Below are 55983 nucleotides of genomic sequence, written 5' to 3'. Positions count from 1 at the left end.
CATGAACTTGAACTGAAAGCCGACGAGGATCGGCGAGAACATCATCGGGAACATCAGGATGGTGCGCAGCACGCGCTGGCCTCGGGTCTGACGGTCCACCAGCAGCGCAAGGCCAAGGCCGATCAGCATCTCGAGGTTCAGCGCCACGGTCAGCAGCAGCACGGTGCGCCCGAAGGCGATCCAGAAATCCATGTCGCCAAAGATGCGCTGGTAATTGCGAAAGCCGATAAAGCTGTAGACGGACTCGGGTTTGGTCAGGCGGAAGGGGGTAAAGCTCGACCACAGCGACAGCGCCAGCGGCAGCACGACGACCGCGGCCAGCACGATCACCGCCGGCAGCAGCAGCACAATATGAGGGGGGAGGCGCGAGGCCTTCATCGTTGTCTCCTGTCAGGGGAAGCGGGCCGCGCGGACGCGGCCCGTGGCAGGGATTACGCCGGGCGGCTCAGAGCTCGCCCGCGTCTTCGAGCACGTAGGTCGCCTCTTCGGCGGCCGTGTCGAGCGCGTCTTGCGCGCTCTTGTCGCCAAGGATCGCGGCCTGCAGTTCGGGGTAGAGCACGTTGGTGATCTCGATCCAGCTGGGAGTCTTCGGCACCGCAAATGCGGTCTCGGCACCGGTTTGGAACGCCTGCAGCACTTCGGTGCGATAGGCGTCGCCTTCGGCTTCGGCGATCACATGCTCCCAGACGGACGTGCGCGAGGGCAGGGGCCCAGCGGCGCTTTCCAGCTTCTGGCTGTCTTCATTGGTCAGGAACCAGACCAGCGACGCGGCGGCCTCGGGGCTCTCGCAGTCCTGCGTCACCGAGAAGCCGTGGAAGCCCGACCATCCAGAGCGAATGCCCGCCGAGCCCTTGGGCGGCGGTGCGACGCCCACGTTGCCCGCCACTTTCGAGGCTTCGGGATCGTTGAAGAACCCGGCCCAGCCCGGCCAGTCGAGGTTCAGCGCTACGGTGCCCGAGGCAAAACCCTGACCCAGATCGTCCCACAGGTAGTTCGGCACGCCCGCAGGCACGGCCTTGGCTGCATAGAGGTCGATGAACCAGTTCAGCGCTTCGACGCCCGCCTCGGAGTTGAACGCGGGCGCGCCATCGGCGTCGAGGAACTCGCCACCATTGGCCACGAGGATCTCGTAGAAGCGCCCGGCGATGGCCTCTTCCTTGCCCGCATATTGCGTGCCGTAGAAATTCGGCGCGTCGGCAAAGAATTTCGCCTGATCGGCGACCTGCTCCCAAGTATCCGGCACCGCGAGCGGATAGCCGTATTCCGCCTCGAAGGCCTCGGCCTTGGCGGTGTCTTCGTAAAGGCTCTTTTGGTAATAAAGCGCCGAGACGTCGAACTGCGCGCGCGGCAGCATCACCAGCTTGCCGTCCAGCGTGGCGGCCTCAATGTTGCCCGCCACGAAATCGGCCAGCGCTTCGTCGGGCAGATACTCGCGCAGGTCGACATAGATGCCGGGGTATTGCGGGGCAAAGGACGAATGGTTCGAGCCGACGCACCAGCCGAGCTGGCCGGTGGCGATGTCGGATTTGATCTCCCGGTCAAGCTCGAAGTGGTTCTTCTTCGAGATCACCTCGACCTTGGCGCCCGTCGCCTTCTCCCATTCGGCGATGCGCGCATAAAGCGGCTCATACTGCTGGCCGCCGATCAGCTTGGCCTCGATGGTGACGCCCTCAAAGCTGCCGGGCAGATCCTGCGCGGCGGCCGCGCTGGCAAGCGCCAGCACCGCCGCGGAGGCGGTGGTCAGATATTTCATGGTTCTCCTCCCTGAAAATCCGCGAGACAAAATTTGCTCACTTATGGATAATCTATTTATATGCAAATACCGACCGTGCCCGCCTGTCAAGGTTTTCCGCTGGATGTGCAGAGGGTATTCTTATATGAATGACGAAATTCACAGAGAGCAGAATGACCGACACCGCTGACCGTTACCGCGCACCGGCCCTCGACAAGGGGCTCGATATTCTCGAGCTGCTGGCGGGGATCGAAGGCGGGCTCACCCAGTCCGAGATCGCCAAGGCGCTCGGACGGTCCCCCAATGAATTCTACCGCATGCTCGAACGCCTCGCGCGGCGCGGCTATGTCGCGCGGGTCGAGGGGGATCGCTATGCGCTGACGCTGAAGATGTTCGGCATGGCGCAGTTTCATGCCCCGACGCGTCGGCTGGCCTCGCTGGCCACGCCGCTGCTGCGCGATCTGTCCGAACGCACCCGGCAGGCGAACCAGCTGGTGGTCTTCGACCGGGGCAATGCCGTGGTCATCGCCCAGCAGGAAGCGCCGGGCTACTGGGGCATCTCAATCCGCGTCGGCAGCCACATCAACCTGTTCGACACCGGCTCGGGCAACGTGCTGCTGGCCTTCGCCAGCCCCGAGCGGCGGCAGATGATGGTGGCCGAAAACCGCGACACCGGCGCCCCGGCGCGCGACATCCCGCCCGAACTCGAGTCGCGCTTCGAGATCGTGCGCGCGCGCGGCTATGAGGTGAAACCCTCGGCGCAGACCGTCGGCGTGACCAACCTGTCCGCGCCGGTGCTCGCGCCGGGCGGCGAGGCGATTGCCGCCGTGACCATCCCCTATCTGCCGCTGGTGGACAGCGAAGGCGCGCCCAGCCCGGAAGAAGCGACCGAGGCGTTGCTGGAAACCACCGCCGCCCTGTCGCGCTTTGCCGGCAATGGGGCTGAGGGGGAGACATTCGCATCTGAATGATTCATTCTTGGGTGAATGCATCACTCAGGGAGGACTTCATGTCGGACGATGCGATCCTGGACAGCCATCTGCACCTCGTGAACCGTGCGCGGCTGGAGTACCCGTGGTTGTCGGGCGCCCCGGCGCTCGACCGCGACTGGCCACTCGAGACCTATGCGCAGGAGGCGCGGCGCCTCGGCATCACCGGTGCGCTGCACATGGAGGTGGATGTCGCCGACGCGCAGATCGAGGCCGAGACGCAGTGGCTCGAGGAGGTGGCGCAGCAGGGGGGCTTTCCGCTCTTGGGGGTGATCGCCGCCTGCCGCCCCGAGGCAGAGGATTTCCCGGAGTTCCTCGACCGCGCGGCGTCCCGGTCGCTGGTGGTGGGGTTCCGCCGTCCGCTGCATGTGGTGCCCGACGCGCTGTCGCAGACCGAGACCTTCCGCGCGAACCTGCGCCTGCTGGCGGAGAAGGACCTTCCGTTCGATCTCTGCGTCTTGGCACGTCAGTTGCCGCTCGCCATCGACCTGGTGGACGCCGCGCCGAATGTGCGCTTCGTGCTCGATCATTGCGGCGTTCCGGATATCGCCGGGGGTGGCTGGGAGCCATGGGCGGAGGCACTCACGGATCTCGCGCGGCGTCCGAACGTCAGCGCCAAGATCTCGGGCGTGATCGCCTATGGCGGCGAGGACTGGACGCTGGACGAGTTGCGCCGCTGGGTCGAACACACCACCCAGAGCTTTGGGCCGGATCGCATCTGCTGGGGCGGGGATTGGCCGGTCTGCACCTTGGGCGGCGGGCTCTCCACTTGGGTGGCGGCCACACGGGCGATCGTCTCCGGGTGGAGCGGGGATGAGCGCGCCGCGCTTTACAAGGGCAACGCGGCGCGCATCTGGAAGCTCTGAGCGGGCTCAGAAGGTCGCGGCGAAAAGCTGGTCGAGGTCGTCCATGGCGGCCTCGAATGCCCCGTCCTTCAGCGCCGCGTTGATCCGCTCGGAGGCCGCCTGCTGGAACGGCATGTAGCCGTCGTGGCGGGGCCGCATCCACGCCGTATCCAGCGTTGCCAGCGTGCCCGAATAGAAACTGCCCGCACCCGCATCGACCGCTGCCGAGGTCCATGCATCCCGGTGCCCGGCTTGACCGCCCGCACTGGCCCAAAGCCCCGCCTGCGCCTCGGGTCCCGCGGCATGGCGGGCAAAGGCGATGGCCGCCTCGGGGTGCTGACCGAAGGCCGAGACCGCCAGCCCGGTGCCCCCGAGCGCGCTGCCCTTCGGGCCGGCGCCGGGCGCGGCCTCGGGGATGTCATGGAAGGTCACGCGGTGCGGCTTGGCGCCCGGCAGCGCGTAGCTGATGTAGCCATAGATCAGCGGCGCGCAGGCGATGCGGTCGCTTTGCGCCATATGCGCCAGCACTTCGATCGGGTCCATCTCATAGCAGGCCGGATCGACCCGCTGCGCCAGATCCCGCAGCAGCGCCAGCGCGTCCCGCCCTCCGGCGCGATCCACGAACGGCGCGTTTTGCGTGACGCGGCACGGATGCCCGAGGTTGGCGCAGAGCGTGTAGAAACTCATCAGCACATGCGGCGGTCGCAGCGGGATCATCACGCGGCCCTCGGCGGCAAGCCGCATCACCGCGTCCCAATCCGCCACCGGCGCGCAAAGATCGGGCCGTACCGCCTGCACCTGCGCGGCGGCATCCACCGGCCACGCCCATTGCTGGCCGTCCCATGTGTAGCTCTCGAACGAATGGCCCAGCGAGCCTTGGGCGATCTCGGGGGCCTCCGGCAGCGGCACGAGGCAGCCTTCCTGAGTGATCTGCCCGACATGCGGATGGTCGATGATGATCAGGTCGTAGGCCTTGGCCAGATCCAGCACCGGGTAACTCTCGAAATCCTGCAGCGAGCGGCGGTCCCACGTGATGCGCACGCCCTGCGCGGTCTCCCACTCCTGCGACAGTGCGGCAAGCGGGTCGTAACCACGCGGGTGATCCCAGGTCATGCCCTTGAGGGTGATCATAGTCCGAATTCCTCCCGGATGAGGCGTGAGTGCTCGCCGACCCGCGGCGCGGCCCGCGCCGTTTGCGGGCGGCAGCCGTTGATGGTGAGCGGGGCGCGGGTGGTGTCGATGCGCACGCCGTCGTCGCGGCTGACGGTCTGCAGCAGGTCGAGCCGCTTGAACGCCTCGGCCTCCATCAGCCCCGACCAGTCCAGCACTTCCGAGCACCAGATGTCGGCGGGCTGCAGGATCGCCAGCCATTCGGCGACGGTCTTTTCGGCCACTCGCTCGGCAATCCGGGTTTTTATGGCGTCGCGGGCAGAGAAAGCGTCGCGCGGCGGGCGCCCGGCCAGATCCGGCAGGTTCATCAACTCGGCGAGCCGGTCCAGCGGGGTCATCGCCAGCGCCAGATGACCGTCCTTCGCGGCATAGACGCCGTAAGGCGCGCCCAGATAGGCATGCGCGCCGTTGATCTCCGAGCGCTGCGGCATGCGCCGCCCGTCATTGAGCCATGTGGTCAGCACTTCGAACTGCAGATCGACCAGCGCCTCAAGCAGGCTGGTCTCGACATGCCGCCCGATGCCGTCGATGCCGCGCCGCACCAGCGCCGCCAGAATGCCCTGCGATAGCGCCACGCCGGCGAACATATCGCCCACCGCCAGCCCCATGGGCACCGGCCCCTGCGCGGCGTCGCCGGTCAGCCACATCAGCCCCGAACGCGCCTGCGCCAGCAGGTCCTGTCCGGGGAATTTCACCCAAGGCCCATCGTCGCCATAGCCCGAGATCGAGCCATAGACGAGCCGCGGGTTGAGCGCATGCATCTCCTCCCAGCCGACCCCGATGCGCGCCGCAACGCCGGGGCGGAAGTTCTGGATCATCACGTCGGCTTTGCTCACCAGCTTGCGCAGTGCGGCAAGATCGGCGGGGTCCTTGAGGTCGAGCGCGAGGCTCTCTTTGCCGCGGTTGATGGCGTGAAAGATCGTCGAGTCGCCGCCGATCTCCGTGTCCGACAGATAGAGGTGCCGCGACAGATCCCCGGCGCCCGCGCGCTCGATCTTGATTACCCGCGCGCCGAGGTCCGCCAGCCGCAGCGAGCAATAGGGCCCCGAGAGAAACTGGCTCAGATCGACCACCAGCAGCCCGTCCAGCGGCCGCTCCGGCGCCACCTGCGCGGGGCTCGATGTCTCTGTGGGCGGGGGCGTGGCGGTCATGGCGCTCTCATTCTTCTGTGAAAGATATCTCCACATATGAATGACCGCTGCGGGGGGCTCCCGTCAAGCCCATTGCGCCGCGCGGCGCTTGCCCCGCTCAAGCGGCATGCTATGACGGCCCCCATGCGCTACGACACACCGCTCATTCCCGCCCGCCTGCTGCGCCGCTACAAACGCTTTCTGGCCGATTGCACGCTGCCCGACGGGCGCGAGATCACCGCCCATGTGGCCAATCCCGGCAGCATGCTGGGGCTCGCCGATCCGGGCGCGAAGATCTGGCTGGAGCCGAACGACGATCCCAAGCGCAAGCTCAAATTCGCGTGGCGGCTCTTGGAGCATGAGAGCGGCGCCTTCGCCGGTGCCTTCACGGGCGTCGACACGGGCGCGGCCAACCGGGTTCTGCGCGCCGGGCTCGAGGCGGGGCAGGTGCCGGGGCTCGAGGGCTATGAGACCGTCCGGCCCGAGGTGAAATACGGCGAAAAGAGCCGGATCGATTTCCTGCTCTCAGGTCCGGGCCGCCCGGATTGCTATGTCGAGGTGAAATCGGTGACTCTGTCACGCCAGCCGGGTCTTGCCGAGTTTCCCGACAGCGTCACGGCGCGCGGCACCAAGCATCTGGGCGAGTTGAGCCAGATGGTGGCGCAGGGGCATCGCGCGGTGATGCTCTATCTTGTGCAGCGCACCGATGCGCGCGAGGTGACGCTTGCCGCAGACATCGATCCGGCTTACGCGCGCGCCTTTGCTGCCGCGCATGCGGCGGGTGTCGAGGTGCTGACCATGGGCTGCGACATCAGCCCCGAGGGGATCAGCCTCGCCGCACCTCTGCCGTTCCGCGCGCCCTGAGCAGGACACCGGGCTTCGTCTAGATCGAAATATCCCGGGGGAGGCCGCGCGCAGGCGCGGACGGGGGCAGCGCCCCCATCCGCTGGTTCGGGCTCAGACGAGCTGTGACTTGGGCATTTCACCGCCCTGATTTTCACCGCCCCGATTTTCGCTCTTCTCTCCTGCGTCCTTGTCTTTGGAGATATGCAGCGTGCGGGTCGGGAAGGGGATGTCGACGCCATTGGCATCCAGCGCCTCTTTGACCTTGCGCTTCATATCGGCCTGATACTGGAAGTAATCGCCGCTCGCGACCCAGACGCGCACCAGAAAATCGACCGAGCTGTCGTTGAGGTTGTTGACCTGAATGAAGGGCGCGGGCTCGTTCATCGAGCGGGCGTCGCCCATGATCGTGTCGCGGATCACCTGCTCGGCCTGCGCGAGATTGGCACCATAGCCGACGCCAAAGGTCCACTCGGCGCGGCGGGTGTCGTAGACCGAATAGTTCTCGATCACATTGCCCCAGACCTCGGAGTTCGGGATGATGATCTGCGAGTTGCCGATGCTGGCCAGTTCGGTGGTGTTGAGCGTGATGTCCTTCACCGTGCCCGACTGCCCGGCAACCGAGATGAAATCCCCCAGCTTGATCGGGCGGAAAATGATGATCATCACCCCGGCGGCGACATTCGACAGCGTGCCCTGCAGCGCAAGCCCGATGGCAAGGCCCGCAGCACCCAGCGCGGCGATGATCGAGGTGGTCTGAACGCCGAAGGTGTTGAGCACGATCAGCACTGTGAAGATCAGCACCGTATAGCGCGCGATATTGCCAAGGAAGTTGAACAGCGTGTCGTCGAGCTTCGGGCTGCGCGCCGCCATGGCGGTGATCCGGCCCTTGACCCAGCGGCCAATAAAGAGACCGATCAGCAGCAGCACGATCGCCGCCACCACATTGCCCAGCATCTGCGCCAGATAATCCAAGGTGAACACATCCGACAGCGACGTGCCGTTGTAGATCTCGGTGTTGAGTACTTCGTTGATGCTGTCCATCGTCCCTCGTTATCCCTTTTCTCGCGTCTGTGCGCGTCTTATCATCACGTTATGCCGTGCCAGTGGGCGCAGCGGCGTGGCGCCGTGCATAACGCGCCCGCGCGGCATTGCGTTCCCCTGCCATCCTCTGGCAATGCAGCACAACACGCATTAAGTATTGAAGGGAAGAGACCCATGGAGCGCCCCGTCTTGCGAAATGACACGAGCGGCCGTCTCACCCGCGACGGCATCCGCATTCACGAAACCGGCGATTTTGCTGGCATGCATAAGGCCGGCGAGCTTGCCGCGCGCATTCTCGACGATCTCGCACCGCTGGTCTATCCGGGCCAGACGACCGGGGCGATCGACGATTTCATCCGCACTGCGGTGGAAGAGGCGGGCGCGACCTCGGCGACGATCGGCTACAAGGGCTATCAGCACGCCAGCTGCATCTCGATCAACCACGTGGTCTGCCACGGCATTCCGGGCGAGAAGAAGCTGAAGGACGGCGATATTCTCAACGTCGACGTGACGGTCATCGTCGATGGCTGGTACGGCGATACCAGCCGGATGTATGTGGCCGGAAAGCTCTCGCGCAAGGCCGAGCGGTTGATCCAAGTGACCCACGACTCGCTGATGCTGGGCATCGAGGCGGTCAAGCCGGGCAACACGTTCGGCGACATCGGCCATGCCATCCAGAGCTACGTCGAGGCGCAGCGCATGTCGGTGGTGCGCGATTTCTGCGGCCATGGTCTGGGCCGGGTGTTCCACGCGGCGCCTAACGTGCTGCACTATGGCCGCGCGGGCTCGGGTCCGGTGCTCGAAGAGGGCATGTTCTTCACCATCGAGCCGATGGTGAACCTCGGACGCCCCGAGACCAAAGTGCTGGCCGACGACTGGACCGCGGTGACCCGCGATAAATCGCTCTCGGCGCAGTTCGAGCATTCGGTTGGCGTGACTGCCGATGGGGTCGATATCTTCACCCTCTCGCCGGGCGGCAAGTTCCACCCGACCTGGGGCTGATAGAAGAAAGACCGGGCGCGCTCTCGCAGAGCGGCGCCCGGCTCTTGTCTCACCGCATCACGAAGGGGTTCGACATGGGCTCGGCCGAGGTGTTGATCCATGTGGTGCGGGTGCGCGTGTAGTCCTTGATGGCCTCCATCCCCGCCTCGCGCCCATAGCCGGAGTCGCCAAAGCCGCCGAAGGGCGCGATGGGCGAGATCGCCCGATAGGTGTTCACCCAGCAGATGCCAGCCCGCAACCGCCCCGAGACCCGATGGGCGCGGGCGAGGTTTTGCGTGAATACCCCCGAGCCCAGCCCGTAGAGGCTGTCGTTGGCCAGCGCGATGGCCTCTTCCTCGGTGTCGAAAGGCAGCAGCGACATGACCGGGCCGAACATCTCGGTGGTCAGCGTCGCGGTCTCGGGCGTGGCGCATTCCACCAGCGTCGGCGCCATGTAATGGCCCGCGCGCTCCAGCGCCGCGCCGCCGAAGCGGAGGATGGCGCCCTGTGCCTGTGCCTCGCTCAGCGTCTTCGCGATCAGATCCACCTGCGCCCGCGTGCAGAGCGGCCCCATGTGGCTGCTCGCGTCGAGAGGATCGCCGACGATGATGCCCTGCGCCTTTTCGGTGATCTTGGCCACCAGCGCCTCAAAGATGCTCCGCTGCACCAGACCGCGCGAGCCCGCCACGCAGCTTTGCCCCGAGGCCCCGAAATTGCCCGCGATCAGCGCATTGGCCGCGCCATCGAGGTCAGCGTCCTCGAAGACGAGGATCGGGGATTTGCCGCCCAGTTCCAGCGTGGTGACCGCGAAATTCTCGGCCGAGTTGCGGATCACATGGCGCGCGGTGTCCGGCCCGCCGGTAAAGGCGATGCGGTCCACATCGGGATGGCTGGTGAGTGGGATGGCGCAGCCCTTGGCATCGCCGGTGATCACCGAGACCACGCCCGGCGGAAAGCCCGCCTCGTGGATCAGCCGGGCAAACTCCAGCATCGGCACGGGCGCCACTTCGGACGCCTTCAGCACCACCGTGCAGCCTGCCGCCAGCGCCGGACCGAGCTTTGTGGCGGTAAGGAACATCTGCGCGTTCCACGGCACGACGGCAGCAACCACGCCGATCGGCAGGGGCCTTGTGAAGACATGCATGTCGGGCTTGTCGATGGGCAGCACCGCGCCCTCGATCTTATCGGCGAGCCCCGCGTAATAGCGGTAATAGTCGGCAACATAGGCGGTCTGGCTGGCGGTCTCGGCCAGCAGTTTGCCGCTGTCGGTGGTCTCCAGCCGCCCAAGCACCTGCGCATTGGCCTCGACCAGATCGGCCAGCCGGTAGAGCAGCTTGCCGCGCGCGGTCTGGCTGAGGTCGCGCCATTCGGGCGCATCAAGCGCCCGCCGCGCGGCACAGACGGCGCGGTCCACATCGCGGGGCGTTGCGCAGGCAAAGCTGGCCCAGTCTTCGCCGCTGGCAGGGTTCTCTGAGCGCATCACCTGCGCGGCGCTGCCCTCGCAGAAGGTGCCGTCGATGTAGAGCGGATAGTGGGGAAGGTCGGTCATGGGAGGTCCTCAGGCAAAGGCGGGCAGAACGTCGTCGAGAAAACGGGCGAGGGAGTCGCGCTTGCGCTGATGGGTCATGCCGGTGTCGATCCAGAAGGAGAACTCGTCATAGCCCATGTCCTCATAGCGCCGCAGGCGGTCGATCACCTCCTGCTTGGTGCCGATGGTCAGGTCGCGCAGCAGGTTCTCGGGCGCCATCATGTTGTTGCCCGCGATCTCTTCGTCGCTGAGCGCCTCGATCAGACCATTGCGGACGGGACGCTTGTTCTGGAACCACGCGCCGAAATAGCAGTAATAGCGCGAGATTTCTTTTGCCGCCTGCGCCACATCCGCGTCGTCGCGGCCCACATAGGTGTGGTGCAGCAGCATGATTTTCGGAGTTTTGCCGGGGCTCTGCGCGCGGGCATCGTCAAAGCGCTGCTTGAGCGTGGTGATCGCCTCCATGCCCTGCCACAGCGGCGTGACCTGAATGTTGAAGCCGTTCTCGACGCCGAAGCTGTGGCTGGCTTCCTCGCGCGCTGCGATCCAGATCGGCGGGCCGCCCACCTGCGCGGCCTTCGGCACGGCGGTGGTGCTGGGAAAGCTGTAGAACGCCCCTTCATGCGCGCAGTCGCCGGACCAGAGCGGGCGCAGCAGCGGCGCGCTCTCGCGCATCCGCGCGCCTGCCTGCGCCGCGTCGAGCCCGGGCATCATCCGCTCATACTCATAGCTATAGGCCCCACGGGCGATGCCAAGTTCCAGCCGCCCGCCGGTGATCATGTCGGTGGCCGCCGCTTCTCCGGCGAGCCGGATCGGATGCCAGAAGGGGGCGATCACCGTGCCGGTGCCGAGGCGCACATTCTTGGTGTGATGGGCCAGATCGACGATCGATAGAAACGGGTTGGGGGCAATGGTGAACTCCATGCCGTGATGCTCGCCGGTCCAGATCGCCCGCATACCGCCCTCGTCGGCCATCTTGCACAGCGAAATGAACTCCTCGTGCAGCACCTCATGCGGCTGGTCCGGGGTCAGGCGTTCCATATGGGCAAAGAGGGAAAACTCCATTGCTCGGCTCCTCGCGTTTGGGGTTTGGGGGATGGCCCGCGCCGAACGGGCGCGGGTGGCATTGGCTCAGCCGTGCGCCGGGATCAGGCGCAGCAGCTCGGCGGTGACCGCATCGGCATGGGTCATCGGCATCATGTGGGCGGCATCCGGCAGGACCACGGCGCGGCCCTGCGGCACCAGCGCCGCCATCGCCTGCGACATCGCCGGGGTGGAGTTGGGCTCGCGCCCGCCGGTCATGAAGAGCGCCGGGCAGCTGAGGCCGCGCAGCGTGTCATCGCGTGGCCCGTCCTCGGCGGCGAACACCCGGTAGGCGGCGCGATAGCCCTCGGGGTCGGCACCGGTCAGCCAGTCGCGGCAGGCGGCGCGGGCGGGGGTCTCGGCATCCTCGAACCAGCGGCTCAGCGTCGGCTCGGGGTCGGCGATGCTGAGCCCGTCCAGCTGCGCGGCGCGCGCTGCGACGGCCTTTTTCGCCTCGTCCGAGCGCCGGTAGATGGCGTTGAGGCAGGCGAGGGCGCTGACCCTCTCCGGCACCTGCCGGGCGATCTCGGCGGCGATCATTGCCCCCATCGAATGCCCGGCGATCAGCGCTGGCCCGTCCAAAAGTGACGCGATCCGACCGGCGTAGTCCGCCAGCGCGTTCTCTCCGGCCAGAGTGCTTTCGCCATGGCCCGGCATGTCCACCGCCGTGACGCGGCAGTGCTGCGCAAGCGCCTCCAGCTGCGCGCCCCATGCCTCGGCCCGCAGGCCGACGCCGTGGATCAGCAGCACGCGCGGGCCCGAAGACCCCGCCTCGATCCCCGCCAGACCGTCGCCGAGGTCAGACCGCCGCCGGGTTGTCCAGATCATGGCCGAGATCCTTCAGATCCTGATAGCGATCGCCAATGCGGTGATGCGGACGCCCGCCGGTGGCCGCGCCAAGCACCACGACGATCTCGTCGTCGCGCGGCGCGTCGGGGATGGCGAACTGGATTGTGAGATAATGCGAGCGACGCCCGGCATCGTTCTTGTCCATCAGCGGCACCATGATCGGCGCATTGGCCCCGCCCCGGGTGTTGGTGAAGGCGAGGTAGCTCTTGGCCTCCACCGCCTGCCGGTAGTGATTGCCAAAGCGCAGCGTGTGAATGAGGCCCGAGGCGTGCTCGATCTCGCCATTCAGCCCGACGACCGCCGCCTTGCCATAGGCCTCGATCGCCGCGCCGCCGCCTGCGAGGTCGATCATCCGCTGGGTCATCATCTCGCCCAGCACCGGGCCATAGGCGTGGATCTCGGGCTTGAGGTCCTCGACGTAGCGCCCGGCCCAAGGATTGCGCACCACGGCGGCCACAGCGAACATGCGCCACGGCGTGTCGGCGGGGCGAAACCCTTCGATCAGCACCTCTTCGTCATAAGTCACGATTTTCCGAATTTCCGGCTGCATTCACTCACTCCTGTTCGCTCATACAGTGATGCGTGGCCGAGGTGCCGTTTGACAAACGCGGAAAACCGGGGCTTATCCATTAGTTATGCTAATGGAGTGATGCATGCCCCGCGCCTTGCCCCCGGTCGGCTGGTTCCGTGCCTTCGAGGCGTCGGCCCGGCACCTCAGTTTCACCGCCGCCGCCGAGGAAATCGGCATGACGCAATCGGCTGTGAGCCAGCAGATCAAAGCGCTCGAGACCCGCCTCGGCGCGCCGCTCTTCACCCGCAAGCCGCGCGGGCTGGCGCTTACCGACGCCGGGCGCAAGCTGATGCCGCAGGTGGGCTCGGCGCTTGAGATGCTGCAGACCGCGACGCTGGCCTTCGACGTGGCCCCCGAGGAAGAGCTGCTGACCGTCGCCAGTTCGGTGAGCATGGCGCATTGGGTGATCGCGCCGCATCTGGCCGATTTCCAGCGCCGCCATCCAACCATCCGCATCCGCTTTGTCAGCGCCATCTGGCCCGATGATTTCCAAAGCGCCATGGCGGATGTGGAGATCCGTTTCGGCTCGCAGCGGCAGGTCGGGCAAAGCGCGCTGCCGCTGGAGCCGAGCGAGTTGATGGCGCTGAAGTCTCCGGCTCTGACAGGTCCTCTGGAGGCGCTGCCGCTGATCGAGTCGGTCGGCACCTCGGTGGGCTGGGACGCTTTCGGAGCGGCGCACGGGCTGAGCGATCTGCGCCCCAGTCATTACGTCGATTCCTATGGCATGGCGCTGCAGCTTGCGGTGGGCGGGGCCGGGGTGGCGCTGGTCAGCGCGCTCTTGGGGCGCGACGCGCTCAGCTCGGGGCAATTGGTGCCCGCGCACGCCGGGACGATCGCCGCGCGCGAGGGCTATTTCATCGCGGTGCGCGAACAGGTGCCGGCGGCGCGGACCTTCGGTGCATGGCTGAAGGCGCGGATGGCCGAGGGCTGAGCATTCCGTCTGCGCGGTTCAAGCGCCGCCGTCTCGCTGGGCCTCGGCGTGTGCACGACGGCACCGCTGGGTGTTCTTCTCAGGGCAACACGGCGGAGGCAATTCTGCTCTTGTGCGCAGCACCCTCCTCGGGGCAGCTTTGCGCCAGCCACCGAGACCCGCGCGAGGCCCCATGACCGCAAATCCCCTGCAGACCTCCCTTCTGCCCGAAACCCGAGACCTGCTTGCCGCCGAGCCGGGCCTGTCGGTGCTGCTGGGGATCGAGGCGGGGGAGGTGACCGATCTGCCCGAACTGATGGCCGCCGCGCTGGCAGCCTGCCTGCCCGAGGGCATGGCGCGGGCATGGCTGCGCGGGCTGGCGGTGGAGCTGTTTCGCCATGACGCGGATCTGTTGGAGACCGCGCTTGACGATCTGCTGGTCACCACTGCGCGCGACGCGCAACCCGGCGGCGCGCCGCGGGTGCTGCTCTTTGCCAATGGCTATCACGCGCTGCTGTCCTACCGGGTGAGCCGGGCGCTCTGGCTGGCCGGGCGCGAGGAGCTTGCGCTGGCGGTGAAGGGCCAGTTCACCCGTGCGCTCTCGGTCGAGATCTGGCCGCAGGCCGACATCGGGCACGGCGTGTGGTTCGATCACGGCATCGGGCTGGTTATCGGACAGACGGCGGTGATCGAAGAGGACGTCAGCCTCTGGCACGGGGTCACGCTGGGCTCGAATTTTGTCGACATGGGCGAGGGGCGACACCCGAAGCTGCGCCGCGGTGCGGTGGTCGGGGCGGGCGCGCTGATCCTCGGGCCGGTCGAAGTGGGCGCCGGGGCGACCGTGGCCGCCGGGGCAATCGTGACCAAGGATGTGCCGCCCGGCCATGTGGTCACCGGCCCGCGCGGCACCGACCGGGGCGCCGGGCGTTTCGCGGGGTTCGTGCCGCTGGCAAAGCTGAAAGGGGATGCGGAATGACCTCTCTGGGGATCGACCACCCGCTGGTTTGCGTGCGCGATCTGGCCAAGACACGCGAGACTTACCTGTCGCTCGGTTTCCTGATGAAGCCCCCGGGGATGCACCCTTGGGGCACGTCGACGGCGCTGGTGATCTTCCGCAACCAGTTGCTGGAACTGGTGGGGATCGGTGACGAGAGCTTGCTGGACGGCTACCCGGCCGGAGAGTTCCGTTTTGGCCGCCACGTGCAGCATTGGCTGGGCGAGCGCGAGGGCGTGCCGCTCTCGGCGCTCAATTCAAGCGATGCGGCGGCGGATGAGGCGGCGGTGGTGGCGCGCGGCGGGACCTGCGCGGGCACCATCGAGTTCGGGCGCGACGTGGTGCGCGACGATGGCACGCCCGACCGCACCGCGACGACGCTGAAGGTCTTCACCCGGTCCGGCCTGCCGCGCCTGACGATGTTCGCCTGTCAGCAGCACCGCCGCGATCTCATCGAGTTTCCCAAGTGGATGGACCACCCCAATGGCGCGCATGGGTTCGTCTCGGCCACCATCCTCGCCGCGCCAGCGGATCAGCCCGCGGTGCGCGACTGGCTGACCACGCTGCACGGCCCCGAGGCGCTGCGCGACACCGGCTGGGGGTTCGAGGTGGCCACCGGCAGGGGCCTTTGGCGCGTGGTCAGCCGCGATGCCGCGCGGGTGCTCTTTGGTCCGCTGCCCGAGGCGCTTGCACCGGATGGTGCGCCTTCGGTGATCTCGCTCGACCTCGGCTGCTTTTCTCTGGACAGCGTTCGTCCGTACCTCGACCGTGGCGATTTTGCCTATCGCGAGGTCGCGGGCGCGCTTGTCCTGACCGACGTCGCCCGGCTGGGCGGCATCCTTCTCACATTTCAGGAGGCGCCCGAGGCGCCCTAAGGAGACCGCATGTTCGACACCGACCACATCGAAGAGGCCATTGGCTGGCGTCACGATCTGCACCGCCACCCCGAGCTTGGCTTCGAAGAGCACCGAACCTCCGAGATGATCGCCGGGCTGCTGACCGGCTGGGGCTGGCGGGTGCACCGCGGGCTCGCGGGCACCGGTGTGGTCGCGCAGATGGGGCAGGGCGCGCCGGTGATCGGCCTGCGCGCCGATGTCGACGCACTACCCATCGAGGAAGCGACCGGCGCGGCCTATGCCTCGACCGTGCCCGGCAAGATGCACGCCTGCGGCCACGACGGTCACACCGCGATGCTGCTGCTCGCCGCGCGCAAGATCGCCGAAGAAGGCGTGGAGCAGGGCACCGTGACGCTGATCTTCCAGCCCGCCGAGGAAAGCGAAGGCGGCGCACGGGTGATGATCGAGGACGGGCTGCTCAAGCAGTTCCCGCTCGACAAGGTGTTCGGCATCCACAATTGGCCGGGGCTGGCGCCGGGGCGCTTCGTGGCGCGCGATGACAAGATGATGGCGGCGTTTTCGGTCTTCGACATCGAGATCCGGGGCAAGGGTGGCCATGGCGCCATGCCCGAGCAATCCGACGGGGTGATCGCCGCCGCCGGGCGCACCGCCGCCGCGCTGCAAGAGATCCCGGCCCGCGCGCTCTCGCCGCTGGAGCCGGGGGTGGTGTCGGTGACGCAGATCCACAGCGGCTCGGCCTACAACGTCTGCCCCGACCGCGCGGTGCTGAGCGGCACCTGCCGTTGGTTCGGTGCCGAAGCGGGTGACATCATCGAAGAGCGCCTGCGCCGCATCGCGGATTCGGAGGCGGCGGCGCAGGGCTGCACCGCCAATGTCGACTACCAGCGCCGCTACCCGGCCACGCTCAACAGCGCGCCCGAGGCCACGCTGGCGCGCGAGGTGGCGGCTGAGATGGGGCTCGACACCACCATGGTCGGCCCGAGCATGGCCTCCGAGGATTTCGCCTTTATGCTGAACGAGGTGCCGGGCGCCTACCTCTGGCTCGGTGCTGCGCGCGAGGGCGAGAACCCCGGCCTGCATTCGGCCAAGTTCGACTTCAACGACGCGGTGCTGCCCGCCGGGGCGGAATACTGGGTGCGGCTCGCCCGCCGCGCCACCGCCGGGTAAGGCCGCTCCGATGGACGCCTTCGACAGCCGCTTCCTGCGCGAGTTCCTCGCAGTCGCGCAGGAGGGGTCGATCCGCCGCGCGGCGGAGCGGCTGAACGTCGTGCCCTCGGCGATTTCGCGCAAGATCGCCGACGCCGAGACGCGGCTGGGGGTGAGCCTCTTCGAGCGCAGCTCGAAAGGCGTCACGGTGACCGAGGCTGGCGAGTTGCTGCGGGAACACGCGTTGCACCTGCAGGACGAGCAGACCTTTCTGCTCGACCAGATCGGGCGCTACCGCGACGGGCGCAGCCAGACCGTGCGGATCGCACTTGGCGAGGGGTTCACCGCCGATCTCATGGAGAACGGCCTGTCGGACCTCAGCCGCCTACAGCCGCAGATCCGTTTCAGCATCGACCACGCGGGCACCGATGAGTTGCAACGCCGGGTGATCGAGGGCGAAGCGGACATCGGCATCGCCTACAACCCGCTGGTGACCGAGGCGACGCGCTCTGTCGCCGTCGGGCGGCAGCCGCTCTGCGCGGTGGTGCCCAGAAATTCACCATTGGCCGCGCGCAAGAGCGTCTCGCTCGCCGAGGTGCTGGAGCAGCCGGTGGCCATGCTCGACGCCCGCCACGCCATTCGCCACCTCGTCGGGCAGGTGGCCGCAGACCGGGGGCTGGCGCTGCGGGTGCATGTGGAAACCGCCTCGATCGCGATGCTGATCCGCTACGTCAGTGCAGGCATGGGCGTGACCTTTCTGCCAAGGTTTTCCGCGTCAATTCAGGCGGATCGCGGCGATCTCGCGGTGATCGACCTCGACGAGCCATCGCTGCATCAGGTCAGCACGCATCTTCTGGTGCGCGCCCGGCGGCGCCTGCCGAAATCGGTGGAACTGGTGGCGAGCTTCCTGTCCGACCGGATGGTGGCCTTCCGCGCCTGAGCGTTCGCGTTGCTCTCAGAGCAACGCGATGTGCTTGATCCAAGTCTTCCTGAGAACGCATTCGCTCCTGATAGTTTTCCGAAGCGCCGGCCCAAAGGGGGTGGCAACGGACAACGACAGGAGATCACATGGCAGCACAGACAGGCAAACAAGCCGGGGTGATCGGCCTAGGGGCGATGGGCTTCGGCATGGCGTCGAGCCTCGTGCGGGCAGGCTTTGACGTTTCGGGCTATGACCCCGCTCCGGCGGCTCAGGAGCGCGCCCGCGAGGCGGGCATCGCGCCCAAGGCGAGCCCCGAAGAGGTCTTTGCGACGGCGGATGTGATCGTGCTCTCGCTGCCCACGGCGGCGCATGTCGAGGCAGTGATCGCGGCTGCAGGCGGCGCGGGGCTGCTCGAAAAGGGCGCGGCCGCCAAGGTGATCATCGACACCTCGACCTCCGAGGCGGAGGTCAGCCGCAAGCTCGCGGCGCTGCTCGCCCCCGAGGGGCACGGTTTTCTTGACGCGCCGGTCAGCGGCGGGCCTGCGGGCGCGGCGGCAGGGCAGCTTTCGGTGATGCTCGGCGGTGACGAGGTCTGGGTGGCCGAAGCGATGCCCGCGCTCGAGGCGATGGCGGGCAAGATCCTGCACGTCGGCCCCAGCGGCGCCGGCAATGTCGCCAAGCTGGTCAACAACATGCTGGTCGCGAGCCATATGGTCACCACGCTCGAGGCGCTGCGGCTGGCAGAGGCGGCGGGCGTTGGCGCAGAGGACGCGCTGCGGGTGATCAACTCGGCCACCGGGCGCAGCGCGCTGTCGGAGATTCATTTCCCCAACTGGGTGCTGCCGCGCAGCTTCGATAGCGGCTTCAGCACCGGGCTGATGCGCAAGGACGTGCGGCTTGCCCGCGAACTGGCCGAGCGCAGCGGGGTTGCCATGCCGGTCGCCGATCTGGTGGCGGACCTCTGGGCCGAGGAGAACTCGGGGCTCAAAGATGGCGACGATTTCATGCATATGGGCGATCCCGCGGTGGACCGCCTGACCCAGAAGGAGAAGATGTGATGGCCAAAGACATGGTCGATACCGCGGCCCGCGTGGCCGAGTTGCTGAAGGGTCTCACCGGCTCCTCCGAGGTGCAATCTTATGTGGGCGGCGCGCTTGTGCCGGGCACCGGACACGCGCTTGAACTGACCGATCCTGCGACCGGCGAGGTCTTCGCCCGCTACAAGGACGCCGGGGCAGATGTGGTGGCGCAGGCCGCCGAGGCCGCGACGCGCGCGCAGAAGGAGTGGTTCGCCAAGACCGCCTCCGAGCGCGGGCGCATCATGTTCGAGATCGGTCGCCAGATGCGCGCCAATGCCGCCGCGCTGTCGGAGCTTGAGGCGCTGTCCTCGGGCCGTCCGATCCGCGACACCACGGGCGAGCCCGCGCGCATGGCCGAGATGTTCGAATATTACGCGGGCTGGTGTGACAAGATCACCGGCGACGTGATCCCCGTGCCCTCGACGCATCTCAATTACACGCGCCACGAGCCGCTCGGGGTGGTCAGCCAGATCACGCCGTGGAACGCGCCGCTCTTCACCTGCTGCTGGCAGGTCGCCCCGGCGATCTGCGCGGGCAACGGCGTGATGATCAAACCCTCGGAACTGACGCCGCTGTCGTCCATCGTGGTCGGCATCCTGTGCGAGAAGGCGGGCGCGCCCAAGGGCCTCGTCAATGTCATCGCCGGCGACGGGCCGGGCTCGGGTCAGGCGATGATCGAGAACGAGGCGACGGCGCTGGTGGTCTTTGTCGGCTCCGCCGAGGCGGGCTCCAAGATCGCGGGCGCGGCGGCCAAGCGTCTGGTGCCCTCGGTGCTGGAACTGGGCGGCAAATCGGCCAACATCGTGTTTGGCGATGCAGACATTGACCGCGCCGTTGTGGGCGCTCAGGCGGCGATCTTTGCCTCCTGCGGTCAAAGCTGCGTGGCGGGCTCGCGCCTGCTGGTGCACCGGTCCGTGCACGCGCAAATGGTTGAAAAGCTGAGCGTTGCGGCTGGCAATATCCCCGTCGGCGCGCCGATGGATCCGGCGACGCAGATCGGCCCGGTGAACAACCAGCGGCAATGGTCGAAGATCGACGAGATGGTGCGCGAGGCGGCGGCGCAGGGCGCCGAGATCACCAGCGGCGGGGCCAAGCCCGCGGCGCTCGCGGCCAGCGGCGGCTACTTCTTTGCGCCGACTGTGGTGGATCAGGTGACGCCGCAGATGACCATCGCCAATGAGGAAGTCTTTGGCCCCGTCGTCTCGGTGCTGCCCTTCGACACCGAGGAAGAGGCCATCGCTCTGGCCAATGCCACGCCTTATGGCCTTGCCGGCGCTGTCTGGACGCAGGACGTGGGCCGGGCGCATCGCATGGCGGCGCAGGTCCGGGCGGGCACCTTCTGGGTCAACAGCTACAAGACGATCAACGTCATGTCGCCCTTTGGCGGTTTCGGGCGCTCGGGCTATGGCCGCTCGTCGGGCCGCGAGGCGCTGGCCGCCTACACTCAGACCAAATCCGTCTGGGTCGAGACCGCTGAGAACCCCGCGCAGGGCTTTGGCTACGCGCCGGGCTGATCCGGAGCGTTTGCCCTTCAACTTTTGCCGCGGACCGGGTAGGCGCCCGGTCCCGGCCAATGCGTCACCCCGAATGGGGGGCGTCAACAGAGAGGTCCCCTCATGCCAATCAAAGACATTCTTCTGGACTGGCGGCTGCATGTCAGCGTGCTGGTCATCACCGTGATCGCCGAGTTGATCGGGGTCATCGCCGTGCCCATCGGCATCGGCTCGATCCTGCTTCTGCCGCTGCTTTATGCCTTTGTGCTGGGGCTGCTGATCAACCCCAACGTCATCTCGGGCGCGCGCGCGCTGATCCGCGACCGGCAGGTGCATGCCGCCTCGCCGCTGATCGTCATCGCAATCATGCCCTTCATCGCCAAGTTCGGCACGATCATCGGCCCGTCGATGGACAAGATCATCGCCGCCGGTCCCGCGCTCGTGCTGCAGGAACTGGGCAACCTCGGCACAATCGTGCTGGCCTTCCCGGTTGCCGTGCTGGTGCTGCGCATGGGTCGCGAGGCGATCGGTGCCTGCTTCTCGGTGGCGCGCGAGCCCAACATCGCGATCATCGCCGACAAATACGGCCTCAAGAGCCAAGAGGGCGCGGGCGTCATGGGGGTCTATGTGATCGGCACGCTTTTCGGCACCTTCATCTTTGCCATTCTCGCCTCGATCCTCGCCACCTCGGGGGCGTTCTCGATCGAAGCGCTGGCCATGGCCTGCGGCATCGGCTCGGGCAGCATGATGGCGGCCTGCTCGGGCGCGCTGGTGCATGCGGTGCCGGACATGGAAGAGCAGATCCTCGCACTTGCAGGTGCGTCGAACGTGCTGACCTATGCCACCGGTCTTTACCTCTGCGTCTTTGTGGCGCTGCCGCTGACCGAGAAACTCTATGACCTGCTGGGCCGCAAAGAGCCCACCAAAGCCGGAGCCTGAGCCATGAGCGATATCCGTACCGACGACATCGACCTGACCGAAGAGCCGAAGCTCGGCCTCGGGGCCCATGCTGCGGCACTGGCGGTGGTCTGCGTGATCGCGCTGGTGGGCAACACCGTGGCGACCGAAAACACCGTGCCGCAGGGGCTGGTTGGCCTGATCATCCTGTGGGTGATGTGCATGATCGGCATGGTGCTGACCAAATTCGTGCCGTTCAAGCTGCCCTCGGTGGCGTGGATTTCTGCCGTGGGCATCCTTGCCACCATGCCGTGGACGCCGGGCAGCGCGTGGATCCTCGACAAGGTGAGCCACGTGAACTTCCTGACGCTGGCCACGCCCTGCCTTGCCTATGCGGGCATCGCGATTGCCAAGCGTGAGATCGAGATCGCCAAGACCTCGGGTTGGAAGATCGCCGTGGTCGCCGTGCTGGTGATGACCGGCACCTACGTGGGCTCGGCCATCGTGGCGCAGGCCTTCCTCTGATCGCTCCCTGATCCCCACCACGGGCCGCGCATCCCCGGCCCGTGGAACCTGCCCCCTCTCCGGCGACGGTGAGGGGGCTTTGTTTTGCCCCGGTTGGTTTTCCGGCGGCTTCGCGTGGGGCGGGCGAGCTTAGCCCCGCAGCAGGATCTTGCCCGTGCGCGCCGGGGTCTGCGCCGCCTTCATCGCCTCGGTGATCTCTTCGAGATCAAAGATGCCGCCCACGTCCAGCGTCAGCTTGCCCTGCGCCGCCAGCGTCACCAGTTCGGTCAGCAGACGAACCTGCGTCTCGCCGCTCATTTCCTTGAACACGCGGGCAGCCCAGAAGCCGCGCACCGCGAGGTGTTTGGTGATCATCTCGCCGCTCGGCAGTTGCAGCGGCGCGCCGGTGGCGGTGCCGAAGACCACATATTCGCCGTCCTGTCCCAGCAGCGCCGCCAGATCCATGCCCAGTTCCGCGCCGACGGAGTCGATCGCCGAGACTGCGCCAGCCTCGCCCAGAAGCGCCTTGGCCTGCTCCAGCCAGCCCGCCTCCGAGGTGCAGAGCACATGCTCGGCGCCAAGCGCCTTGAGCTCAGCCACCGCCTCGGCGCGGCGCACGAGGTTGAGCAGCTTGATGCCGCGTGCCTTGGCGAGGCTGACCATGATCTTGCCAACCGCGCCATTGGCGGCGGTCTGCACCAGCCATTCGCCTTCGCCGACTTTCAGCGAGTCCAGCAGGGCGATGGCGCTGAAGGGCATGGCGATAAGCTGTGCCGCCGCTTCGTCCGCGATCTCGGCGGGCAGGGGCACCAGCGTGGCGGCGGGGGCGACGAAATACTCGGCCCAGCTGCCGTGCACGCCGCCGACCGAAATGCGCTGACCGATGAGCGCGTCGTCCACGCCCTCGCCAACGGCCACGACTTTGCCCACCGCTTCGGACCCGCCGATCTCGCCGGGCAGCTCGGGGACGTAGCCGTATTGGCCGCGGATGGTCCACAGATCGTGGTTGTGAACCGGCGAGAGGATCGTCTTGACCAGCACCTGTCCGGCGCCGGGTTCGGGGGTGTCGGTCTCGCCGAACAGCATCACTTCGGCCGGGTCGCCGAAGACGTCATGATAGGCAGCTCGCATGGGAGTGCTCCTTGGTCTGTGTATGAGTGTCAGGGTGTCAGGGTGTCTGGGGGTCGAGCCGAAGCGCCGTATCCGCCCGTGCCTGCCGCAGCGGCGCTTCGCTGCGCGCCAGTTTCGACAGGATCGCCGCGCCAAGCCATTGGGCGTAGAGCCCGCCTGCCGTGGCCATGGGGTCCGCCTGCGGGCGCAGGGATCCATCCTCGGCTCCCTCGCGCAGCAGCGCGGCGATGCGTGCCACCAATTGCTCCACACCCGCATCGAGAATACGCCGCATGTCGTCCGAAAGATCGGCGATCTCGGCGGCGAGCTTCACCACGAGGCAGCGGCTGGCAAGCCCTTCTTGGGCACTCTCGTCCAGCCAGACGTCCCAATAGGCGGCGAGCCTGTCACCGGCGGTGCCGGGCGCTTCGGCGAGGGCGTCGAACTTCAGAAGGTATTCGCCCACATACTCGTGCAGCAGGGCGCAGCCGAAGGCCTCCTTCGACGGGAAGTAGTGGTAGAACGACCCTTTCGGCACGCCGCTCTCGCGCAGGATTTGCGACAGGCCCACGCCGGTGAAGCCGCCGTGCAGCACAAGGGCGCGGCCAGTGGCGAGGATTTTGCGGCGGGTAGTGTCTGATTTCTTCGGCTCGGTCATAGGGTGTAGATAATCAAAATAGACCGGTCGTCTAGTGCCGAGCGGGATGACTGCGCGGAAAGCCGCCAGACGACAACCGCCGAGCCCCGTGATACGCTCGGCCCTCAGTCGTATGGGAGGACCGGTAATGATTGACCTGAAACCGCCGTATCGCATCGCAACACCCGAGGATGCTCAGGAACTTGCGGAGCTGGTGAATTTTGCCGGGGAGGGGCTGCCGTTCTTTCTGTGGCAGGAACTGGCGGAGCCGGGGATGGACCCGTGGGAAGTGGGCCGTCGGCGGCAGGCCGAGAAGGCCCGCGAAGAGCAGGTGATCGTGGTGGATTTTGGCGCTGGGGCGGTTGCCGCGCTGACCGGCTACGCCATCGACCAGAGCCCCGATCCGGTGCCCGACGATCTGCCCGCCATCTACCGCCCGCTGCAGGAGCTTGAGAATTCCGCGCCGGGCAGTTGGTACGTCAACGTGCTCGCCTGCTACCCAGAGCACCGCGGCATGGGGCTGGGCACCGGCCTGCTGAAACTGGCCGAAGAGATTGCGCGCGCCGAAGGGCTCTCGCGGATGAGCATCATCGTTGCCGGGCACAATGAGGGCGCGCGGCGGCTCTACGAGCGGCAGGGCTATGTGGTCGAAGCCTCGCGGCCCTGCAGTTTCGACGGCTGGGAGACCAAGACCCGCGAATGGGTGCTGCTGGTCAAAACGCTCTGAGCGGGGTCAGTCGAACTTGCGCGACGGCGCCAGCACCTTGGCCTCGCCGACCAGCACCGGTTTGCCCTCGACGGTGCATTTGCAGTCGAGCATGACGCGGCGCTTGGCGAAATCGATGTCGGTCACGGTGACCTCGGCCAGAACCGTGTCGCCGGGGCGCACGGGGCCGACGAATTTCAGCGTCTGCCCGAGGTAGACCGTGCCGTGGCCGGGCAGTTGCTCGCCGATGACCGCCGAGATCAGCCCGGCGGTGAGCATGCCATGGGCGATCCGCCCTTCAAAGATCGTGTCCTGCGCATAGGCGTCGTCGAGATGGACCGGGTTGTGATCGGTGGAGACCTCGGCAAAAAGCTCGATGTCGCGGTCGGTGACCTGCTTGCGCAGGTGGCGCGACATGCCCATCTCGATGTCTTCGATGCAGATCGTCCCGCGGGGCAGGTTGTCGAGCATCTTCTCCTCCATCATCGGTGGTCCGGTAATAAATTGGCTGCCATGATTGGCTTTGGGTAATTTTATTACTTCGCGGGCGCAGAAAATCAAGGTGTAAAATTCACCTTCGGCGCGGGATCGCGGCGGGTCCGGGGCGGGTTTAACGCCCGAAACGACACCGCCGCCCGGCGGTGCGGGCGGCGGTTTGTGTTTTGAAATCCGGTGGTTGGCGGTCAGAAACTCAGCGCAGGAAACCGATCGAATAGGTCGGCTCGAGGCTTTCCTTCTCGAGATAGGCGGCAAGCGCCTCTGCCTCGGGCTGGGTTTCGGTCTTGGTTTCCTTGGCGGCGAGCCCGCCGGTGATGAAGAGCGAATCCAGATCCTCGCCAATCGCCCCGAGGATGTCGGTGCGGATGCCATCGCCGACGCAGAGGATCGCGCTGTCGGGCACGTCGCGGTCGATCTCGGCAAGGCGGCGGCGGGCCAGATCGTAGACCGGCGGATGGGGCTTGCCGAAGTAGAGGCTTTCGCCACCCATCTCGGTATAAAGCTTGGCCACCGCACCGGCGCACCATTCCCGCTCTTCGCCGCGGTCGACCACAATGTCGGGGTTGGCGCAGAGCAGCTTCAGGCCCTTCTGCTTTGCATAGAGCAACTGCGGGCGCAGCGTGTCGGGATGGGCATGGGCGTCAAACGGGCCGCAGCAGACGATGCCCTCGGCCTCTTCAAGCTCCACGCGCTCGATCTCGAGCGGCTCGTCCAGCAGCTTGATCGGCTCGAAGAACGGCAGATCGAAATCGACCCCCATGAACCAGACCTTCTGGCCCACCTCACCGCGGAACATGGCCACGCGGGCGCTGTCGCCGGAGGTGGCGATATTGTCCCAGGCGTCCTCGGGCACGCCGAATTTCTCGATCTGCTTGACCACCTCGTGACGCGAGCGCGGCGCGTTGGTCAGCAGCACCACGATGCCGCCGCGGGCGCGATAGGCGCGCAGAGCCTCGATGGCTTCGGGAAGCGCTTTCACGCCGTCATGCACGCAGCCCCAGAGGTCGACGAACATCGCCTCATAGTTCTGCGAGACCTCGGAAAGCGACTGGATGATACGGGTCATGGGAAGCCTTTGTCTGACGCCGGATTTCTTGGGTTCGCCCTTTGATAGGGCAGGCCGCAGGGAGTGACCAGCGCTCACATGCGCGGGGTGACCGTATAGCCAAAGCGCGCGCTGTCGCCGGGCGCGAGGCTGATCGCGCCGGGGCGTTCGGACAGTTCCGCCGACGCGCCGACCCGGGCATGCATCCCGTGCCACGGCTCGACACAAAGAAACGGCGCGCCGGGTTTCTGCCAGAGCGCCACGACGGGCAGGTTTTCAAAGGTGAACTGCAGGCGCGGGCCGTCGAAGACGCCATAGGTTAGCGCATCGCCCGCACCCTCGGGAAAGATCATCGCGTCGGATTCGAACTGCTCCGGCTCTAGCAGCAGCCGTCCGGCGGCGAAGGGCGAGGGGTGGCGGCTGTCGGGCAGGCGCCCGCCTTTGATGCGCGCCAGTTTGGGCTCACCGGCGTTGGCCAGCATCACCTCATGCGGTGCATCCCCGGTGCCCGGCAGCGGCCATGCGAAGGCGGGATGGAAGCCAAGGCAGAAGGGCATCGCGACATCGCCGGTGTTGATCACCTCGGCGCTGACCTCAAGGCGACCGCGATGCAACCGGTGGGTCACCTCAAGGCGAAAGGCGAACGGGTATTGCGCACGGGTCTCCGCGTCGTCGCTGAGCGCGTGGCGGCACTTGGTCTTGCCTGCTTCGAGCAGGGTGAACGCGCGGCGGCGGGCGAAACCATGCTGGCCCATTTCGGCCTCATGGCTGCCGATGCGGATGCGCCCCTCGGGCGCGGGGCCGACGATGGGAAAGAGGATCGGCGCGCGGCCCGACCAATACTCGGGGTTGCCCTGCCAGAGCAGTTCGGCCCCGGCCTTGCGAAAGCTCTGCATCTCGGCACCGAGCGCCGCGACGGTGAGCGTGAGGTCGGCTTGGGACAGCGACACATCGGGCTGGGAACTGGCGGGCTGGGAACTGGCGGGATGGGTCATGCGGCATTCGCTTTGCTGTAAGAGCACCCCAGAACTATGGCGCGCGGGCAGGCGAAGTCCAATAGGGCGAAAGCGGCGCTTTCACGGGGACAGGCACGAAAAAGGGCACCCCGCGGGGTGCCCTCGATGCTCTCGCCAAATTTGGCGCTCAGACCTTCAGGTTCGGAATGATCTGCTTTTTGCGGCTCATCACGCCCGGCAGCACCACGGTGTCGCCCTCGACCGTCGCGCCAAAGCTCTTCTCGGCGACGCCCTTCACCAGATCGTTGGGGATCAGCAGCGTGGCTTCTTCCTTGAGGATGTCGACGATGAACAGCAGCACCTCGTCAACGCCATCCTCGGCGGCGACGGTCTTGAAGCTGGCCATCAGGCTGTCTTTGCGGCCGAGCGGGATCTCGGGCGCGGTGGTTTCCAGCACGGAGACGCGGAACTTGGTGCCGTCGACTTCGTATTCCTTGCTGTCCATGCGGATCAGCTCGGCGTCGGAAAACTCGGACACATCCGACTTGGCCGCGAACATCTCGACCGCGAGGTCCGCCAGATCGACGTCCAGATCGGCGGCCAGCGTTTCGGCCACGGCCTTGTCGTGCGCGGTGGTGGTGGGCGAGCGGAAGGCCAGCGTGTCCGACAGGATGCAGGTCAGCGCGGCACCTTTGATCGCCTCGGGCATCTTCGCGACGTCACGGCCAATGAGGTCGATCATGATGGTCGCGGTGCAGGCCAGCGGGCGCACGGTGATGTCGATCGGGCCCTTGGTTTCCAGCCCGCCGACCAGCTTGTGGTGGTCGATGATGGCGCGGATGTCGGCACTGTTGATCGAGGCCGGAAGCTCGGCGGGATTGTTGGTGTCGACGATGACCACGGGCGCGCCTTCGGCCACGTCGCCGATGATCTCGGGCTTCTCGAGACCCCAGTGCTCGAGCATGAAGGCAGCCTCGGTGTTGGGCTCGCCCAGCAGCGCGGGCTTGGCTGCCTCTCCCTTCACCTCGTTCAGGTACCACGACCAGATGATCGGGCTGCCGGTGGAGTCGGTGTCGGGGGATTTATGGCCGAAAACCAGGGTGGTCATGCGGGAAACTCCTTGGGTGCATCTTGCAGGCAAATGTGCAGTCGCGGGGTTTATAGGCACGCGCGCGAGGCTTGTCACGCAGCCAATGCTGCGCCTGCACGGCTGTGAGCGCAAACCGGCAAAGGTCATGGAACAAAGCCGTTTCCGCTCGCGTTGGGGCGTCCATAAGGAGATGATACATGAGCCAGATGATGAGCCACATGACCGTCGACGCCGCAATGGATGTGCCGCCCGACCCGCGCGAGCCGATGACCGAAGTACAGGAAGTGCGCCTGCGCGAATTGTCCGAAGCGGTGGGCGAGGATTTCGATGCCGAGCTGACCCTGCGCGAGGCCGACCGCCGCATCGAAGAGCTTGAGGATTTCGCCGGCAAGAAAGCGCCGGCCAGCTGAGCGCAACGTTTGATTTAAGCGCTGCGCAGCGGCCCGCTCGGCTGCGCATGACCGGGGCGTGAACATGCCCCGGCGCGTTTTTCGTTTACCGGATGATGAATTCCTGATACCCGGCCCCCGAGCCCGCATGGGCAGATTGTTCAACGTTGAACCATCTTCGTTGGGAGGCCTACGACATGACCGATACCGCTCAGGAGAGCCTGCGCCAGGCCGCGCTCTTCTACCATGAAAACCCCAAGCCCGGGAAACTCGAGATCCGCGCGACCAAGCCATTGGCGAACGGTCGCGATCTCAGCCGTGCCTATTCCCCCGGCGTTGCCGAGGCCTGCCTCGAGATCAAGGCGGACCCCGTCAACGCCGCGCGCTATACCTCGCGCGGCAACCTCGTCGCGGTGGTGTCGAACGGCACCGCGGTGCTTGGGCTTGGCAATATCGGCCCGCTGGCCTCGAAGCCGGTGATGGAGGGCAAGGCTGTCCTCTTCAAGAAATTCGCCAATATCGACTGTTTCGATATCGAGCTCGACCAGCCCGATCCCGAGAAGCTGGCCGAGATCGTCTGCGCGCTGGAGCCGACCTTCGGCGCGATCAACCTTGAGGACATCAAGGCGCCCGACTGTTTCATCGTGGAGAAGATCTGCCGCGAGCGGATGAATATCCCGGTCTTCCACGACGACCAGCACGGCACCGCCATCGTGGTCGGTGCCGCCGCGACCAACGCGCTGCATGTGGCTGGCAAATCCTTCGAAGACATCAAGATCGTCTCGACCGGCGGCGGCGCTGCGGGCATTGCCTGCCTCAACATGCTGCTCAAGCTTGGCGTGAAGCGCGAGAATATTTGGCTCTGCGATATCCACGGACTGGTCTATGAGGGCCGCGAAGAGGATATGAACCCGCATAAGGCGGCCTTTGCCCAGAAGACCGACAAGCGCACGCTGGCCGAGGTGATCGACGGTGCCGACCTGTTCCTTGGCCTGTCCGGTCCGGGGGTGCTCAAGCCCGAGCACGTGAAGAAAATGTCCTCGCGCCCGATCATCTTTGCGCTGGCCAACCCGACGCCCGAGATCATGCCCGATCTCGCCCGCGAAGTGGCGCCCGATGCGATCATCGCCACGGGCCGCAGCGACTTCCCGAACCAGGTCAACAACGTCCTGTGTTTCCCCTTCATCTTCCGCGGCGCGCTCGACGTCGGCGCGACCGAAATCAACGACGAGATGCAGGTGGCCTGCGTCGAGGGTATCGCGGCGCTGGCCCGTGCCACCACCTCGGCGGAAGCCGCAGCCGCCTACCACGGCGAGCAGCTGACCTTCGGGGCCGATTACCTGATCCCCAAGCCCTTTGATCCGCGCCTGTCGGGTGTCGTGTCGTCGGCAGTGGCCAAGGCGGCGATGGAAACCGGCGTGGCCGAGCGCCCTGTCGCGGACCTCAAGGCCTATAAGGACAGCCTCAACGCCTCGGTGTTCAAATCGGCGCTGCTGATGCGCCCGGTCTTCGAGGCGGCGGCCACCGCGGCGCGCAAGATCGTCTTTGCCGAGGGCGAGGACGAGCGGGTGCTGCGCGCGGCGCAGGCGATCCTTGAGGAAACCACCGAGACGCCGATCCTCATCGGCCGTCCCGAGGTTCTGGAGATGCGCTGCGAGCGGCTTGGCCTGACGGTGCGTCCGGGCAAGGACTTCCACGTGGTGAACCCCGAGAACGACCCGCGTTACCGGGACTACTGGGAAACCTACCACGGCATCATGGCGCGGCGCGGCGTGACGCCGGATCTGGCACGCGCGGTGATGCGCACCAACCTGACTGCCATCGGCGCCGTCATGGTGCATCGCGGCGAGGCCGACAGCATGATCTGCGGCACCTTCGGCGAATACCGCTGGCACCTGAACTACGTGAGCCAAGTTCTTGGCAGCCCGCGCGCGCAGCCGCATGGCGCTCTGTCGATGATGATCCTCGAGGACGGGCCGCTGTTCATCTCGGACACGCAGATCTGGATCGAGCCGACGCCCGAGCAGATCGCGCTCACCGCCATCGGCGCGGCGCGTCACGTGCGACGCTTCGGGCTCGAGCCCAAGGTTGCCCTCTGCTCGCGTTCGCAGTTTGGCAACCATGCCGACGGCTCGGGCCCGCGCATCCGCAAGGCGCTCGAGATCCTCGACAGCGCGCCGCGTGATTTCGTCTATGAGGGCGAGATGCATGTGGACAGCGCGCTCGACCCGGACCTGCGCGAGCGTCTGCTGCCCAATGGCCGGATGAAGGGCGCTGCCAACGTGCTGGTTTTTGCCGAGGCCGACGCCGCTTCGGGGGTGCGCAACATCCTCAAGGTCAAGGCGGGCGGTCTGGAAGTGGGGCCGATCCTCATGGGCATGGGCAACCGCGCCCACATCGTGACCCCGTCGATCACCTCGCGCGGGCTGCTGAACATGGCGGCGATCGCCGGTACGCCGGTGGCGCATTACGGCTAAGAACGCGGCCGCGGCAAGGGCAGTGCCCTGCCGCGGCCCATGACGGCCCCTGCGGGCCTTGGCCTCGCCGGAGCCGTGCCTGCGCTCCGGCTGGTCCCTTCTCAGTCCGGCAGTTGCCGTGCCATCAGCCGGGCTTCGAAGCCTTGCAGCACCGGAGCGGCCAACGGGCCGTCCTCCAGGTCTTTCTCCAGGACTTCCTCCATCTCGAACTCTTCGAAAGCGGCGCGCGAGACGCCCCGCTGCGCGACCTGACCGGGGTGCAGGCTCTCGGCGGCCATGCCGTTCGCGCGCAGCACCGCATGGCGCTCGCAGAGCACGTGGAAATAGGTGATTGTCTCGACGCTGTTGTCGATGCTGATGCGATCCCCATCTGCCAGGCGCACGACCGGCGCGAGACAGGAATTATCGCCGAAATACAATTCGTTGAGCGGGGATTTCACCAGCACCCGATGCTGCTGCGACAGCCATGTGTCGCGATAGGGATGATTGCGCCCGAAGGCATGCGCCGCCACGCGGACAGGCCGCCATTTGCGATAGGCAGGGCGGTTCGGGATGCGCAGATCCAGACGCCCGATCCACTTTATTTCATGGAGTTTCCCATCAATATCCCTGACCATATCTCCTCGCCTTAAGGTCTCTATTCGGCGATCCCCGAAGGAGGTCAGAATATGTGTGCCTTGGGCGAAGCAAAGCGGGGTAAAAACCTGGTATGGTGCGGTGTCGATATCAACGACCACGGCCACCGCGCTGAGCAGGTTCGGCCCCCCGGCGGGATAGTGGAAATAGATTTGCCCGGCCGCCTCGAAGACCACAACGTCGACGGATGTGCCAAGCGGCACCGTGATCCCACCGACATCGACACCCGGCGTTGCCGTGCCACTTCCGACATAGGTCACAGGATCGCCGTTAAACAACGCTGTACCGTCGTCAGATGATCCTAGAAGCCCATCATCGTCGATGAGCGTGCCACTCGTCTCCGACCCGAAGTCGCCCAGCACGATGGTCTGCTGTGCGGCAAGAAGCTGGGTTGTCAGCAAGGCCCCGTCATACGGGGTTACCGTTATATCACTCGATGCCATGACGGTTACTCGATATTATTATATAATTGTTATCGTCACCTTCTGGGCAATTGTTCGACCTGCGAGCAAAAGTAATGCCGCCGATAGAATCTGCCTCCTCTTATTCAAAATGCTGGGCTGAATATAAAATTATGTAAATAGATTCTGAAAAATAAACTTCCGAAATGCATGATATATGTGCTTACCCCTATCCGATCGGGTAGGTGATATGTCACAGGACATTACCTATTACTGGTGGTATGGCAGTTAGCTGGTTTGCAGAAAATGCGAAGCTTCGCAGGAGATATTTGCAGATTTCGCAGTTTGCAAAGTATTCTGGGCGGAGTTTCGCAAAAATCCGCAAATCCCCGCGATAATCTGTCCCTGTGCGCGGTAACAGGCTTGCCGCGGCGCCGGGCAGGGCCGTATCAGAATCGGCATCGACGTGAGGAGGAGCACGATGGGCTACAAGGACGTGTACGACAGCTGGGTGCAGGACCCCGAGCAGTTCTGGATGCAGGCGGCCGAGGCGATCGACTGGGACAAGACCCCGTCGAAGGCGCTCTTCGACAAAGGAGAGGGCCTCTTTGAATGGTTCGCCGACGGGATGACCAACACCTGTTGGAATGCCGTGGACCGTCACGTCGAAAATGGGCGCGGCGAGCAGGTGGCCGTCATCTGGGACAGCCCGATCACCCACACCAAGCGCGAGATCACCTATGTGGAGCTGCGCAACCGCGTGGCCACGCTGGCAGGCGCGCTGCGTGCCAAGGGCGTCGAAAAGGGCGACCGGGTGATCCTCTATATGCCGATGATCCCCGAAGCGCTGGAGGCAATGCTGGCCTGCGCCCGCCTTGGTGCGATCCATTCGGTGGTCTTTGGGGGCTTTGCCGCGCATGAGCTGGCGGTGCGCATCGACGACGCCAAGCCCAAATGCATCATCGCCGCCTCCTGCGGGCTCGAGCCGGGCCGCACCGTGCACTACAAGCCGCTGCTCGACGGGGCGATTGATCAGGCGACCCACAAGCCGGACTTCTGCGTCATCTTCCAGCGCGAGCAGGAAGTGGCGACGCTCATCGAAGGGCGGGATGTGAACTGGCACGGCTTCCAATATGGCGTGGAGCCCGCCGAATGCGTGCCGGTCGAGGGCAACCACCCGGCCTATATCCTCTACACCTCCGGCACCACCGGTCAGCCCAAGGGCGTGGTGCGCCACACCGGCGGCCATCTGGTGGCGCTGAACTGGACGATGAAGAACATCTACAACGTCGAGCCGGGAGATCGCTTCTGGGCGGCGTCGGACGTGGGGTGGGTCGTCGGGCACAGCTACATCTGCTATGGCCCGCTGATCCACGGCAACACCACCATCGTCTTTGAGGGCAAACCCATCGGCACCCCCGATGCGGGCACCTTCTGGCGGGTCATCTCCGAGCATAAGGTGAAGAGCTTCTTCACCGCGCCCACGGCCTTCCGTGCGGTGAAGCGCGAGGATCCCAAGGGCGAGTTCGTCAAGAAATACGATCTCAGCTGCCTGCAGGCGGTCTACCTCGCCGGAGAGCGCGCCGATCCCGACACGATCAAATGGGCGCAGGATCAGCTGAATGTGCCGGTGATCGACCATTGGTGGCAGACGGAAACCGGTTTTGCCATCGCGGCCAACCCGCTGGGGATCGAGGAGATGCCGGTGAAGCTTGGCTCGCCTTCGGTGCCGATGCCGGGCTACGACGTGCGCATTCTCGACGAGGGCGGCCACGAGGTGAAGGACGGCGAGCTTGGCGCCATCGCCATCAAACTGCCGCTGCCTCCGGGCACGCTGCCGACGCTGTGGAATGCCGAGGCGCGGTTCAAATCCGCCTATCTCACGCATTTCCCCGGCTATTACGAGACCGGCGACGCGGGGATGAAGGATGAGGACGGCTATCTCTACATCATGTCGCGCACCGATGACGTGATCAATGTCGCGGGGCACCGCCTGTCTACCGGCGCGATGGAGGAGGTGCTGGCGAGCCACCCGGATGTGGCCGAATGCGCGGTGATCGGGGTGAGCGATCCGCTCAAGGGGCAACTGCCCATGGGCTTTTTGTGCCTCAACGCCGGCTGTGACCGGGCGCATGACGAGGTGGTCAAAGAGGCGGTGAAGCTGGTGCGCGATCAGATCGGGCCGGTCGCGGCCTTCAAGCTCTGCACCGTGGTGGATCGCCTGCCCAAGACCCGCTCGGGCAAGATCCTGCGTGCAACAATGGTCAAAATCGCCGATGGGGATGACTTCAAGACGCCCGCGACGATCGACGATCCGGCGATCCTTGGCGAGATCCGCGACGCGGTGACGCCCATGGGATACGCCAAAGAAACCGCCTGACGAGCCTTGCGCTTTCGGCGGACGGCGCGCTCGGCTTGGGAGGGCTGGGCGCGCCGTTTTAAGTCCGTTCTAAGTCTGCGGGCCGGTCAGCCGTGGCTCATGGCGTGCTCATGATGGTGGCTGTGCGCGCCTTCGTGATCGTGGCCGTGATCGGTCATCCGCGGATCCATCATCCCTTCTTTCACGCCGAATTTCAGCAGCAGCAGGTTGACGGGATAGGCGGCGAAGAGGCCGCAGCTCAGCGAGACAATGATCGACGACCAGAAGATCACATCGCCCATCCCGGCACTGCCGGCGAGCGCGAGGTCGACGCCGATCGCGACAATCTCCATCACCGCGATCGAGGGGGTCTCGGCGATGAACGTGTCCTTCAGCGCCTTGGGCACCGGCATGCCGTCCTGTACCAGCGGGCCGAAGGTCAGCAGGAAGCCGATGACATAGGCAAAGAGAAAGGTGATCGCGGCGGTGCCGTAATTGCCGAGGCTCAGCAGCCCGACGGCAATCGTCACGCCGATGATCTCGCCCAAACCGCAGCCGGAATAGCAATGCGCCACCGAGCGGAAGCCCCGGCGCCAGATGCTGTCACGGGCGATCTCTTTGCGGCCGCAGGTCCAATAGACCGCAAGCCCGATGGGGCCGGAGTAGAGCACCGTCAGCGCCCAGACGAGTTTCATCAGGCTCATCAGGTGGCTGTTGTTGCGCGCGAGGTCGCGGATCAAGACGACCTGCGAGGGGATCATCAGCGCAGCCCAGGCGGCAAGGAACCAGGGCGACGAGAATATGTCGGTCAGCATGAGAGGTCTCCTTGCTGGTCCAACACGCTGCGCCGCGGCAATGTTCCGCTTTGCCTGCGGGTTCCCGTTCAGTCTCCCGCCGAGTCTTCCGCCCAGTCTTCCGCTCAGTCCGGGCCCGGCAAAAGCACGCCAACCGCCATCTGATCCTCGGCCCCGCCACTTTGTGCCTTGCGGTATTCGGCAGGGGTCACGCCGCGCTCGGACTTCAATGTGCGCGACAGATGCGGCCCGTCGCAGAACCCGCAGGCCAGCGCCACCTCGGTCACCGAGGCGTCGGTTGTGCGCAGCCGGTTCAGCGCCCGTTCCAGCCGCAGCTCGAGATAGGCCTTCAGCGGCGTCTGCTTGAGGTCCGCGAGAAAGCGCCGCTCGAGCGTGCGGCGCCCCACGCCCAGATCCCGCGCCAGCTCGTCGATGGATTTCGGCATTTCGAGGTGCTGCTGCATCCGCAGCACCGCGCGTTTGACCAACTCGTCACTGGCGCGACGGGTGAGGGCTTGGCCCGGCTGCGCCTTCTCGCCGCTCATCGCGTCGTCGATCATCATGATGTTGAGGCTTTTGATCGCCGCCGACTGGCCGATGTGGCGCTGCACCAGGAACGCTGCGAGATGGGCCGCGCCATGGCCGCCCGAGCAGGTCAGCCGGTCGCGGTCGACGACGAAGATCTGGTCCGACACAGGGGTCTCGGCTTCGAAACGGTCGATGAAATCCTGATGGTGAAACCAGCTGACGCAGCAGCGGTAACCGTCGAGCAGGTGCAATTGGTGCAGGATGAAGACCCCGGTGCACAGGCCCACGATCGGCACACCGGCAGCCGCCTGGCGCCGCAGGAAGGCCAGTTCAGCGGGGTTGAGCGCGGCCTCGTCGCTGATCAGCCCGCCGACCACCACAAGATAATCATAGCTCTCGGCGCTGCGCAGGCGGGTCTCGGGCTGCACCCGTACACCGCAGCTTGAGCGGATCGGCTCGAGCGTGTCCGACAGCACCGTCCAATCGCAAAGGATGGGCCGCGAATGATCCGCCTCGTCGGCGGCGAGGCGCAGCACGTCCACGAAATTGGCAAATGCCGAGAGGGTGAACTTGTCGGCAAGGAGGAATGCGACACGCAGACGTTTCTGTAGGCGGCTCGGGGCAGGGGGCATGGCGGGAATCTTCACGGTTTGGCGGAAATGTACATGAGTGCGAAGCAGTGGGGAAGAGCCAAGCAGTGTCGCGCAAGCCGGGCAGATGAACTCGGGGACAGAAAATTCACGCCTGACGCTCCAGTTCATTTCTGCTGGCGCAATTCTTCACGTGTAGGCCGGAATGATCCTCTAGCACTTTTGCCAGCACACTCACTCCAGCGGGGGCCGCCCATGACTCGCTTCAACGCCTTCACCCTCCTCAAGAACGCCGTCACCGGTCACAAGGACTGGACCGAGCAATGGCCCGACAGCCAGCCGAAAGCCGAGTATGACGTGGTCATCGTCGGCGCGGGCGGCCACGGCCTCGGCGCGGCCTATTACCTTGCCACCCAGCATGGCATCACCAATATCGCGGTGATCGACAAGGGTTGGCTTGGCGGCGGCAACACCGGGCGCAACACCACGATCATCCGCTCGAACTACCTCTATGACGAGAGCGCGCGGCTGTTCGATCACTCGGTGGACCTGTGGCAGAACCTTTCGCAGGAACTGAACTACAACGTCATGTACTCCAACCGCGGCGTTCTGATGCTGGCGCATAACGTGCACGACGTGCAGAGCTTCAAGCGTCACGTCCACGCCAACCGTCTGAACGGCGTCGACAACCGCTGGCTCACCCCCGAAGAGTGCAAGGAATACTGCCCGCCGATCAACATCTCCAAGGACGCCCGCTACCCCGTCATGGGCGGCGCGCTGCAGGAGCGCGCGGGCACGGCGCGGCACGATGCGGTGGCCTGGGGCTATGCCCGCGGCGCGGCGGCGCGCGGCGTCGACATCATCCAGAACTGCGCGGTGACGGCCATCCGCCGCAATGCCGACGGCTCCGTCGCGGGGGTGGAGACGGCGAAGGGCTTCATCAAGGCCAAGAAGGTCGCGGTCTCGGCCTCGGGTCACAACACGCAGGTCATGGCGACCGCCGACGTGCGCCTGCCGCTGGAGAGCATGCCGCTGCAGGCGCTGGTCTCCGAGCCGGTGAAGCCGATCTTCCCCTGCGTGGTCATGTCCAACGCCGTGCACGCCTATTGCAGCCAGTCCGACAAGGGCGAGCTGGTGATCGGCTCGGGCACCGACCAATACGTCAGCTACTCGCAGCGCGGCGGCCTGCCGCTGATCGAGCACACGATCGCGGCGATCTCCGAGGTCTTCCCGATCTTCAACCGCATGCGGATGCTGCGCAAATGGGCGGGGATCACCGACAACACCCCGGACCGCTCGCCGATCATCGGCAAGACCCCGGTGAAGAACCTCTACGTCAACTGCGGCTGGGGCACTGGCGGCTTCAAGGCCACGCCGGGCTCGGCCCATGTCTTTGCATGGACCATCGCCAAGGACGAGCCGCATCCGATCAACGCGCCGTTCTCGCTCGACCGCTTCCGCACCGGGCGCCTGATCGACGAAGCCGCCGCCGCGGCAGTAGCTCACTAAGGACGACGACCATGCTTCTGATCCATTGCCCCTATTGCGACGAGACGCTGCCCGAGGTCGAGTTCACCTACGCCGGTGAGGCTCATATCGCCCGCCCGGAAAACCCCTCGGAGATGAGCGACGACGACTGGCAGCAGTTCCTCTTCATGCGCGACAACGTGAAGGGCGACCACTTCGAACGCTGGCGCCACATGCATGGCTGCGGGCGCTTCTTCAACGCCGTGCGCAACACCATCACCGACAAGTTTCTCACCACCTATGAGGCGGGCGCGCCCCGTCCCGATCTCGCCGCGCTGAAGGAGGGCCAGAAATGAGCAGCTACCGCGTTTCCGGCAAGGGCCGCATCAACGCCGCGCGGCCGGTGAATTTCACCTTCGACGGCAAGACCTATCAGGGCTTTGAGGGCGACACGGTCGCCTCGGCGCTGCTCGCCAATGGCGTGCATCTGATGGGCCGCTCGTTTAAATACCACCGCCCGCGCGGGCCGGTGGCGGCGGGGTCTGAAGAGCCCAACGCTCTCATCGGCACCCGCCGCGGTCCGGGCCGCTATGAGCCCAACACCCGCGCCACGGTGCAGGAGATCTGGGGCGGGCTCGAGACCACCTCGCAGAACAAATACCCCAGCCTGAAGTTCGACGTGGGCGCGGTGAACGATGCCGCCTACATGCTGTTCTCGGCGGGTTTCTACTACAAGACCTTCATGTGGCCGCGCAGCTTCTGGGACAAGGTCTATGAGCCCTTCATCCGCGCCGCCGCTGGTCTCGGCGTCAGCCCGACCGAGGAAGACCCCGACAGCTACGCCTCGCGCAACCTGCATTGCGACGTGCTGATCGTCGGCGCCGGTCCCTCGGGCCTCGCCGCTGCGCGCGTCGCTGCGGATGCGGGCCTGAAGGTGGTGCTGGTCGACGAGAACGCGGAAGTGGGCGGCACGCTGCTGTCCGAGCCGCAGGCACAGATCGACGGCGCTGCCGCGTGGGATTGGATCGCCTCGGAACTGGCCGCGCTGAAAGCGGCGGGCGTCAAGGTGATGACCCGCACCACCGCCATCGGCTACTACCACCAGAACCTCATCGGCCTGTGCGAGCGTCTCACCGACCACCTTGCGCAGCAGCCCGCCGACACCCCGCGCGAGCGGCTGTGGCGGGTGCGCGCCAAGCAGGTGGTTCTGGCGCAGGGCGCGCTGGAAAAGCCGCTGGTGTTCCACGGCAACGACCGCCCCGGCGTGATGCTGGCGGGCTCGGCGCAGACCTACCTCAACCGCTACGGCGTGCTGGTGGGGCAGCGCCCCGTCGTGCTGACCTCGCATGACAGCGCATGGTACGCCGCCTTTGATCTCGCCGATGCAGGCGCCAAGGTGCAGGCGATCGCCGATACCCGCGACAGTGTCTCCGAGGCGCTGCTGGCCGGTGCCCGCGCGCGCGGCATCCCGACCAAGCTGGGCCGCACCGCTACCGCCACCAAGGGCCGCCTGCGGGTGACCTCGATCCGCATCAACCCGGTCTCCGGCGGCGCTGTCGGCTCGGGCGAGGATATCGCTTGCGACGCGGTGCTGATGTCGGGAGGCTGGACGCCCTCGCTGCACCTCTTCTCGCACACCAAGGGCACGCTGGCCTGGGACGACGACCGCACCACCTTCCTGCCCGAGCGCACCCCCGAGGATTGCGTCATCGCGGGCGCGAGCCGTGGTCTCTGGGGCATCGAGACGGTGCTGAACGACGGCGCCGAGAAGGGCCGGGAGGTCGTGGCGGCGCTTGGCAAATCCGGCGACAGCCGCGGCTATGCCGTCGCCGAGGACCGTCCCGGCACCGGCGTGTCGCATAAGGAACTGCCGACCGATCGCAGCCCCGGCAAGGCCAAGGCCTTTGTCGATTACCAGAACGACGTGACCGCCAAGGACCTGCGTCTCGCGGTGCGCGAGGGCATGCGTTCGATCGAGCACGTCAAGCGCTACACCACCAACGGCATGGCCACCGATCAGGGCAAAATGTCCAACATCAACGGCCTGAACATCGCCTCGGATGCGCTTGGAAAGAAACAGCCTCAGGTCGGTCTGACCACCTTCCGCCCGCCCTATACGCCGACCAGCTTCGGCGCCTTCGCGGGCTATCATCGTGGCAGCCATTTCGAAGTGACCCGCAAGACCCAGATCGACCTCTGGGCTGAAGAGAACGGCGCGGTCTTTGAACCCGTCGGCCAGTGGCGCCGCGCGTGGTACTTCCCCAAAGGGGGCGAGGACATGGAGGCTGCCGTTTCGCGCGAGTGCCGTGCCACCCGCGCCAGCGTCGGCATCTTCGACGCCTCGACGCTGGGCAAGATCGAGGTCGTCGGCCCCGATGCCGTCGAGTTCATGAACCGCATGTACACCAACCCGTGGACCAAGCTCGCGCCGGGCCGCTGCCGCTATGGCCTGCTTTGTGGTGACGATGGGTTCATCCGCGACGACGGCGTCATCGGCCGCATGAGTGACGACAAGTTCCACGTCACCACCACAACCGGCGGTGCCGCGCGGGTGCTCAACATGATGGAAGACTACCTGCAGACCGAGTGGCCCGACCTCAACGTCTGGCTGACCTCGACCACCGAGCAATGGTCCACCATCGCGCTCAACGGCCCGAATGCCGCCAAGCTGCTCGCCCCCTTCGTCGAAGGTGTGGAACTCACCGAAGAGGCCTTCCCGCATATGTCCTGCGTGGAGTGCACCGTGGCGGGCATGCCTGCACGGCTCTTCCGGGTCAGCTTCACCGGCGAGATCGGCTTCGAGGTCAACGTGCCTGCACCCATGGGCCGCGAGCTGTGGGAAACGCTCTGGGAGGCCGGCCAGCAGTACGACATCTGCGCCTATGGCACAGAGACGATGCACGTGCTGCGCGCCGAGAAGGGCTACATCATCGTGGGTCAGGACACCGACGGCACCGTCACGCCCTATGACGCGGGCATGGGCTGGGCCGTGGGCAAGAAAAAGCCCGACTTCGTCGGTATGCGCGGCCTCGCGCGGCCCGACCTCGTGTCCAAGGATCGCAAGCAACTGGTTGGTCTGCTCACCGAGGACAACAGCAAGCTCGAAGAGGGCGCGCAGATCGTCTTCGATCCCAAGCAGGCGATCCCGATGACCATGGTCGGCCATGTGACGTCTTCGTACCACTCCGACGCGGCGGGCCGTCCCATCGCGCTGGCGCTGGTGCAGGGCGGGCACGACCGGATGGGCGAGACCGTGCACATCCCGATGCCCGACCGCACCATCGCCGCCAAGATCACCTCGACGATCTTCGTCGATCCCGAAAACGCCCGTCTGAAGATCTGAGGAGGCCATGATGAACGCTCCGCTTTCCGCCTTCCCGCCCGCCACGCAGGTCGAAACCTCGGCTGCTAAGGTGAGCTCGGTTCTGCCCAAGGTGCGCTTTTCGCTGCGGGCCCGTGGCGATCTGGCGCCGCTCGAACAGGCCCTCGGGGTCGCGCTGCCGCGCAAGATCGGCGAGACCGTGAAGGGTGCCGTCGAGGTGGCCTGCCTCGGTCCCGATGAATGGCTGGTGCTGGCCGCCGAGGCCGCGCCCGTGACCGAGGCCTGCGCCGGGGTCTACGCGACCCTGCCGCACAGTCTGGTGGAGATCTCGGCCCGCGAGGTGACCTTTGTCATCGAGGGGCCGCGCGCCGCCGAGCTGATGACCATCGGCTGCGCCCGCGACATCGACGGGATCACCGTGGGCTCTGCGCGCCGGACGCTGTTTGATGGGGCCACCGTCACGCTCTGGCGCGACGCCGAGGACCGTTTCCGCATGGACGTCGGGAACAGCTTCGCTCCGCACCTGCTGCATCTGCTGCAGGTCGGCGCACGTGAACTTGCTGCCGAAACCCTCTGACCTGAAGGGATAATTCAATGTTCGACCGCCTGCCCAAAGGCGGCATCTCCGATGCCGTCATCGCGACCGCTGTGTCTGCCGAACTGGAGCGCCAGCAAAGCCAGATCGAGCTTATCGCCTCGGAAAACATCGTCTCGGCCAGCGTCATGGCGGCGCAGGGGTCGGTGCTGACCAACAAATATGCCGAAGGCTATCCGGGCAAGCGCTACTACGGCGGCTGCGAGCATGTGGATACCGTCGAGCAGGTGGCCATCGACCGGCTCAAGCAGCTGTTCGGGGCCGAATATGCCAACGTCCAGCCGCATTCCGGCGCGCAGGCCAATCAGGCGGTGTTCCTTGCGCTGCTGCAGCCGGGCGACCGGATCATGGGCATGTCGCTGGCGCACGGCGGGCACCTGACCCACGGCTCGCCGGTCACCATGTCGGGCAAATGGTTCGACGTGGTGTCCTATGAGGTCGACGCCGACAGCCACCTGATCGACATGGAGAAGGTGCGGGAAAAGGCGCTCGAAACCAAGCCCAAGCTGATCGTCGCGGGCGCTTCGGCCTATCCGCGCCAGATCGACTTCGAGGGGTTCCGCAAGATCGCCGACGAGGTGGGCGCCTACCTCATGGTCGACATGGCGCATTACGCGGGCCTTATCGCGGGGGGCAAATACCCGAACCCGGTGCCGCATGCCCATGTTGTCACCTCGACCACCCATAAGACCCTGCGCGGCCCGCGCGGCGGCGTCATCCTCACCAACGACGAGGCGCTGGCGAAAAAGCTGAACTCGGCGGTCTTTCCGGGCAATCAGGGCGGCCCGCTGATGCATGTGATCGCCGCCAAGGCAGTGGCCTTCGGCGAAGCGCTGCAGCCCGAGTTCGCCGATTACGCCGGGCAGGTGATCGAGAACGCCAAGGCGCTGGCAGACGTGCTGCTGGTTGGTGGGCTTGGCATCGTGTCGGGCGGCACCGACAGCCACATGGTGCTGGTCGATCTGCAGCCCAAGGGGGTGACCGGCAAAGTGGCCGAGATCGCGCTGGAACGGGCGGGGCTGACCTGCAACAAGAACGCCATCCCCAATGATCCGCAGAAGCCCTTCGTCACCTCGGGCATCCGTCTGGGCACCTCGGCGGGCACCACGCGCGGCTTCCGCGAGGCCGAGTTCGAACTCATTGGCAGCCTGATCCTGCGGGTGATCGACGCGCTCTCGCACAACCCCGAGGGCGATGCCGAGGTCGAGGCCAAGGTGCGCGCCGAGGTCCGGGCGCTCTGCGACGATTTCCCGATCTATTCCGCCGACCTCTGAGCCGAGACGAAAGACGCCCATGACCCAGATCATCCTGACCGTTTCCTGCCCCGTCCGCACCGGCATCGTGGCGGCGATTTCCACCTATCTCGCCGAGCAGGGCTGCAACATCCACGACAGCGCGCAATTCTCGGACCTCGGCAACGACCGCTTCTTCATGCGCCTCAGCTTCAGTTCCGAAGCGGGCCATAGCCGCGAGGCGCTGGCCGAGGGGTTTGCCGCGATCGCGGCGGATCTGGACATGGAGTTCGCCTTCCACGACCCGCGCCGGAAGATGAAGGTCGCGATCATGGTCAGCCGTTTCGGCCATTGCCTGAACGATCTGCTCTATCGCTCGCGGATCGGCGCGCTGCCGGTGGAGATTGTGGCGGTGATCTCCAACCACCTCGATTACCAAAAGGTCGTGGTGAACCACGACATTCCCTACTACTGCGTCAAAGTCACCAAAGCGAACAAGCCCGAGGCCGAGGCCGAGCAGATGCGCATCCTGCGCGAGAGCGGCGCGGAACTGGTTGTGCTGGCGCGCTATATGCAGGTGCTGAGTGACGAGATGTGCACCGAGATGTCGGGGCGGATCATCAACATCCACCACTCGTTCCTGCCCAGCTTCAAGGGGGCCAACCCCTACAAGCAGGCCTTCGAGCGCGGGGTGATGCTGATCGGCGCGACGGCGCATTACGTCACCGCCGATCTCGACGAGGGGCCGATCATCGAGCAGGACGTGATCCGCGTGACCCACGCGCAAAGCGCGTCGGATTACGTCTCGCTGGGCCGCGACGTGGAAAGTCAGGTGCTGGCGCGGGCGATCCACGCGCATATCCATCGCCGGGTTTTCCTCAATGGCAACAAGACCATCGTCTTCCCGGCGAGCCCCGGCGAATACGCTTCGGAACGGATGGGCTGAAGCGCTCAAGGGCGGAACCAAATCTGCCTCAAGAACGGGCGGCAAGCCACCGGACCGCAACAGGTTTGCGGGATTGGACTGCCGCCCGGTGATGCCGCGGCTCGACAGCGCCGCCAGCGGCGCGCAGGCTGGCGATGGGGTGGGCGATCCGTGCCCGCCGAAGCTTTGCGGAGCCTGCGATGATCTTTCAGTCCCTCTGGGCCGCCACGGCCCCTGACGCGCCGAAACTGCCCGCCCTCACCGAGAGCCGCCGCACCGACGTGCTGGTGATCGGCGGCGGGCTGCAGGGGCTCTCGACCGCGCTGCATCTGGCCGAGGCGGGCGTTGGCGTAATGCTGCTCGAGGCGGGTGAGCCCGGCGTTGGTGCCTCGGGCCGCAACGGCGGGCAGGTGATCCCGGGGCTGAAGGACGATCCCGAGACGCTTGACCGAATCTGGGGGCCGCAGGCGACGGAATTCGCCGGGGCGACCGCCGATGTGCTCTTTGCGCTGGTGGATCGGCTAGGCCTCGACTGCGACGCGCAGCGGGCGGGCTGGATACAGGCGGGCAACAAGCAGGTGCATCTGCCCGGCCTGCGCGCGCGCATGGCGCAGTGGCAGGCGCGCGGCGCTCCGGTGGACTGGCTGGATGGTCCGGCAATGGCACAGGCGACCGGCGCGCATGGGTTTCAGGGCGGCTGGATCGACCGCCGCGCCGGCAAGGTCCATCCGCTGAAGCTGGTCCACGGGCTGATCGACGCGGCCCGTGCGGCGAGGGCGGAGATCTTCGCCAAGACGCCGGTGACGACGCTGGAGCGGCTCGGCACCGGATGGCGCGCGCGGCTGGAGAATGGTGCTTTGATCGAGGCAGATCGGGTCGTGCTCGCCAGCAATGTCTACACGCCGCCGCGGCTGGAGCCGCGGCTGGCGCGGGCCACGGTTCCCGCCAACAGCTTTCAGATCGCCACCGCACCGCTGAGTGCGGAGCAGCTGCAGCGCATCCTGCCGGGTGGCGCGGTCTGCTCAGAGATCCGGCGCGTTGGCACCTATTTCCGCGTCGGCCCGGAGAACCGGCTGATGATCGGCGGGCGAGGCAGTTTCGCTGACCCGCGCAGAGAGGCCGATTTCGCTGAACTGGAAGCAGAACTTGCCGCGCTCTTCGGTCCGGGCTTCACCATCGCGCATCGCTGGTTTGGCCGCGTCGGCATGACACCCGATCACCGCGTGCGCATCTGCGCGCCCGCGCCCGGCCTGCTGGCGGCGACGGGCTTCAACGGCCGCGGCGTGGCGCTGTCGGTGGCGATCGGCAAGGCGTTTGCCGCGCATATGGCGAAAGGTGCGCCGCTGCCGATCCCGCCCTTGCCGTCGATCCCCGCGCTGCCGCTGCACGGGCTGCACCGGGTCTATGGCGGCATCGGAATTCACTACTACCGGCTGCGCGACCGGCTGGACCGCTGATCGTGCGGCAAAGAAAAAGGCGGGCCCGAAAGCCCGCCTTTCCAATGCCATGCGGCGCGACGCTTACCAGGAGGTCAGCACGGTGCCGTGGTATTTCTCTTCGATGAAGGCCTTCACTTCGGGGCTGTGATAGGCGTCGATCAGCGGCTTCACCCAAGGCTGCTCTTCGTCGCCCTGACGCACGACGATGATGTTCACATAGGGGTTGTCGGCGCTTTCCATGGCGATCGAGTCCTCCTTGGGCGAGAGGCCCGAGGCGATCGCGTAGTTGGTGTTGATCAGCGCGGCATCAAGGTCGGCCAGCGAGCGCGGCAGCTGCGCGGCGTCGAGCTCCTGGAAGCGCATGTCCTTGGGGTTCTCGACCACGTCCAGAACCGTCGGCACAAGGCCGGTGCCCTCGGCCAGCTTGATCAGGCCAAGCTGCTGCAGCACCAGCAGCGCGCGGCCGCCGTTGGTGGGATCGTTGGGGATGCCCATGGTGCCGCCCTCGGGGAAGTCCTCGATCGCGGTGATCTTGTCCGAGTAGACGCCCATCGGGGTGGTGATGGTGGTCGCGATCGGCGCCAGCTCAAAGCCGCGGTCTTTCATCTGGTTGTCCAGATAGGGCTCGTGCTGGAACGAGTTGGCTTCGATGTCGCCATCGGCCAGCGCCTGGTTCGGCACCACGTAGTCGGAAAACTCGACCACATCGATGTTGAGGCCCATGGGCTCGGCGACCTTGGCGACTTCTTCCATGATCTCGGCGTGCTCACCGGGCGAGACACCAACCTTGATGTCTTCGGCCATCGCGGTGCCGGCGATCAGGGCCAGCGCGGAGACGAGGGGGATCATACGCTTCATGGGAATTCTCCTTCCATCTGCGTTCTTATTGTTGGTTCAGCGGCCGCGGTTGCGCGGCGCGCGCTTGTCGACCAGTCTGGCCAGCCCCTCGCCGAGGGACTGCACGAGCTGGACCAGCACGATGAGAATGACGACCACCGCCAGCATCACCTCGGGCATGAAGCGCTGGTAGCCGTAGCGAATGCCGAGATCGCCAAGGCCCTCGCCGCCCACGGCGCCAACCATGGCCGAGTAGCCGATGAGGCTGACCAGCGCGAGCGTCAGGCCAAGGGTGATGCCGGGCAGCGCCTCGGGGATCAGCACCTTGCGGATGATCTGCAGCGGCGTGGCGCCCATGGCGCGGGCGGCTTCGATGAGGCCGCTGTCGACCTCGCGGATGGCGTTCTCCACCAGACGCGCGATGAACGGGACGGCGGCGATGGTCAGCGGCACGATGGCGGCGCTGGTGCCAATCGAGGTGCCCGCGATCAGCCGGGTGAAGGGGATGATCGCCACCACAAGGATGATGAAAGGCACCGAGCGCGTCGCGTTGACGATCAGCCCCAGCACCTTGTTCACCCAAGGCGAGGACAGCAGCTCGCCGCGTTGCGACACGGCAAGATAGACGCCGATGGGCAGGCCGAACAGCGTGCCGAGCGCGCCGGAGATGGCGACCATATAGAGGGTCTGAAGCGTGGCTTCGATCAGCAGGTTGATGAGGTTAGCCGACATAGCCGAGCACCTCCGTGAGCAGCTCGTGACGTTCAAGATAGGCGCGGGCTTCGGCGCCGCGCGTGGCCTCGACTGAGACCAGCAGGTTGCCGAAGGGGTGCGGGCCGATCTCTTCGATCGCGCCCGCGAGGATATTGACCGGAATCCCGAGCTCGGAAGTGAGCTTGGCCAGCATCGGATCGGTCGCATGGGTCCCGGCGAAGGTGATGCGGATCACCTCGTGGCTGTCGCCCTGCGGGCGCTCGGCCTGCAGCTTTCCAGCGACGAAGCTCGGCAGGGTGATGCCGGTGATGCCCGACAGGAACGAGCGCGTGGTCGGATGCTTGGGGTCGGCAAAGACCTCATAGGTCGAGCCCGCCTCGACGATCTTGCCGCCGTCGATCACCGCCACATGGCTGGCGATGTCGCGGACCACGGCCATCTCGTGGGTGATCAGCAGGATGGTCAGCCCGAGGTCGCGGTTGATGTCGGCCAGCAGCTTCAGCACGGTCTGCGTGGTCTCGGGGTCGAGCGCCGAGGTGGCCTCGTCCGAGAGCAGCACCTTGGGCTGCGTGGCGAGCGCGCGGGCGATGCCGACGCGCTGCTTCTGCCCGCCCGAAAGCTCTGCCGGGTAGCGGTTGCTGAACTGCTCGAGGCCGACGCGCCCGATGAGGTCGTTGACCCGGCGCTTGATCTCGGCACCGGGCACGCCTGCGATCTCGAGCGGCAGGGCGACGTTGCCGTAAACCGTGCGCGAGCTCAGCAGGTTGAAGTGCTGGAAGATCATCCCGACCTCGCGGCGGATCCGCCGCAGGTCTGCGGCACCGGCGCGACCGACGTCATGTCCGGCGACGGTGACCGTGCCGGAGGTCGGCTGCTCGAGCCCGTTGACCATGCGCAGCAGCGTCGATTTGCCCGCGCCGGAACGTCCGATGATCCCGGTGATCGTGCCGGGGGCGACGTCGAGGTTCACATCCTCGAGCGCCATGACGGTGCCGGAGCCCTTTTTGTCAAAGGACTTTCCCAGCTTGTCGAAGGTGATCGCGGCACCTGATGTCTGTACTTCGGCCATCCGAGTCTCTCGTTTTCGTCCGGCCTCCCCCTTGCGGCGCGGTAGACCGGATATGGGCCGGGGACGCAAGCCCTGCCGGGTGCCTGCGCGCGCGGGCGGCCTGCGCGCGAGAGTGTATCATGGCAGAGGGGCAGGAGGGTGTTCCGGCTTGTGGCGCAGGGCACGGGTGCTGTTCGCCGCGCGGCGGAGGGGGCCGGAGGATGTTCTTTTTGTGCGCTGAGGGCCGTGCCCGACCCTGGGTGGGCGCGGCGCAAGGCTGGTGCAATGCGGTTTATCTAGCAAGCCCTTACGCCCTACGCGCAGCCGGGCGACGTTGTCAGTGCGCCCTCCCATGGGGAGGGTCGGGCGCGGCCCGGGCTGGTCGCCCGGGCAGAGGGGCGGCAAAGGCGCGGCGCCATCCCACGGGCAAGCGCGCGCTGCTCCGCCCGGAGCAAAGGCCGCAGGCCGCCGGGCGAGCGCCTGCCCGTCCCGGCGGGCTGGCGCTTTGTCATCCTCGTGCAGCGATTGAGGTCGTCCGGATGTGGCTGAGCTAAAGCAATGACCCCCATGGGGCGGCGCGCCAACCCACGGGCAGGCGCGCGTCCGGCTCTTGTTCCGCTATCCCTGACTGCGCGCCGCCAGCCAAGCGCGCCAGTTCGCTTCATTCCCGGCAAAGGCGTTGAGGTCCACCGGCCCGCGCACCCCGGGCACCAGACCGGTGCCGGTGTACTGCCAGAAGCTCCAGCGCTCGTCGGGGTAGCGCTCGGACGGGTGCGCGGTGACCGAGCGCAGCCAGAACTCCGTGCCATGCAGCGAGCCCAGATCGTTGCGGGCATAGAAGTCTGGCGTGGTGTAGATCACCGGGGCGGTGCCGTAGTGGCGCTCGACGATGCGGGAGAATTCGCGGATGCTGGCGCGCACCTCGTCTGCGGGCGGGCGGATGCGGCAGGTGGGCGAGAGGTGGTTCCACTCCATGTCGAGGATCGGTGGCAGATCTCCGCGCCGTTTCGGGACATTGGCGATGAACCACGCCGCCTGCTCGCGCGCCGGGCGGCAGAAATAGTAGAAGTGATAGGCCCCCACCGGCACACCCGCGGCCCGCGCCCCGGCGGCGTTCTGTGCAAAGGCCGGATCAATGTGATCCCCGCCCTCGGTCGCCTTGAGATAGCCGAAGCGAATGCCCGCGTCGCGGGCCTCGCGCCAGTCGATCGCCCCCTGATAGCGTGCCGCATCGAGCCCGTGCACCGGGTAGCGCGAGGGGCTGACCGAGTCCCACGCGTGGGGATCGGTGTCGCCAAAGCGGCGGGGGATGCCGCTGGCACGGTTTTCGCGGATATAAAGCGCCTGCGTTTCGCTGGCGGAAAGGGTGGCGGTGCGTGGCGCCGAACTGCCGCAACCGCCAAGGGTCGCTGCGAGTGCGACGATCATCGCGCCCGCCCGGACCCATGGTCTGGGGGATGTCGTGATCATCTTCTTGTCCTGCTCTTGCCTGTGAAGAGCGTAACGTGAAAATCGATTCACGGCATCATGTAGTTGTGCAACACCGGGGGATGACCAAGCGTTGCGTCCACGCCGCCGCGCGGGCGGCGACGTGGGGCAGGGGGTCAGCGCTGCGAGGTCTGCCAGTCGGGATGGATCCACGGCTGGCCGTTGTCGCGGGGCAGGGGCTGCTTTCCAAGGATATGGTCCGCCGCCTTCTCGCCGCTCATGATCGACGGCGCGTTGAGGTTGCCGTTGGTGATCTGCGGGAAGATCGAACTGTCGGCGACCCGCAGCCCCTCGACACCGATCACCCGGCATTCGGGATCGACCACCGCCATCGGATCGCTCGCCGCGCCCATCCGGCAGGTGCCGCAGGGGTGATAGGCGCTCTCGGCGTGCTCGCGGATGAAGTCGTCGAGCTGCTCATCGGTCTGCACCGCGTCGCCCGGCTGGATCTCATGGCCGCGATAGGGGGCAAAGGCCTCCTGACCGAAAATCTCGCGGGTGAGGCGGATGCAGGTGCGGAAGTCGGCCCAGTCATCCTCATGCGACATGTAGTTGAAGAAGATGCTGGGCGCGTCCTTGGGATCGCTGGACTTCAGCGTCACCGCGCCGCGCGATTTCGAGCGCATCGGCCCGACGTGGGCTTGGAACCCGTGGCCCTCTGCCGCCGCCTTGCCATCGTAGCGCACCGCGATGGGCAGGAAGTGATACTGGATATCGGGATATTCCACACCGGCTTTCGAGCGGATGAAGGCGGCGCTTTCGAATTGGTTCGAGGCGCCCGGTCCGCTGCGGGTGAACAGCCATTGCGCCCCCACCAGCGCCTTGCCGAAGAGGTTCCAATATTTGAACAGCGACACCGGCTGGGTGGCCGCCTGCTGGATGTAAAGCTCGAGGTGGTCCTGCAGGTTCTGGCCGACACCGGCGCGGTCTGCGACCACCTCGATGCCATGCTCTTTCAGGTGCTCGGCCGGGCCGATGCCCGAGAGCATCAGCATCTTCGGCGAGTTGATCGAACTGGCAGAGAGGATCACCTCGGCCTCTGCCTTGATCACCTCGATCTTGCCCTTGCGCTCCAGCTCGACACCGGTGGCGCGGCCGTTCTCGATCACCACCTTGCGGGCGAGGCCGCGCACCAGCTCGACGTTGCCGCTGGCCATGGCGGGTTTGAGATAGGCCTTATAGGCCGACCAGCGCTCACCTTTGTAGACGGTCGCATCGAACGGGCCGAAGCCTTCCTGCTTTTGGCCGTTGTAGTCGTCGGTGGCCTCATAGCCCGCCTGCACCCCGGCCTCGACAAACGCGCGGGTGAGAGGGTTGTCACGCTTGCCGCGCGAGACATGCAGCGGGCCGTCCTTGCCGCGCCAGTCGGGATCGCCGCCGTGGCCACCCTCGTGCCATGTCTCCATGCGCTTGTAGTAGGGCAGCACGTCGGCATAGGCCCAGCCCTGCGCGCCCATCTCTTCCCATGTGTCGAAGTCGCGCGCGTGGCCGCGCACATAGACCATGCCGTTGATCGACGAGGAGCCGCCCAGCACCTTGCCGCGCGGGGTCGCCAGACGGCGCCCGCCCAGATGCGGCTCGGGCTCGGATTCATACCCCCAGTCGTAACGCTTCATGTTCATCGGATAGGACAGCGCGCCGGGCATCTGGATGAAGGGCCCGGCATCGGTGCCGCCATGCTCGATGACGATGACCTTCCGGCCCGCTTCCGCGAGCCGGTAGGCGATGGCGCAGCCCGCAGAGCCCGCGCCGACGATGACGAAATCCGCTTGCATGAAGGGCCTCCTCAGAACGGGGCCTCGGTCGGCGCCATGCCGACGTAGACCGATTTCAACTGGCTGTAGTGCTCGATCGCCGCCTTGGAGTTCTCGCGGCCCACACCCGAGTTTTTCGACCCGCCAAAGGGGGCCTCGACCGGGGTGAGGTTATAGGCGTTGATATAGCAGGTGCCCGCCTCAAAACCCGCCGCGACGCGATGCGCGCGGGTGAGGTCATTGGTGAAGACACCGGCGGCGAGGCCGAACTGCGTGTCATTGGCGCGGGTCAGCGCCTCTTCTTCGGTGGCGAACTTCAGCACCGACATGACCGGGCCAAAGATTTCCTCGCGCGCGATGGTCATCTCGTCGGTGACATCGGCAAAGAGCGTCGGCTCGATGTAGAAGCCCGCGCCGTCGATCAGCTTGCCGCCTTTCACCAGACGCGCGCCTTCCTCGACGCCCTTCTTGATGTAGCCTTCGACGATCTCGCGCTGGCGGGCCGAGACCATCGGGCCGATGGTGGTGGCCTCATCCATGGGATCGCCGATCACCGCGTTTTCCATGCGCTCGGCGACGCGGGCGACGAATTTGTCATAGAGCCCGTCCTGCACGAAGACCCGGGTGCCGTTCGAGCAGATCTGGCCGGTCGAGTAGAAGTTGCCGTTGATCGCGGCGGAGACGGCGCTTTCCAGATCGGCATCGTCAAACACCACGATGGGGGATTTGCCGCCCAGTTCCATGGTCACATGGCGGATGCCCTCGGCGGCGGCGGCATAGACCTTGCGGCCCGTGGGCACCGAGCCGGTGAGCGAAACCTTGTCGACGCGCGGGTCGGTGACCAGCGACGCACCAACCGGGCCATAGCCCTGCACGACGTTGAAGATGCCCGCGGGCGCGCCCGCCTCAATCAGCAGCTCGGCGAGCTTCAGCGCGGTGAGCGGCGTCATCTCGGAGGGTTTGAAGACCATCGCGTTGCCGCAGGCCAGCGCCGGGGCGGCCTTCCAGCTGGCGATCTGGATCGGGTAGTTCCACGCGCCGATGCCGACGCAGACGCCCAGCGGCTCGCGCCGGGTGTAGACGAAATCGCCGCCCGCGACGGGGATATGCTCGCCGGTCAGCGTGCCAGCGAGGCCGCCGAAATACTCCAGCGCCTCGGCGCCCGAGGCGGCGTCGGCGATCAGCGTTTCGGACATCGGCTTGCCGGTGTCATGAGTTTCCACCTCCGACAGCGCGCGGTTGTGCTCGCGCAGCAGATCGGCGGCCTTGCGCAGCACACGGCCACGCTCGGTGCCCGACAGCGCGCCCCATGCCTTCTGGGCGGCCTCGGCGCTGGCGAGCGCTTCGTCGATGATCGCCGGGGTCGCGGCATGCAGGGTGGCGATAACCTCGCCGGTGTGCGGATAGATCACCTCGATCTTCTCGCCTGCGGTGTCTTCGACGTAGCGGCCGTTGATGAAGTGGCTGCCGGCGGGTTGATAGGATGTGGTCATGTTTACTCCTGGGGTCCTGCAAGGGGGGCCATCGGGTCGGGATCGGCCTCCGCCATGGAGATGTCGTCGTTTTCGTGGACTTCGGTGCATTCGGCGGCGATCGCCCGCAGCACATGTTCAGCGCCTTCAGTGCCGTCGACGTCGCCGAGGGCTTCCTCGGGCGGGCGCAGCATCTTGGTATCTAGCGCGTAGCGCAGATAGAGCCCGTCGATCAGGCCGCCGATTCGCCGCGCCACGTCGGGTGCGCGTTCGCGAATCTTCGGGCGCAGCGCGCAGACCAGATTGCTGTGCAGTCGGCGCTGATAGAGATAGAGCAGCCGCCGCGCCTCTTCCGAGCGCAGCGCGAGTGCGTAAAAATTCACCCATGCCGAGATCGCCTCGCGGCGGAAGCTGCCCATGCCGAAACTGGCCTGAACGATCGCGTTCACGCGTTCGTCGGGGGTTTTCGACCCGGCCAGAGCCTGCGTCACATCTGCCTTATATTCCGCGAGGATAGAACGCATCGCTGCCAGAAACAGCGTGTCCTTGTCGTGGAAGTAATGGAACGCCAGCCCCGGCGAGACACCGGCGCTTTTGGCGATCTGGCTGGTGGTGACGTTGAGAGTCCCCGACGCGCCGATCTCGCGGATCGTCGCAGCGATCAGATCCCTGCGTCTTTCTTCCTCGGATTTGCGTGCCATGCGGGGCTCCCACAGATTTCTGGTTGCTTTTCTGGGATACCCCGTCATTAATTGACTCGTCAATCAATAACTCAGACTTCATCACGCTAACCTCCAAAGGGGACCCTATGAAACTCGTACTGACCACCTCCGCTCTCGCTCTTTGCGCAACCGCCGCCGCTGCAGATTGCTCCAAAGTAAAGTTCTCGGACGTGGGCTGGACGGACATCACAGCAACCACCGCCGCCACCTCTACCGTGTTGAAAGCGCTGGGGTATGACACCGAGACCCGCGTTCTGTCGGTGCCGGTGACCTATGTGTCGCTGGAAGAGGGCGACATGGACATCTTCCTTGGCAACTGGATGCCCACGATGGAGGGCGACATCGCGCCTTACCGTGAGGCCGGAACGGTCGACACCGTCCGGGCGAATCTCGAAGGCGCGAAGTACACGCTGGCCACCAATGCCGCCGGTGCCGCGCTTGGGATCAAGGATTTCGCCGACATCGCCGCGCATGCCGACGAGCTGGATGAGACCATCTACGGCATCGAGCCGGGCAACGACGGCAACCGCTTGATCATGGATATGATCGAGGCCAACGCCTTCGATCTCAAAGAGTTCGACGTCAAGGAAAGCTCCGAGCAGGGGATGCTCAGCCAGGTATCGCGCCTGTCGAAGAAGGACGAGCCTATCGTCTTCCTCGGCTGGGAGCCGCACCCGATGAACGCCAACTTCGACCTCACCTATCTTTCGGGCGGTGACGAATGGTTCGGCCCCGACTTCGGCGGTGCCACGGTCTACACCAACACCCGTGCCGGCTATGTCGAGGAATGCCCGAACGTCGGCAAGCTGCTGACCAACCTCGAGTTCACCCTCGAGATGGAAAACGAGATCATGGGCGCGATCCTCAACGACGGCGAAAAGGCCGAGGACGCGGCAACCACATGGCTGACCGCGAACCCCGAAATTCTTGACGGCTGGCTCGACGGCGTGACCACTCTGGACGGCGAACCGGGGCTGCCGGCGGTCAAAACCGCACTGGGCCTCTGATCCGAGGTGTGTGCCCGGCGTCTCCGCGACCGCGTGGGGGCGCCTGCCTCCCTCCTCAACTCTCATAGATAAGGAGAGCTGCCTTGGACTGGCTGACCTCGTATAAAATCCCCGTCGGCGACTTCGCGGCCGCGATCTTCGAAGGTATCCGCGACCACGCCGAAGGGTTTCTCGATCTGCTTTCCGTCGTGCTGGAAGCGATGATCGACGGTATTCTCTGGGTGCTGCAAGAGCCCCACCCGTTCATCATCATCGCTGTCTTCGTCGCCTTCGCGTGGCTGATGCAGCGCAGCTGGAAGATCTGCGCCTTCATCGCGCTTGGCTTCCTGTTCATCCTCAACCAGGGCTACTGGGAAGAGACCACCGAGAGCCTGACGCTGGTGCTGTCGGCTTGCGTGGTCTGCATGGCCATCGGCGTGCCCGTGGGCATCGCCGCCGCGCACCGGCCCCGGCTTTACGCGGTGCTGCGTCCGATCCTCGATTTGATGCAGACGCTGCCCACCTTCGTGTATCTGATCCCGGCGATCGTCTTCTTCGGCATCGGCATGGTGCCGGGCCTCATCGCCACGGTGATCTTTGTGCTGCCCGCGCCGATCCGCCTGACGCAGCTGGGTGTCTCCTCGACCCCCGAGCGGCTGACCGAGGCGGTCCGCGCCTTTGGCGGCACCAACCGTGACGTGCTGTTCAAGGCCGAACTGCCCTATGCGCTGCCGCAGATCATGGCGGGTCTCAACCAGACCATCATGCTGGCGCTGTCGATGGTGGTGATCGCGGCTCTCGTGGGTGCCGACGGCCTTGGCGTGCCGGTGGTCCGCGCGCTCAACCAAGTGAACACCTCGCTTGGCTTTGAAAGCGGGCTGGTGATCGTGGTGGTCGCCATTCTGCTCGACCGTATGCTCAACTTCGGAGGCGACAAGAAATGACCACCGCTGTCAAAATCGACAATGTCTCCATCGTCTTCGGCGAAGAGCCGGAAAGCGCGCTACCGCTGATGGACGAGGGGCTGGACCGCTCTGCCATCCAAGAGCGCACCGGGCAGGTGCTGGGCGTGCACGACTGCAACCTCGACGTCGAAGAGGGCGAAATCCTCGTGCTCATGGGCCTGTCGGGCTCGGGCAAATCGACGCTGCTGCGCGGCATCAACGGGCTGAACCCTGTGGTGCGCGGCGGGGTGCATGTGCGCGAGGGCGACAGCCTCGTCAACGTCACCAAGGCCGCGCCCGCCGACCTGCGCCGTATCCGCCGCGAGCGCGTCGCCATGGTGTTCCAGCAGTTCGGCCTGCTGCCGTGGCGCTCGGTTGCCGAGAACGTCGGTCTGGGCCTCGAACTGGGCGGCATGGGCAAGGCCGATCGCCGCAAGAAAGTGCTCGAACAGCTTGAGCTTGTGGGGCTTTCTAACTGGGCCGACAATAAGGTGGGTGAGCTGTCGGGCGGCATGCAACAGCGCGTGGGCCTCGCGCGGGCCTTTGCCACCGAGGCACCGATCCTGCTGATGGACGAGCCCTTCTCGGCGCTCGACCCGCTGATCCGCACCAAGCTGCAGGATGAGCTTTTGGAACTGCAAGCCAAGCTCAAGCGCACGATCATCTTCGTCAGCCACGACCTCGACGAGGCGTTCAAGATCGGCAACCGCATCGCGATCATGGAAGGCGGGCGCATCGTGCAATGCGGCACGCCGAACGAGATCGCAGGCGATCCGGCGAACGACTATGTGGCCGAGTTTGTGGCCCACTCCAACCCGCTCAGCTTCCTGCGCGCCAAGGACGTGATGCAGCCGGTCGAAGGCGTGGCCGAAGTGGAGGTCGACGAAGAAACCCCGGTGCTCGACTTCGCTGCAGGCATGACCGAGCGCAATGCGCCGGTGGCGGTCACGCGCGGCGGGGTGCGCGTCGGGCTGGTGACGCCCGCGACGCTGCTCGAACGGCTGGTGGCGCCGCAAACCTGAGGCTTACCGCCTACGCAAAGACAGAAGAGAGGTGCCCGACGGGGCGCCTCCCTTTTCTTTGTGCGGCCCAGAGTTTCCTGAGGGATCATCCCCTAGGGGCGATAGACCAGCAGCATCTGCGTCTGCAGTCTCAGCGTCCGCGCCTCGCGTTCTTTCAGCACCTGCTGGCGCGCAAGAAGCAGCGTTTCCAGTGCCTTCTGCCGCGCGTTGTAAAGCTGGCGCACCTTCGAGCC

Annotated in this window: 53 protein-coding genes and 1 pseudogene (2 of these 54 running past the window's edge); 28 read left to right on the top strand and 26 right to left on the bottom strand. The window is 66.0% G+C overall.

The features are described 5' to 3' along the window. Positions 1 to 378, bottom strand: partial view of a carbohydrate ABC transporter permease gene (locus G0A00_RS11945; protein WP_164180302.1) — the beginning only. It extends 519 nt beyond the left edge of the window; only the first 378 of its 897 coding nucleotides appear in the window; the start codon lies at positions 376 to 378; its stop codon lies beyond the left edge, outside the window. Between the two features lie 67 nt (positions 379 to 445). After that, positions 446 to 1753 carry a sugar ABC transporter substrate-binding protein gene (locus G0A00_RS11940; RefSeq protein ID WP_164180304.1) on the bottom strand — a complete coding sequence of 436 codons (1308 nt, stop codon included), beginning with the start codon at positions 1751 to 1753 and terminating at the stop codon, positions 446 to 448. A 152-nt stretch (positions 1754 to 1905) separates the two neighbouring features. Here G0A00_RS11940 and G0A00_RS11935 point away from each other — a divergent pair, with 152 nt between their 5' ends. Together G0A00_RS11935 and G0A00_RS11930 are read left to right on the top strand one after the other, a co-directional pair. Then, the gene (locus tag G0A00_RS11935) at positions 1906 to 2703 is read left to right on the top strand and encodes an IclR family transcriptional regulator (protein ID WP_235952965.1); all 798 of its coding nucleotides are present in this window, start codon (positions 1906 to 1908) and stop codon (positions 2701 to 2703) included. Between the two features lie 38 nt (positions 2704 to 2741). Continuing rightward, complete coding sequence (locus tag G0A00_RS11930) at positions 2742 to 3587, top strand: amidohydrolase (RefSeq protein ID WP_164180308.1); 846 nt, start codon at positions 2742 to 2744, stop codon at positions 3585 to 3587. Positions 3588 to 3593: 6 nt separating this feature from the next. Here the strand turns inward: G0A00_RS11930 and G0A00_RS11925 are convergent, their stop codons facing one another. Together G0A00_RS11925 and G0A00_RS11920 are read right to left on the bottom strand one after the other, a co-directional pair. Continuing rightward, positions 3594 to 4697 (bottom strand): extracellular solute-binding protein, encoded by a 1104-nt coding sequence (locus G0A00_RS11925; protein ID WP_164180310.1) that lies wholly within the window; start codon positions 4695 to 4697, stop codon positions 3594 to 3596. After that, positions 4694 to 5887 carry a CaiB/BaiF CoA-transferase family protein gene (locus G0A00_RS11920; protein ID WP_164180312.1) on the bottom strand — a complete coding sequence of 398 codons (1194 nt, stop codon included), beginning with the start codon at positions 5885 to 5887 and terminating at the stop codon, positions 4694 to 4696. Before G0A00_RS11920 ends, G0A00_RS11925 begins: the two co-directional genes overlap by 4 nt. Positions 5888 to 6010: 123 nt before the next feature. On the opposite strand from G0A00_RS11920, the gene sfsA reads away from it, so the two are divergent. Beyond that, a complete protein-coding gene (gene sfsA, locus G0A00_RS11915) occupies positions 6011 to 6730 on the top strand; it encodes a DNA/RNA nuclease SfsA (protein ID WP_164180314.1) in 720 nt (239 codons plus the stop codon). A gap of 93 nt (positions 6731 to 6823) precedes the next feature. Here the strand turns inward: sfsA and G0A00_RS11910 are convergent, their stop codons facing one another. After that, positions 6824 to 7753: a mechanosensitive ion channel family protein gene (locus G0A00_RS11910; protein ID WP_164180316.1), complete on the bottom strand. Its 930-nt coding sequence runs from the start codon at positions 7751 to 7753 to the stop codon at positions 6824 to 6826. 174 nt (positions 7754 to 7927) lie between these two features. Between G0A00_RS11910 and map the strand changes: the two genes are divergently transcribed. Beyond that, positions 7928 to 8755 (top strand): type I methionyl aminopeptidase, encoded by an 828-nt coding sequence (gene map / locus G0A00_RS11905; RefSeq protein WP_066109812.1) that lies wholly within the window; start codon positions 7928 to 7930, stop codon positions 8753 to 8755. Between the two features lie 49 nt (positions 8756 to 8804). Here the strand turns inward: map and G0A00_RS11900 are convergent, their stop codons facing one another. The 4 genes from G0A00_RS11900 to G0A00_RS11885 all read right to left on the bottom strand — a co-directional run bounded on the left by G0A00_RS11900 (position 8805) and on the right by G0A00_RS11885 (position 12744). Continuing rightward, complete coding sequence (locus tag G0A00_RS11900) at positions 8805 to 10283, bottom strand: aldehyde dehydrogenase (protein WP_164180318.1); 1479 nt, start codon at positions 10281 to 10283, stop codon at positions 8805 to 8807. 9 nt (positions 10284 to 10292) lie between these two features. Then, positions 10293 to 11327 carry an LLM class flavin-dependent oxidoreductase gene (locus G0A00_RS11895; protein ID WP_164180320.1) on the bottom strand — a complete coding sequence of 345 codons (1035 nt, stop codon included), beginning with the start codon at positions 11325 to 11327 and terminating at the stop codon, positions 10293 to 10295. A 66-nt stretch (positions 11328 to 11393) separates the two neighbouring features. Beyond that, positions 11394 to 12173, bottom strand: a complete 780-nt coding sequence (locus G0A00_RS11890; protein WP_164180322.1) for an alpha/beta fold hydrolase — start codon at positions 12171 to 12173, stop codon at positions 11394 to 11396. Then, entirely contained in the window at positions 12145 to 12744 is a 600-nt protein-coding gene (locus G0A00_RS11885) for an amino acid synthesis family protein (RefSeq protein WP_164180324.1), read from the bottom strand. The genes G0A00_RS11890 and G0A00_RS11885 overlap by 29 nt, the downstream gene beginning before the upstream one ends. Positions 12745 to 12847: 103 nt before the next feature. On the opposite strand from G0A00_RS11885, the gene G0A00_RS11880 reads away from it, so the two are divergent. The 10 genes and pseudogenes from G0A00_RS11880 (at position 12848) to G0A00_RS11840 (ending at position 21588) form a co-directional block, all read left to right on the top strand. Further along, positions 12848 to 13696, top strand: a complete 849-nt coding sequence (locus G0A00_RS11880; protein ID WP_066109829.1) for a LysR family transcriptional regulator — start codon at positions 12848 to 12850, stop codon at positions 13694 to 13696. A gap of 172 nt (positions 13697 to 13868) precedes the next feature. Continuing rightward, on the top strand, positions 13869 to 14651 hold the full coding sequence (locus G0A00_RS11875) for a serine O-acetyltransferase (RefSeq protein WP_164180326.1): 783 nt from the start codon (positions 13869 to 13871) through the stop codon (positions 14649 to 14651). After that, positions 14648 to 15544 carry a VOC family protein gene (locus tag G0A00_RS11870; protein ID WP_164180328.1) on the top strand — a complete coding sequence of 299 codons (897 nt, stop codon included), beginning with the start codon at positions 14648 to 14650 and terminating at the stop codon, positions 15542 to 15544. Before G0A00_RS11875 ends, G0A00_RS11870 begins: the two co-directional genes overlap by 4 nt. A gap of 9 nt (positions 15545 to 15553) precedes the next feature. Further along, the gene (locus G0A00_RS11865) at positions 15554 to 16693 is read left to right on the top strand and encodes a M20 aminoacylase family protein (RefSeq protein ID WP_164180330.1); all 1140 of its coding nucleotides are present in this window, start codon (positions 15554 to 15556) and stop codon (positions 16691 to 16693) included. Positions 16694 to 16703: 10 nt separating this feature from the next. Then, positions 16704 to 17612 carry a LysR family transcriptional regulator gene (locus G0A00_RS11860; RefSeq protein ID WP_164180331.1) on the top strand — a complete coding sequence of 303 codons (909 nt, stop codon included), beginning with the start codon at positions 16704 to 16706 and terminating at the stop codon, positions 17610 to 17612. A gap of 110 nt (positions 17613 to 17722) precedes the next feature. Further along, a pseudogene (locus G0A00_RS26745) lies at positions 17723 to 18235 on the top strand (NAD(P)-dependent oxidoreductase); the annotation flags it as partial. Continuing rightward, entirely contained in the window at positions 18221 to 18652 is a 432-nt protein-coding gene (locus G0A00_RS26740) for an NAD-binding protein (protein ID WP_255455345.1), read from the top strand. The pseudogene G0A00_RS26745 and the gene G0A00_RS26740, both read left to right, overlap by 15 nt. Beyond that, positions 18652 to 20187, top strand: coding sequence for an aldehyde dehydrogenase family protein (locus G0A00_RS11850; protein ID WP_164180335.1), 1536 nt, complete (start codon positions 18652 to 18654; stop codon positions 20185 to 20187). The genes G0A00_RS26740 and G0A00_RS11850 overlap by 1 nt, the downstream gene beginning before the upstream one ends. Positions 20188 to 20289: 102 nt before the next feature. Beyond that, complete coding sequence (locus G0A00_RS11845; RefSeq protein WP_066109851.1) at positions 20290 to 21105, top strand: DUF3100 domain-containing protein; 816 nt, start codon at positions 20290 to 20292, stop codon at positions 21103 to 21105. A 3-nt stretch (positions 21106 to 21108) separates the two neighbouring features. Next, positions 21109 to 21588 (top strand): hypothetical protein, encoded by a 480-nt coding sequence (locus G0A00_RS11840; protein ID WP_164180338.1) that lies wholly within the window; start codon positions 21109 to 21111, stop codon positions 21586 to 21588. A 129-nt stretch (positions 21589 to 21717) separates the two neighbouring features. On the opposite strand, the gene G0A00_RS11835 is transcribed toward G0A00_RS11840, so the two are convergent. Beyond that, positions 21718 to 22698, bottom strand: coding sequence for a zinc-binding dehydrogenase (locus G0A00_RS11835; RefSeq protein ID WP_164180340.1), 981 nt, complete (start codon positions 22696 to 22698; stop codon positions 21718 to 21720). Between the two features lie 37 nt (positions 22699 to 22735). Then, positions 22736 to 23335: a TetR/AcrR family transcriptional regulator gene (locus tag G0A00_RS11830; protein ID WP_164180342.1), complete on the bottom strand. Its 600-nt coding sequence runs from the start codon at positions 23333 to 23335 to the stop codon at positions 22736 to 22738. 127 nt (positions 23336 to 23462) lie between these two features. Between G0A00_RS11830 and G0A00_RS11825 the strand changes: the two genes are divergently transcribed. Beyond that, positions 23463 to 24041, top strand: coding sequence for a GNAT family N-acetyltransferase (locus G0A00_RS11825; RefSeq protein WP_164180344.1), 579 nt, complete (start codon positions 23463 to 23465; stop codon positions 24039 to 24041). 6 nt (positions 24042 to 24047) lie between these two features. Here G0A00_RS11825 and G0A00_RS11820 read toward each other — a convergent pair whose 3' ends face one another. From G0A00_RS11820 to G0A00_RS11805, 4 genes are all read right to left on the bottom strand, one after another. Continuing rightward, positions 24048 to 24491, bottom strand: coding sequence for a MaoC family dehydratase (locus G0A00_RS11820; RefSeq protein WP_164180554.1), 444 nt, complete (start codon positions 24489 to 24491; stop codon positions 24048 to 24050). Between the two features lie 220 nt (positions 24492 to 24711). Then, positions 24712 to 25584, bottom strand: coding sequence for a TIGR01459 family HAD-type hydrolase (locus G0A00_RS11815; protein ID WP_164180346.1), 873 nt, complete (start codon positions 25582 to 25584; stop codon positions 24712 to 24714). Positions 25585 to 25658: 74 nt separating this feature from the next. Then, the gene (locus G0A00_RS11810; RefSeq protein ID WP_164180348.1) at positions 25659 to 26558 is read right to left on the bottom strand and encodes an aldose 1-epimerase family protein; all 900 of its coding nucleotides are present in this window, start codon (positions 26556 to 26558) and stop codon (positions 25659 to 25661) included. Positions 26559 to 26706: 148 nt separating this feature from the next. Further along, entirely contained in the window at positions 26707 to 27627 is a 921-nt protein-coding gene (locus tag G0A00_RS11805) for a manganese-dependent inorganic pyrophosphatase (RefSeq protein ID WP_164180350.1), read from the bottom strand. Positions 27628 to 27806: 179 nt separating this feature from the next. On the opposite strand from G0A00_RS11805, the gene G0A00_RS11800 reads away from it, so the two are divergent. Both G0A00_RS11800 and G0A00_RS11795 read left to right on the top strand, forming a co-directional pair. Further along, positions 27807 to 28019 (top strand): DUF3072 domain-containing protein, encoded by a 213-nt coding sequence (locus G0A00_RS11800; protein WP_164180351.1) that lies wholly within the window; start codon positions 27807 to 27809, stop codon positions 28017 to 28019. A gap of 176 nt (positions 28020 to 28195) precedes the next feature. Further along, a complete protein-coding gene (locus G0A00_RS11795) occupies positions 28196 to 30475 on the top strand; it encodes an NADP-dependent malic enzyme (protein WP_164180352.1) in 2280 nt (759 codons plus the stop codon). Positions 30476 to 30576: 101 nt separating this feature from the next. Here G0A00_RS11795 and G0A00_RS11790 read toward each other — a convergent pair whose 3' ends face one another. Next, complete coding sequence (locus G0A00_RS11790; RefSeq protein WP_164180353.1) at positions 30577 to 31512, bottom strand: Hint domain-containing protein; 936 nt, start codon at positions 31510 to 31512, stop codon at positions 30577 to 30579. 481 nt (positions 31513 to 31993) lie between these two features. On the opposite strand from G0A00_RS11790, the gene prpE reads away from it, so the two are divergent. Beyond that, entirely contained in the window at positions 31994 to 33892 is a 1899-nt protein-coding gene (prpE, locus tag G0A00_RS11785) for a propionate-CoA ligase PrpE (protein WP_164180354.1), read from the top strand. Between the two features lie 86 nt (positions 33893 to 33978). On the opposite strand, the gene G0A00_RS11780 is transcribed toward prpE, so the two are convergent. Beyond that, positions 33979 to 34686 (bottom strand): DUF4396 domain-containing protein, encoded by a 708-nt coding sequence (locus G0A00_RS11780; RefSeq protein ID WP_164180355.1) that lies wholly within the window; start codon positions 34684 to 34686, stop codon positions 33979 to 33981. A 104-nt stretch (positions 34687 to 34790) separates the two neighbouring features. Beyond that, the gene (locus G0A00_RS11775) at positions 34791 to 35825 is read right to left on the bottom strand and encodes a GlxA family transcriptional regulator (RefSeq protein ID WP_164180366.1); all 1035 of its coding nucleotides are present in this window, start codon (positions 35823 to 35825) and stop codon (positions 34791 to 34793) included. 213 nt (positions 35826 to 36038) lie between these two features. Here G0A00_RS11775 and G0A00_RS11770 point away from each other — a divergent pair, with 213 nt between their 5' ends. The 7 genes from G0A00_RS11770 to G0A00_RS11740 all read left to right on the top strand — a co-directional run bounded on the left by G0A00_RS11770 (position 36039) and on the right by G0A00_RS11740 (position 44781). Then, entirely contained in the window at positions 36039 to 37292 is a 1254-nt protein-coding gene (locus G0A00_RS11770) for a sarcosine oxidase subunit beta family protein (protein ID WP_164180368.1), read from the top strand. Between the two features lie 11 nt (positions 37293 to 37303). Continuing rightward, positions 37304 to 37606 carry a sarcosine oxidase subunit delta gene (locus G0A00_RS11765; protein WP_164180370.1) on the top strand — a complete coding sequence of 101 codons (303 nt, stop codon included), beginning with the start codon at positions 37304 to 37306 and terminating at the stop codon, positions 37604 to 37606. Then, positions 37603 to 40593, top strand: a complete 2991-nt coding sequence (locus G0A00_RS11760) for a sarcosine oxidase subunit alpha (RefSeq protein ID WP_164180371.1) — start codon at positions 37603 to 37605, stop codon at positions 40591 to 40593. The genes G0A00_RS11765 and G0A00_RS11760 overlap by 4 nt, the downstream gene beginning before the upstream one ends. 10 nt (positions 40594 to 40603) lie before the next feature. Then, positions 40604 to 41149, top strand: a complete 546-nt coding sequence (locus G0A00_RS11755; RefSeq protein ID WP_164180373.1) for a sarcosine oxidase subunit gamma — start codon at positions 40604 to 40606, stop codon at positions 41147 to 41149. 17 nt (positions 41150 to 41166) lie between these two features. Continuing rightward, complete coding sequence (gene glyA, locus G0A00_RS11750) at positions 41167 to 42441, top strand: serine hydroxymethyltransferase (RefSeq protein WP_164180375.1); 1275 nt, start codon at positions 41167 to 41169, stop codon at positions 42439 to 42441. Between the two features lie 19 nt (positions 42442 to 42460). After that, positions 42461 to 43345 (top strand): formyltetrahydrofolate deformylase, encoded by an 885-nt coding sequence (purU, locus tag G0A00_RS11745; protein ID WP_164180377.1) that lies wholly within the window; start codon positions 42461 to 42463, stop codon positions 43343 to 43345. A gap of 179 nt (positions 43346 to 43524) precedes the next feature. Then, positions 43525 to 44781: an FAD-binding oxidoreductase gene (locus G0A00_RS11740; RefSeq protein ID WP_164180379.1), complete on the top strand. Its 1257-nt coding sequence runs from the start codon at positions 43525 to 43527 to the stop codon at positions 44779 to 44781. Positions 44782 to 44844: 63 nt separating this feature from the next. Here the strand turns inward: G0A00_RS11740 and G0A00_RS11735 are convergent, their stop codons facing one another. The 7 genes from G0A00_RS11735 to betI all read right to left on the bottom strand — a co-directional run bounded on the left by G0A00_RS11735 (position 44845) and on the right by betI (position 52777). Continuing rightward, complete coding sequence (locus G0A00_RS11735; RefSeq protein ID WP_164180381.1) at positions 44845 to 45621, bottom strand: MetQ/NlpA family ABC transporter substrate-binding protein; 777 nt, start codon at positions 45619 to 45621, stop codon at positions 44845 to 44847. 36 nt (positions 45622 to 45657) lie between these two features. Further along, positions 45658 to 46332, bottom strand: coding sequence for a methionine ABC transporter permease (locus G0A00_RS11730; protein ID WP_066109917.1), 675 nt, complete (start codon positions 46330 to 46332; stop codon positions 45658 to 45660). Beyond that, on the bottom strand, positions 46322 to 47383 hold the full coding sequence (locus G0A00_RS11725; RefSeq protein WP_164180383.1) for a methionine ABC transporter ATP-binding protein: 1062 nt from the start codon (positions 47381 to 47383) through the stop codon (positions 46322 to 46324). Before G0A00_RS11725 ends, G0A00_RS11730 begins: the two co-directional genes overlap by 11 nt. A 597-nt stretch (positions 47384 to 47980) precedes the next feature. After that, positions 47981 to 48832 (bottom strand): GH25 family lysozyme, encoded by an 852-nt coding sequence (locus G0A00_RS11720; protein ID WP_164180385.1) that lies wholly within the window; start codon positions 48830 to 48832, stop codon positions 47981 to 47983. 134 nt (positions 48833 to 48966) lie between these two features. After that, positions 48967 to 50625 carry a choline dehydrogenase gene (gene betA, locus G0A00_RS11715; RefSeq protein ID WP_164180387.1) on the bottom strand — a complete coding sequence of 553 codons (1659 nt, stop codon included), beginning with the start codon at positions 50623 to 50625 and terminating at the stop codon, positions 48967 to 48969. A gap of 11 nt (positions 50626 to 50636) precedes the next feature. Next, positions 50637 to 52097: a betaine-aldehyde dehydrogenase gene (gene betB, locus G0A00_RS11710; RefSeq protein ID WP_164180388.1), complete on the bottom strand. Its 1461-nt coding sequence runs from the start codon at positions 52095 to 52097 to the stop codon at positions 50637 to 50639. Positions 52098 to 52099: 2 nt separating this feature from the next. Continuing rightward, positions 52100 to 52777 (bottom strand): transcriptional regulator BetI, encoded by a 678-nt coding sequence (gene betI / locus G0A00_RS11705; protein WP_164180389.1) that lies wholly within the window; start codon positions 52775 to 52777, stop codon positions 52100 to 52102. Positions 52778 to 52884: 107 nt separating this feature from the next. Here betI and G0A00_RS11700 point away from each other — a divergent pair, with 107 nt between their 5' ends. The 3 genes from G0A00_RS11700 (at position 52885) to choV (ending at position 55750) form a co-directional block, all read left to right on the top strand. Continuing rightward, positions 52885 to 53805 carry a choline ABC transporter substrate-binding protein gene (locus tag G0A00_RS11700; protein WP_164180390.1) on the top strand — a complete coding sequence of 307 codons (921 nt, stop codon included), beginning with the start codon at positions 52885 to 52887 and terminating at the stop codon, positions 53803 to 53805. An 83-nt stretch (positions 53806 to 53888) separates the two neighbouring features. Next, positions 53889 to 54728 carry a choline ABC transporter permease subunit gene (gene choW / locus G0A00_RS11695; protein WP_164180391.1) on the top strand — a complete coding sequence of 280 codons (840 nt, stop codon included), beginning with the start codon at positions 53889 to 53891 and terminating at the stop codon, positions 54726 to 54728. Continuing rightward, on the top strand, positions 54725 to 55750 hold the full coding sequence (gene choV / locus G0A00_RS11690; RefSeq protein WP_164180392.1) for a choline ABC transporter ATP-binding protein: 1026 nt from the start codon (positions 54725 to 54727) through the stop codon (positions 55748 to 55750). Before choW ends, choV begins: the two co-directional genes overlap by 4 nt. 92 nt (positions 55751 to 55842) lie before the next feature. On the opposite strand, the gene G0A00_RS11685 is transcribed toward choV, so the two are convergent. Beyond that, a protein-coding gene (locus G0A00_RS11685; protein ID WP_066109941.1) for a hypothetical protein crosses the window boundary here: on the bottom strand, positions 55843 to 55983 show its 3' end. The gene runs 144 nt beyond the window's last position; the window shows 141 of its 285 coding nt (coding positions 145–285); its start codon lies off the right edge, out of view; the stop codon is at positions 55843 to 55845.

The organism is Salipiger sp. PrR002 (assembly GCF_010500775.1).
Lineage (GTDB): Bacteria > Pseudomonadota > Alphaproteobacteria > Rhodobacterales > Rhodobacteraceae > Salipiger.
Note: the sequence above shows the minus strand (reverse complement) of the source record. Positions and strands in the feature narration are given on the sequence as shown.

Bases quoted from the DNA above. Each gene is read 5' to 3' on its own strand.
- G0A00_RS11940 (WP_164180304.1), bottom strand. From the start codon at position 1,753: ATGAAATATCTGACCACCGCCTCCGCGGCGGTGCTGGCGCTTGCCAGC.
- G0A00_RS11935 (WP_235952965.1), top strand. From the start codon at position 1,906: ATGACCGACACCGCTGACCGTTACCGCGCACCGGCCCTCGACAAGGGG.
- G0A00_RS11930 (WP_164180308.1), top strand. From the start codon at position 2,742: ATGTCGGACGATGCGATCCTGGACAGCCATCTGCACCTCGTGAACCGT.
- G0A00_RS11925 (WP_164180310.1), bottom strand. From the start codon at position 4,697: ATGATCACCCTCAAGGGCATGACCTGGGATCACCCGCGTGGTTACGAC.
- G0A00_RS11920 (WP_164180312.1), bottom strand. From the start codon at position 5,887: ATGACCGCCACGCCCCCGCCCACAGAGACATCGAGCCCCGCGCAGGTG.
- sfsA (WP_164180314.1), top strand. From the start codon at position 6,011: ATGCGCTACGACACACCGCTCATTCCCGCCCGCCTGCTGCGCCGCTAC.
- G0A00_RS11910 (WP_164180316.1), bottom strand. From the start codon at position 7,753: ATGGACAGCATCAACGAAGTACTCAACACCGAGATCTACAACGGCACG.
- map (WP_066109812.1), top strand. From the start codon at position 7,928: ATGGAGCGCCCCGTCTTGCGAAATGACACGAGCGGCCGTCTCACCCGC.
- G0A00_RS11900 (WP_164180318.1), bottom strand. From the start codon at position 10,283: ATGACCGACCTTCCCCACTATCCGCTCTACATCGACGGCACCTTCTGC.
- G0A00_RS11895 (WP_164180320.1), bottom strand. From the start codon at position 11,327: ATGGAGTTTTCCCTCTTTGCCCATATGGAACGCCTGACCCCGGACCAG.
- G0A00_RS11890 (WP_164180322.1), bottom strand. From the start codon at position 12,173: ATGATCTGGACAACCCGGCGGCGGTCTGACCTCGGCGACGGTCTGGCG.
- G0A00_RS11885 (WP_164180324.1), bottom strand. From the start codon at position 12,744: ATGCAGCCGGAAATTCGGAAAATCGTGACTTATGACGAAGAGGTGCTG.
- G0A00_RS11880 (WP_066109829.1), top strand. From the start codon at position 12,848: ATGCCCCGCGCCTTGCCCCCGGTCGGCTGGTTCCGTGCCTTCGAGGCG.
- G0A00_RS11875 (WP_164180326.1), top strand. From the start codon at position 13,869: ATGACCGCAAATCCCCTGCAGACCTCCCTTCTGCCCGAAACCCGAGAC.
- G0A00_RS11870 (WP_164180328.1), top strand. From the start codon at position 14,648: ATGACCTCTCTGGGGATCGACCACCCGCTGGTTTGCGTGCGCGATCTG.
- G0A00_RS11865 (WP_164180330.1), top strand. From the start codon at position 15,554: ATGTTCGACACCGACCACATCGAAGAGGCCATTGGCTGGCGTCACGAT.
- G0A00_RS11860 (WP_164180331.1), top strand. From the start codon at position 16,704: ATGGACGCCTTCGACAGCCGCTTCCTGCGCGAGTTCCTCGCAGTCGCG.
- G0A00_RS26740 (WP_255455345.1), top strand. From the start codon at position 18,221: ATGGCGGGCAAGATCCTGCACGTCGGCCCCAGCGGCGCCGGCAATGTC.
- G0A00_RS11850 (WP_164180335.1), top strand. From the start codon at position 18,652: ATGGCCAAAGACATGGTCGATACCGCGGCCCGCGTGGCCGAGTTGCTG.
- G0A00_RS11845 (WP_066109851.1), top strand. From the start codon at position 20,290: ATGCCAATCAAAGACATTCTTCTGGACTGGCGGCTGCATGTCAGCGTG.
- G0A00_RS11840 (WP_164180338.1), top strand. From the start codon at position 21,109: ATGAGCGATATCCGTACCGACGACATCGACCTGACCGAAGAGCCGAAG.
- G0A00_RS11835 (WP_164180340.1), bottom strand. From the start codon at position 22,698: ATGCGAGCTGCCTATCATGACGTCTTCGGCGACCCGGCCGAAGTGATG.
- G0A00_RS11830 (WP_164180342.1), bottom strand. From the start codon at position 23,335: ATGACCGAGCCGAAGAAATCAGACACTACCCGCCGCAAAATCCTCGCC.
- G0A00_RS11825 (WP_164180344.1), top strand. From the start codon at position 23,463: ATGATTGACCTGAAACCGCCGTATCGCATCGCAACACCCGAGGATGCT.
- G0A00_RS11820 (WP_164180554.1), bottom strand. From the start codon at position 24,491: ATGCTCGACAACCTGCCCCGCGGGACGATCTGCATCGAAGACATCGAG.
- G0A00_RS11815 (WP_164180346.1), bottom strand. From the start codon at position 25,584: ATGACCCGTATCATCCAGTCGCTTTCCGAGGTCTCGCAGAACTATGAG.
- G0A00_RS11810 (WP_164180348.1), bottom strand. From the start codon at position 26,558: ATGACCCATCCCGCCAGTTCCCAGCCCGCCAGTTCCCAGCCCGATGTG.
- G0A00_RS11805 (WP_164180350.1), bottom strand. From the start codon at position 27,627: ATGACCACCCTGGTTTTCGGCCATAAATCCCCCGACACCGACTCCACC.
- G0A00_RS11800 (WP_164180351.1), top strand. From the start codon at position 27,807: ATGAGCCAGATGATGAGCCACATGACCGTCGACGCCGCAATGGATGTG.
- G0A00_RS11795 (WP_164180352.1), top strand. From the start codon at position 28,196: ATGACCGATACCGCTCAGGAGAGCCTGCGCCAGGCCGCGCTCTTCTAC.
- prpE (WP_164180354.1), top strand. From the start codon at position 31,994: ATGGGCTACAAGGACGTGTACGACAGCTGGGTGCAGGACCCCGAGCAG.
- G0A00_RS11780 (WP_164180355.1), bottom strand. From the start codon at position 34,686: ATGCTGACCGACATATTCTCGTCGCCCTGGTTCCTTGCCGCCTGGGCT.
- G0A00_RS11775 (WP_164180366.1), bottom strand. From the start codon at position 35,825: ATGCCCCCTGCCCCGAGCCGCCTACAGAAACGTCTGCGTGTCGCATTC.
- G0A00_RS11770 (WP_164180368.1), top strand. From the start codon at position 36,039: ATGACTCGCTTCAACGCCTTCACCCTCCTCAAGAACGCCGTCACCGGT.
- G0A00_RS11765 (WP_164180370.1), top strand. From the start codon at position 37,304: ATGCTTCTGATCCATTGCCCCTATTGCGACGAGACGCTGCCCGAGGTC.
- G0A00_RS11760 (WP_164180371.1), top strand. From the start codon at position 37,603: ATGAGCAGCTACCGCGTTTCCGGCAAGGGCCGCATCAACGCCGCGCGG.
- G0A00_RS11755 (WP_164180373.1), top strand. From the start codon at position 40,604: ATGAACGCTCCGCTTTCCGCCTTCCCGCCCGCCACGCAGGTCGAAACC.
- glyA (WP_164180375.1), top strand. From the start codon at position 41,167: ATGTTCGACCGCCTGCCCAAAGGCGGCATCTCCGATGCCGTCATCGCG.
- purU (WP_164180377.1), top strand. From the start codon at position 42,461: ATGACCCAGATCATCCTGACCGTTTCCTGCCCCGTCCGCACCGGCATC.
- G0A00_RS11740 (WP_164180379.1), top strand. From the start codon at position 43,525: ATGATCTTTCAGTCCCTCTGGGCCGCCACGGCCCCTGACGCGCCGAAA.
- G0A00_RS11735 (WP_164180381.1), bottom strand. From the start codon at position 45,621: ATGAAGCGTATGATCCCCCTCGTCTCCGCGCTGGCCCTGATCGCCGGC.
- G0A00_RS11730 (WP_066109917.1), bottom strand. From the start codon at position 46,332: ATGTCGGCTAACCTCATCAACCTGCTGATCGAAGCCACGCTTCAGACC.
- G0A00_RS11725 (WP_164180383.1), bottom strand. From the start codon at position 47,383: ATGGCCGAAGTACAGACATCAGGTGCCGCGATCACCTTCGACAAGCTG.
- G0A00_RS11720 (WP_164180385.1), bottom strand. From the start codon at position 48,832: ATGATCACGACATCCCCCAGACCATGGGTCCGGGCGGGCGCGATGATC.
- betA (WP_164180387.1), bottom strand. From the start codon at position 50,625: ATGCAAGCGGATTTCGTCATCGTCGGCGCGGGCTCTGCGGGCTGCGCC.
- betB (WP_164180388.1), bottom strand. From the start codon at position 52,097: ATGACCACATCCTATCAACCCGCCGGCAGCCACTTCATCAACGGCCGC.
- betI (WP_164180389.1), bottom strand. From the start codon at position 52,777: ATGGCACGCAAATCCGAGGAAGAAAGACGCAGGGATCTGATCGCTGCG.
- G0A00_RS11700 (WP_164180390.1), top strand. From the start codon at position 52,885: ATGAAACTCGTACTGACCACCTCCGCTCTCGCTCTTTGCGCAACCGCC.
- choV (WP_164180392.1), top strand. From the start codon at position 54,725: ATGACCACCGCTGTCAAAATCGACAATGTCTCCATCGTCTTCGGCGAA.